This window comes from Paenibacillus sp. LX16 (assembly GCF_036252815.1).
In the GTDB taxonomy this organism is placed as follows: Bacteria; Bacillota; Bacilli; order Paenibacillales; family Paenibacillaceae; genus Paenibacillus; species Paenibacillus polymyxa_B.
On sequence record NZ_CP141152.1, the window covers coordinates 5,345,391 to 5,403,061 of the forward strand.

General features: G+C 47.4%; 62 protein-coding genes, 1 pseudogene and 1 riboswitch (2 of these 64 cut by a window edge). Of the genes and pseudogenes, 17 read left to right on the forward strand and 46 right to left on the reverse strand.

All coding sequences use genetic code 11. From position 1 onward, the window contains the following. From atpA to T3H97_RS24015, 27 genes are all read right to left on the reverse strand, one after another. On the reverse strand, positions 1-176 hold the start of the coding sequence (atpA, locus tag T3H97_RS23885) for a F0F1 ATP synthase subunit alpha (RefSeq protein WP_013312325.1). It extends 1,339 nt beyond the left edge of the window; 176 of the gene's 1,515 nt are visible here — the first part of the coding sequence; it begins with the start codon at positions 174-176; its stop codon lies off the left edge, out of view. Positions 177-195: 19 nt separating this feature from the next. After that, positions 196-741 (reverse strand): F0F1 ATP synthase subunit delta, encoded by a 546-nt coding sequence (locus T3H97_RS23890; protein WP_029518507.1) that lies wholly within the window; start codon positions 739-741, stop codon positions 196-198. After that, on the reverse strand, positions 738-1,226 hold the full coding sequence (gene atpF, locus T3H97_RS23895) for a F0F1 ATP synthase subunit B (protein ID WP_023990709.1): 489 nt from the start codon (positions 1,224-1,226) through the stop codon (positions 738-740). Before atpF ends, T3H97_RS23890 begins: the two co-directional genes overlap by 4 nt. Positions 1,227-1,335: 109 nt before the next feature. Next, positions 1,336-1,560 carry a F0F1 ATP synthase subunit C gene (atpE, locus tag T3H97_RS23900; protein ID WP_007432750.1) on the reverse strand — a complete coding sequence of 75 codons (225 nt, stop codon included), beginning with the start codon at positions 1,558-1,560 and terminating at the stop codon, positions 1,336-1,338. Positions 1,561-1,664: 104 nt separating this feature from the next. Next, positions 1,665-2,489 (reverse strand): F0F1 ATP synthase subunit A, encoded by an 825-nt coding sequence (atpB, locus tag T3H97_RS23905; protein ID WP_025722400.1) that lies wholly within the window; start codon positions 2,487-2,489, stop codon positions 1,665-1,667. Positions 2,490-2,518: 29 nt separating this feature from the next. Then, on the reverse strand, positions 2,519-2,899 hold the full coding sequence (locus T3H97_RS23910; RefSeq protein WP_013312329.1) for an ATP synthase subunit I: 381 nt from the start codon (positions 2,897-2,899) through the stop codon (positions 2,519-2,521). Next, positions 2,892-3,146, reverse strand: a complete 255-nt coding sequence (locus tag T3H97_RS23915) for an AtpZ/AtpI family protein (RefSeq protein ID WP_023990711.1) — start codon at positions 3,144-3,146, stop codon at positions 2,892-2,894. The genes T3H97_RS23910 and T3H97_RS23915 overlap by 8 nt, the downstream gene beginning before the upstream one ends. Positions 3,147-3,317: 171 nt before the next feature. Further along, the gene (wecB, locus tag T3H97_RS23920) at positions 3,318-4,487 is read right to left on the reverse strand and encodes a non-hydrolyzing UDP-N-acetylglucosamine 2-epimerase (protein ID WP_328801067.1); all 1,170 of its coding nucleotides are present in this window, start codon (positions 4,485-4,487) and stop codon (positions 3,318-3,320) included. A 110-nt stretch (positions 4,488-4,597) separates the two neighbouring features. Beyond that, positions 4,598-5,227: a uracil phosphoribosyltransferase gene (gene upp / locus T3H97_RS23925; protein WP_013312332.1), complete on the reverse strand. Its 630-nt coding sequence runs from the start codon at positions 5,225-5,227 to the stop codon at positions 4,598-4,600. Positions 5,228-5,583: 356 nt separating this feature from the next. Continuing rightward, positions 5,584-6,849: an ABC transporter substrate-binding protein gene (locus T3H97_RS23930; protein WP_328801068.1), complete on the reverse strand. Its 1,266-nt coding sequence runs from the start codon at positions 6,847-6,849 to the stop codon at positions 5,584-5,586. 15 nt (positions 6,850-6,864) lie between these two features. Further along, positions 6,865-7,701: a carbohydrate ABC transporter permease gene (locus T3H97_RS23935; protein WP_328801069.1), complete on the reverse strand. Its 837-nt coding sequence runs from the start codon at positions 7,699-7,701 to the stop codon at positions 6,865-6,867. Then, complete coding sequence (locus T3H97_RS23940; protein WP_328801070.1) at positions 7,701-8,582, reverse strand: carbohydrate ABC transporter permease; 882 nt, start codon at positions 8,580-8,582, stop codon at positions 7,701-7,703. The genes T3H97_RS23935 and T3H97_RS23940 overlap by 1 nt, the downstream gene beginning before the upstream one ends. A gap of 174 nt (positions 8,583-8,756) precedes the next feature. Further along, complete coding sequence (gene glyA / locus T3H97_RS23945; protein WP_328801071.1) at positions 8,757-10,007, reverse strand: serine hydroxymethyltransferase; 1,251 nt, start codon at positions 10,005-10,007, stop codon at positions 8,757-8,759. Positions 10,008-10,127: 120 nt separating this feature from the next. Further along, positions 10,128-10,715, reverse strand: a complete 588-nt coding sequence (locus T3H97_RS23950) for a TIGR01440 family protein (protein WP_328801072.1) — start codon at positions 10,713-10,715, stop codon at positions 10,128-10,130. 220 nt (positions 10,716-10,935) lie between these two features. Then, a riboswitch (ZMP/ZTP riboswitch) is annotated at positions 10,936-11,017 on the reverse strand. Positions 11,018-11,095: 78 nt separating this feature from the next. Next, complete coding sequence (locus T3H97_RS23955; RefSeq protein ID WP_103047399.1) at positions 11,096-11,680, reverse strand: low molecular weight protein arginine phosphatase; 585 nt, start codon at positions 11,678-11,680, stop codon at positions 11,096-11,098. Positions 11,681-11,784: 104 nt separating this feature from the next. Next, a complete protein-coding gene (locus tag T3H97_RS23960; protein ID WP_190298135.1) occupies positions 11,785-12,345 on the reverse strand; it encodes a manganese efflux pump MntP in 561 nt (186 codons plus the stop codon). A 142-nt stretch (positions 12,346-12,487) separates the two neighbouring features. Continuing rightward, entirely contained in the window at positions 12,488-13,735 is a 1,248-nt protein-coding gene (locus tag T3H97_RS23965; RefSeq protein ID WP_328801073.1) for an L-threonylcarbamoyladenylate synthase, read from the reverse strand. A gap of 155 nt (positions 13,736-13,890) precedes the next feature. Continuing rightward, positions 13,891-14,586 (reverse strand): stage II sporulation protein R, encoded by a 696-nt coding sequence (gene spoIIR / locus T3H97_RS23970; RefSeq protein ID WP_328801075.1) that lies wholly within the window; start codon positions 14,584-14,586, stop codon positions 13,891-13,893. Positions 14,587-14,840: 254 nt separating this feature from the next. Then, entirely contained in the window at positions 14,841-16,034 is a 1,194-nt protein-coding gene (locus T3H97_RS23975) for an FtsW/RodA/SpoVE family cell cycle protein (RefSeq protein ID WP_103047396.1), read from the reverse strand. Between the two features lie 75 nt (positions 16,035-16,109). Further along, entirely contained in the window at positions 16,110-17,009 is a 900-nt protein-coding gene (gene prmC / locus T3H97_RS23980; RefSeq protein ID WP_328801076.1) for a peptide chain release factor N(5)-glutamine methyltransferase, read from the reverse strand. A 3-nt stretch (positions 17,010-17,012) separates the two neighbouring features. Continuing rightward, positions 17,013-18,080 (reverse strand): peptide chain release factor 1, encoded by a 1,068-nt coding sequence (prfA, locus tag T3H97_RS23985; protein ID WP_013312344.1) that lies wholly within the window; start codon positions 18,078-18,080, stop codon positions 17,013-17,015. A gap of 272 nt (positions 18,081-18,352) precedes the next feature. Continuing rightward, positions 18,353-19,453 (reverse strand): redox-regulated ATPase YchF, encoded by a 1,101-nt coding sequence (gene ychF / locus T3H97_RS23990; protein ID WP_013312345.1) that lies wholly within the window; start codon positions 19,451-19,453, stop codon positions 18,353-18,355. Positions 19,454-19,586: 133 nt separating this feature from the next. Next, a complete protein-coding gene (locus T3H97_RS23995) occupies positions 19,587-20,078 on the reverse strand; it encodes a GNAT family N-acetyltransferase (RefSeq protein ID WP_328801077.1) in 492 nt (163 codons plus the stop codon). Beyond that, a complete protein-coding gene (gene fni, locus T3H97_RS24000) occupies positions 20,075-21,175 on the reverse strand; it encodes a type 2 isopentenyl-diphosphate Delta-isomerase (protein ID WP_328801078.1) in 1,101 nt (366 codons plus the stop codon). The genes T3H97_RS23995 and fni overlap by 4 nt, the downstream gene beginning before the upstream one ends. Positions 21,176-21,442: 267 nt before the next feature. Continuing rightward, a complete protein-coding gene (locus tag T3H97_RS24005) occupies positions 21,443-21,901 on the reverse strand; it encodes a DMT family transporter (RefSeq protein WP_134902584.1) in 459 nt (152 codons plus the stop codon). A 56-nt stretch (positions 21,902-21,957) separates the two neighbouring features. Next, a complete protein-coding gene (locus T3H97_RS24010; protein ID WP_025721846.1) occupies positions 21,958-22,662 on the reverse strand; it encodes a Crp/Fnr family transcriptional regulator in 705 nt (234 codons plus the stop codon). Between the two features lie 59 nt (positions 22,663-22,721). After that, positions 22,722-23,147 carry a DMT family transporter gene (locus tag T3H97_RS24015; protein WP_328801079.1) on the reverse strand — a complete coding sequence of 142 codons (426 nt, stop codon included), beginning with the start codon at positions 23,145-23,147 and terminating at the stop codon, positions 22,722-22,724. A gap of 235 nt (positions 23,148-23,382) precedes the next feature. Here T3H97_RS24015 and T3H97_RS24020 point away from each other — a divergent pair, with 235 nt between their 5' ends. Beyond that, positions 23,383-24,879 (forward strand): phospholipase D family protein, encoded by a 1,497-nt coding sequence (locus T3H97_RS24020; protein WP_328801080.1) that lies wholly within the window; start codon positions 23,383-23,385, stop codon positions 24,877-24,879. 34 nt (positions 24,880-24,913) lie between these two features. On the opposite strand, the gene cls is transcribed toward T3H97_RS24020, so the two are convergent. Next, positions 24,914-26,425, reverse strand: coding sequence for a cardiolipin synthase (gene cls / locus T3H97_RS24025; protein WP_328801081.1), 1,512 nt, complete (start codon positions 26,423-26,425; stop codon positions 24,914-24,916). Between the two features lie 205 nt (positions 26,426-26,630). Between cls and T3H97_RS24030 the strand changes: the two genes are divergently transcribed. From T3H97_RS24030 to T3H97_RS24045, 4 genes are read left to right on the forward strand one after another with little or no spacing between them, the layout of a single operon-like run. Continuing rightward, complete coding sequence (locus tag T3H97_RS24030; RefSeq protein WP_328801082.1) at positions 26,631-27,224, forward strand: TetR/AcrR family transcriptional regulator; 594 nt, start codon at positions 26,631-26,633, stop codon at positions 27,222-27,224. Between the two features lie 44 nt (positions 27,225-27,268). Beyond that, positions 27,269-27,610, forward strand: coding sequence for a DMT family transporter (locus T3H97_RS24035; RefSeq protein WP_023990733.1), 342 nt, complete (start codon positions 27,269-27,271; stop codon positions 27,608-27,610). Further along, a complete protein-coding gene (locus T3H97_RS24040; protein ID WP_013312355.1) occupies positions 27,610-27,924 on the forward strand; it encodes a DMT family transporter in 315 nt (104 codons plus the stop codon). The genes T3H97_RS24035 and T3H97_RS24040 overlap by 1 nt, the downstream gene beginning before the upstream one ends. A 56-nt stretch (positions 27,925-27,980) precedes the next feature. Then, complete coding sequence (locus T3H97_RS24045) at positions 27,981-28,913, forward strand: 1-phosphofructokinase family hexose kinase (protein ID WP_328801083.1); 933 nt, start codon at positions 27,981-27,983, stop codon at positions 28,911-28,913. Between the two features lie 106 nt (positions 28,914-29,019). Here the strand turns inward: T3H97_RS24045 and T3H97_RS24050 are convergent, their stop codons facing one another. Continuing rightward, the gene (locus T3H97_RS24050; protein WP_328801084.1) at positions 29,020-29,454 is read right to left on the reverse strand and encodes an Lrp/AsnC family transcriptional regulator; all 435 of its coding nucleotides are present in this window, start codon (positions 29,452-29,454) and stop codon (positions 29,020-29,022) included. Positions 29,455-29,734: 280 nt separating this feature from the next. Between T3H97_RS24050 and T3H97_RS24055 the strand changes: the two genes are divergently transcribed. Next, positions 29,735-30,196, forward strand: coding sequence for a VOC family protein (locus tag T3H97_RS24055; protein WP_328801085.1), 462 nt, complete (start codon positions 29,735-29,737; stop codon positions 30,194-30,196). Positions 30,197-30,365: 169 nt separating this feature from the next. After that, entirely contained in the window at positions 30,366-30,830 is a 465-nt protein-coding gene (locus tag T3H97_RS24060; protein ID WP_025722847.1) for a DUF3592 domain-containing protein, read from the forward strand. Positions 30,831-30,841: 11 nt separating this feature from the next. Here the strand turns inward: T3H97_RS24060 and T3H97_RS24065 are convergent, their stop codons facing one another. Continuing rightward, a complete protein-coding gene (locus T3H97_RS24065; protein ID WP_328801086.1) occupies positions 30,842-31,456 on the reverse strand; it encodes a LysE/ArgO family amino acid transporter in 615 nt (204 codons plus the stop codon). Between the two features lie 85 nt (positions 31,457-31,541). After that, positions 31,542-32,222, reverse strand: coding sequence for a molybdenum cofactor guanylyltransferase (gene mobA, locus T3H97_RS24070; protein ID WP_103047382.1), 681 nt, complete (start codon positions 32,220-32,222; stop codon positions 31,542-31,544). A 195-nt stretch (positions 32,223-32,417) separates the two neighbouring features. On the opposite strand from mobA, the gene T3H97_RS24075 reads away from it, so the two are divergent. Beyond that, a complete protein-coding gene (locus tag T3H97_RS24075; protein ID WP_328801087.1) occupies positions 32,418-33,626 on the forward strand; it encodes an MFS transporter in 1,209 nt (402 codons plus the stop codon). A gap of 149 nt (positions 33,627-33,775) precedes the next feature. Here T3H97_RS24075 and T3H97_RS24080 read toward each other — a convergent pair whose 3' ends face one another. Further along, positions 33,776-35,455, reverse strand: coding sequence for a glutamine--tRNA ligase/YqeY domain fusion protein (locus T3H97_RS24080; protein ID WP_328801088.1), 1,680 nt, complete (start codon positions 35,453-35,455; stop codon positions 33,776-33,778). Positions 35,456-35,662: 207 nt separating this feature from the next. Between T3H97_RS24080 and T3H97_RS24085 the strand changes: the two genes are divergently transcribed. Next, positions 35,663-36,388 carry a copper amine oxidase gene (locus tag T3H97_RS24085; RefSeq protein WP_328801089.1) on the forward strand — a complete coding sequence of 242 codons (726 nt, stop codon included), beginning with the start codon at positions 35,663-35,665 and terminating at the stop codon, positions 36,386-36,388. A gap of 84 nt (positions 36,389-36,472) precedes the next feature. Further along, on the forward strand, positions 36,473-37,021 hold the full coding sequence (locus T3H97_RS24090) for a GNAT family N-acetyltransferase (RefSeq protein WP_328801090.1): 549 nt from the start codon (positions 36,473-36,475) through the stop codon (positions 37,019-37,021). A gap of 99 nt (positions 37,022-37,120) precedes the next feature. On the opposite strand, the gene T3H97_RS24095 is transcribed toward T3H97_RS24090, so the two are convergent. From T3H97_RS24095 to T3H97_RS24155, 13 genes are all read right to left on the reverse strand, one after another. Then, positions 37,121-37,615, reverse strand: a complete 495-nt coding sequence (locus T3H97_RS24095; protein WP_103047379.1) for a GNAT family N-acetyltransferase — start codon at positions 37,613-37,615, stop codon at positions 37,121-37,123. A 104-nt stretch (positions 37,616-37,719) separates the two neighbouring features. Then, a complete protein-coding gene (locus T3H97_RS24100) occupies positions 37,720-38,967 on the reverse strand; it encodes an MFS transporter (RefSeq protein ID WP_328801091.1) in 1,248 nt (415 codons plus the stop codon). 46 nt (positions 38,968-39,013) lie between these two features. After that, on the reverse strand, positions 39,014-41,146 hold the full coding sequence (locus T3H97_RS24105; RefSeq protein ID WP_103047377.1) for a molybdopterin-containing oxidoreductase family protein: 2,133 nt from the start codon (positions 41,144-41,146) through the stop codon (positions 39,014-39,016). A 359-nt stretch (positions 41,147-41,505) separates the two neighbouring features. Next, positions 41,506-42,351: a formate/nitrite transporter family protein gene (locus T3H97_RS24110; protein WP_328801092.1), complete on the reverse strand. Its 846-nt coding sequence runs from the start codon at positions 42,349-42,351 to the stop codon at positions 41,506-41,508. A 381-nt stretch (positions 42,352-42,732) separates the two neighbouring features. Further along, positions 42,733-44,094, reverse strand: coding sequence for an FAD-dependent oxidoreductase (locus tag T3H97_RS24115; RefSeq protein WP_069290565.1), 1,362 nt, complete (start codon positions 44,092-44,094; stop codon positions 42,733-42,735). 388 nt (positions 44,095-44,482) lie between these two features. Continuing rightward, positions 44,483-44,959 carry a glutathione peroxidase gene (locus T3H97_RS24120; protein ID WP_328801093.1) on the reverse strand — a complete coding sequence of 159 codons (477 nt, stop codon included), beginning with the start codon at positions 44,957-44,959 and terminating at the stop codon, positions 44,483-44,485. A gap of 87 nt (positions 44,960-45,046) precedes the next feature. Then, positions 45,047-45,850: a hypothetical protein gene (locus tag T3H97_RS24125; RefSeq protein ID WP_328801094.1), complete on the reverse strand. Its 804-nt coding sequence runs from the start codon at positions 45,848-45,850 to the stop codon at positions 45,047-45,049. Positions 45,851-45,862: 12 nt separating this feature from the next. Beyond that, on the reverse strand, positions 45,863-46,756 hold the full coding sequence (locus tag T3H97_RS24130) for an ABC transporter ATP-binding protein (RefSeq protein WP_328801095.1): 894 nt from the start codon (positions 46,754-46,756) through the stop codon (positions 45,863-45,865). A gap of 231 nt (positions 46,757-46,987) precedes the next feature. Then, positions 46,988-48,007, reverse strand: a complete 1,020-nt coding sequence (locus T3H97_RS24135; protein ID WP_328801096.1) for an LLM class flavin-dependent oxidoreductase — start codon at positions 48,005-48,007, stop codon at positions 46,988-46,990. A 104-nt stretch (positions 48,008-48,111) separates the two neighbouring features. Further along, complete coding sequence (locus T3H97_RS24140) at positions 48,112-49,275, reverse strand: AI-2E family transporter (protein WP_025722203.1); 1,164 nt, start codon at positions 49,273-49,275, stop codon at positions 48,112-48,114. Positions 49,276-49,424: 149 nt separating this feature from the next. Next, positions 49,425-50,438: an LCP family protein gene (locus tag T3H97_RS24145; RefSeq protein WP_328801097.1), complete on the reverse strand. Its 1,014-nt coding sequence runs from the start codon at positions 50,436-50,438 to the stop codon at positions 49,425-49,427. 92 nt (positions 50,439-50,530) lie between these two features. Beyond that, complete coding sequence (locus tag T3H97_RS24150; protein ID WP_250240652.1) at positions 50,531-51,433, reverse strand: cation diffusion facilitator family transporter; 903 nt, start codon at positions 51,431-51,433, stop codon at positions 50,531-50,533. Positions 51,434-51,640: 207 nt separating this feature from the next. After that, entirely contained in the window at positions 51,641-53,290 is a 1,650-nt protein-coding gene (locus tag T3H97_RS24155; protein ID WP_328801098.1) for a DEAD/DEAH box helicase, read from the reverse strand. Between the two features lie 335 nt (positions 53,291-53,625). Here T3H97_RS24155 and T3H97_RS24160 point away from each other — a divergent pair, with 335 nt between their 5' ends. The 7 genes and pseudogenes from T3H97_RS24160 to T3H97_RS24190 form a co-directional block, all read left to right on the forward strand. Then, a complete protein-coding gene (locus tag T3H97_RS24160) occupies positions 53,626-54,249 on the forward strand; it encodes a hypothetical protein (protein WP_190298151.1) in 624 nt (207 codons plus the stop codon). A 40-nt stretch (positions 54,250-54,289) separates the two neighbouring features. Continuing rightward, complete coding sequence (locus T3H97_RS24165; protein WP_190298152.1) at positions 54,290-54,934, forward strand: immunity 50 family protein; 645 nt, start codon at positions 54,290-54,292, stop codon at positions 54,932-54,934. Beyond that, entirely contained in the window at positions 54,927-55,334 is a 408-nt protein-coding gene (locus T3H97_RS24170; protein ID WP_328801099.1) for a hypothetical protein, read from the forward strand. The genes T3H97_RS24165 and T3H97_RS24170 overlap by 8 nt, the downstream gene beginning before the upstream one ends. Before the next feature lie 178 nt (positions 55,335-55,512). Further along, a complete protein-coding gene (locus T3H97_RS24175) occupies positions 55,513-56,142 on the forward strand; it encodes a hypothetical protein (protein WP_328801100.1) in 630 nt (209 codons plus the stop codon). 83 nt (positions 56,143-56,225) lie between these two features. Further along, the gene (locus T3H97_RS24180; protein WP_328801102.1) at positions 56,226-56,753 is read left to right on the forward strand and encodes an SMI1/KNR4 family protein; all 528 of its coding nucleotides are present in this window, start codon (positions 56,226-56,228) and stop codon (positions 56,751-56,753) included. Continuing rightward, positions 56,737-57,297 carry a hypothetical protein gene (locus T3H97_RS24185; RefSeq protein WP_190298156.1) on the forward strand — a complete coding sequence of 187 codons (561 nt, stop codon included), beginning with the start codon at positions 56,737-56,739 and terminating at the stop codon, positions 57,295-57,297. The genes T3H97_RS24180 and T3H97_RS24185 overlap by 17 nt, the downstream gene beginning before the upstream one ends. 2 nt (positions 57,298-57,299) lie before the next feature. Then, positions 57,300-57,417 (forward strand): annotated as a pseudogene (locus T3H97_RS24190) (Imm26 family immunity protein); the annotation flags it as partial. 107 nt (positions 57,418-57,524) lie between these two features. Here the strand turns inward: T3H97_RS24190 and T3H97_RS24195 are convergent. Further along, positions 57,525-57,671, reverse strand: the 3' portion of a protein-coding gene (locus tag T3H97_RS24195) for an SMI1/KNR4 family protein (protein ID WP_328801103.1). 393 nt of this gene lie beyond the right edge of the window; only the last 147 of its 540 coding nucleotides appear in the window; the start codon falls outside the window, past its right edge; it ends in the stop codon at positions 57,525-57,527.

Below are 57,671 nucleotides of genomic sequence, written 5' to 3' on the forward strand. Positions count from 1 at the left end.
ACGCCAGTGTCGAATTCAACCAATTCACCGGCCATAACTTTTTCCAGTCCGTAGACGCGGGCAATACCGTCGCCGACTTCAACAACAGTGCCGACTTCAACGACCTCGATATCATTTTTATATTGTTCAATCTGACTTTTAATCAATGAACTGATTTCCTCAGGTTTGATACTCAAGTGTGTTCACCCCTATCTTCTATACTCGTCTGTTAAAGGATTTCTCGAGACGATCCAGCTTGCCGGCCAGACTGCCGTCGTACAGTGTATCACCGATAACCACTTTCAATCCGCCCAGCAGACTCGGGTCCACTATATTTTCCACGCGGATTGTTTTATGTTCACGGGCTCCGAATTCCTCGGCTACCGCTGTTTTTTCCTGATCACTTAAAGCATAAGTCGAATACACCTTTGCATGAGCAAGCCCCAGCTTGTATTCCTGAATATCAAGGTATCCGGCAAGGAGAGATTCGAACAAATCTGCTCTACTACGCTGAATCAACAACTTGATCGTGTTAATTAACGAGGCAGACAGCTTGCCTTCAAAACTGTTAGCCAGAACTTGAAGCTTGACCGCTTCCGTAATGTTAGGAGAATTAATGAATTTACGGATTTCAGCATCCCCCGATACAGCCTCTACAAAAGCACGTAGCTCCTGCTCGGTTTCCATAATGGTCTGTTCTTGCTCTGCCACTTCAAACAAAGCTTTCGCATACCGTTTGGCAACTACCGTATCCCGGCTCATGCTTTGCCTCCTACCTCTTTAAGGTATTGGTCGACAAGCTCTCCCTGGACTTGGTCTTCCTTGATTTCCTTTTGAATCAGTTTGGAAGCAATTTGTACCGAAGCTTTACCCACTTCGCTGCGCAGTTCGGCAACTGCCTTATTACGCTCGCTTGTGATTTCACGAACAGCTTCGTCTTTCAGGCGGACAGCTTCGTCTTTAGCCTGAACGATAATTTGCTCCGCTTGTTTGTTACCTGTTTGTTTTGACTGCTCAATAATGTCGTACGCTTCCTTACGTGCCTGCTGGAGAGCCTGCTTTTGCTCCTCAACATAAGCAGCAGCCTGTTCACGCGTCTGTGCCGCTTCATTCATTTGCTGTAATACAAGCTGACGGCGCTTCTCCATAACGGAAAAGAGAGGGCCGAATGCATAACGCGTCAGTAACCAGTACAAGATCAAAAATGCAATGATTGTGAAAACGATACTTGTCCAATTTAAACTCAATTGAAGTCACTCCTTTCCGGTGAACGTCGGTTCTGGATCTTTCATGTTCAAACGAACAAAGAAGGCGCGGATGGCTGTGCCTTCCCCGCCAAACCTTGCTTCCATTCAATTAAGCACCTGCGTAGAAAATGAATGCCAGAACGACCCCGATGATTGGCAGGGCTTCGACCAGACCTACACCGATAAACATTACCGTTTGCAACGTTGCTTTTGCTTCAGGCTGACGAGCGATACCTTCAACTGTTTTACTTACGATCAGACCGTTACCAATACCTGCGCCCAAAGCGCCCAAACCTACTGCGATTGCAGCTGCGATATATGCCCAAACTCCCATTTTAAAAATCCTCCTTAGTGATGTGTAATTGTATTGTACATGTATTTGCAGTTAAGAGCGAAGCGTACTCCTGAACTTAACTAAAAACCGGAAAACAAGCTTGTCTAATGCTCTTCTTCATGCGTGTCAATGGACTGCGAAATGTATACAAACGTCAGAATCGTGAAGACGAATGCTTGAATACTGCCGACAAAAATACTGAATCCTTGCCAAACAACGAGTCCCAATACGGAAGCAATCCAGCCTCCTACACCAAGTGCTGTCAATTTCAGCAGAACACTGATCAAAACTTCGCCGGCAAAAATATTACCGAATAGACGCATACCATGTGTCAACAGTTTTGAGAACTGCTCAATCAAGTTAATTGGCAAAAAGAACGGAAACGGCTGAACGTAATGCTTGAAGTAAGCTTTGGTATTGCGGAAGATCCCCAGGAAATGAACCAGGACGAAGATCATCAAAGCGAGTCCAATAGATACCCCTGCATCTGCAGTAGGTGATTTCCACCAGCTGATGCCTACATGGGCAGCTTCGCCCGGGTGAGACGCCTGTGCTTGTTCTAACGCTTCTTTGACTGGAATGATTTCATGTCCAAATACTTGGGCACTTTGCACATTATCGAATTCGGTCACAATCCCGAACGGTAAGCCCAGCATATTCCCCACGAAAATGAACATGATCAGCGTCATCCCCAAGGAGAGGAATGGCTTCCCTTTTTTCAAATCCATCGTGCTGGTAATCAGTCCTTGAACGAATTCTACGACCCATTCCATAAAATTTTGCAGCTTGCTTGGATTGTCCACAGACAAATTGCGCGTTGCAGCAAATGCCAGTCCAAATACAATCGCGCAGGTCACAACCAGCATAATAATGACGGACAAGTCAATGTTAAACCCGCCCAATTGGATAATCGGTGATTCATGCAACATGTTTTCTCACCCCTTTCTCAGTTGAGCCATCATTTTTCCTGAAGCGCGAATATGATGCCTATAATTAACAGAAGAAATTGCCCAGTCACCAGGCTTGCCATTACAGCGATCTCATGGAAATAGGCCGGAAATTCTATCGCCAGCACCACTGCCAAAATTGAGGTCCCTAATCGAACGCCAAAGCCAATACCAAACACTCTCTTCTTTCTTTCACCGGCGGCCGCACTCGCAACCTGTCGAATTTTGTAGGCCATATACAGCACATTTAGACAGCTTACTCCCGTTCCCAGAATGATTCCGTGAGCAATGTCACGATGTTGGGGCATGAAGGCGGAGACCAGGAAACACAGGGCCATAATACCAAGCGCTACGATCCATAACATTTTTTGCATACGGGTCATCTCATTCATGGTTATCCCTCAATACCTTTCCGATCACAAGGGCAATACTTAATGCGCCTACAACCAAGCCTGCGAGAACGCTTACGCCAATCCAAATTCCGGAGCCACCAAGTTTGGCATCAAGCCATTTTCCTGCATAGAAGCCACCCAGTGTGCATATCGCCAAATCAATGCCGATCGCGCTCACCAGTCCTATAGCCTTAAAGGCATTTCCGGTGTTATTTCGGTTGTTGTTTTGCTTGGAAGGTTTGACCACTTTTCCATGTCACCCCTGCAATTCCAGTCCATTTTACTTAAATATAAGATGCTTTGTCAATTGAGATATTTTAGCGCCCTAAAGTATAAAATCAAACGACAAAGCATCTTAAATTGCTGTATCCCTTGGTAACCGTACAGTTTAACTGTATGCTTGCCTTGTAAAGAATAATTATATCGGACGAACACCTTTTGTGAACATTGTGTGAAATTCTTCAGGACGTTCGGATTGTACACCAAAATGGTGCAAAATCGCATTGACAATTCTTACTGATGCTTGTCCATCGCCGTAAGGATTCGCTGCCTGACTCATAGAATCGTACAACGCGGAATCTGTCAAAAGTGCCTTGGTACGATTGTACACCTTCTCTTCGCTCGTACCCACCAGTTCCAAGGTGCCCGCTTCAATCCCTTCCGGTCTTTCAGTCGTATCACGCAGCACCAGGACAGGTACTCCGAACGAAGGCGCTTCTTCCTGAAGCCCACCGGAATCCGTAAGGATCAGATGTGTATGTGGGTAAAAATTGTGAAGATCCACGACATCCAGCGGATCAATCAGCTTAATACGCGGATGGTTGCCTAAAATCTCAAATGCAGGTTCCTTCACAGCCGGACTCGGATGAACCGGATAAACAATAGCAATATCCTCAAACTCATCCGCAATTCGCTTAACCGCATTAAAAATCTGACGATGCGGTTCCCCTTGGGATTCCCGACGATGTGCTGTCATAAGAATCAGGCGTTTGCCCTGAGCCCACTCCAGTACAGGGTGCTCGTAATCCTGGCGAACCGTATACTGAAATACGTCAGTTACTGTATTGCCTGTAACATATATTCGCGATTCAGGCTTGTTTTCCTTCCGCAAATTTCCAGCCGATAAAGAAGTAGGCGAGAAATGCAGATCAGACAGCACCCCTGTGAGCTGACGGTTCATTTCTTCAGGATATGGAGAAAGCTTGTTCCACGTCCGCAAACCCGCTTCCACATGCCCTACTTCAATCTGCTGCATAAAGGCTGCATAGCTGGCGAGGAAAGTCGTCAGTGTATCACCGTGAACCAACACGATATCGGGCTTGGCCTCACGCAATACAGGTTCCAGACCTTGAAGTACCCGCATGGAGATTTCATTCAGTGTCTGGCGATCCTTCATTACGTCCAGATCATAATCAGGGTGAATATTGAAAACTTCCAGAACCTGATCAAGCATCTGGCGATGTTGAGCCGTAACGCATACCACGGACTCGATATGCTCCGGGTGGCGCTGAAGCTCCAAAATAAGAGGAGCCATCTTAATCGCTTCCGGACGCACACCAAAAATTGTCATCACTTTGATTTTGGACATTTTCTGTTGAACCCCTTTTCATAATAAATGTCCGCTCCACAGGTCTTCCATTATTCAGAAAAACGACCTGTCATAACGTCCATAGATTTTGCCGAACCGCCAAAGGCAGTCTACTTGGTTCCGTACAAGCGGTCTCCAGCGTCACCAAGACCCGGAATGATGTATCCATGATCATCCAGACGCTCGTCCAGTGCAGCGACATAGATATCCACATCAGGATGCGCATCCTGCACAGCTTTGACTCCTTCAGGAGCAGCAATCAGATTCATCATTTTAATTTGAGTGCAGCCTCTCTTTTTCAACACATCAATCGCCGCAATTGCCGAGCCACCCGTTGCAAGCATCGGATCAATCACGATCAATTCGCGCTCAGTTACATCTGTAGGCAGCTTCGTATAGTATTCTACGGGTTGCAGCGTCTCAGGATCGCGGAACAGTCCCACATGGCCTACCTTTGCTGCAGGCAGCAGCTTTACTACGCCATCCAGCATACCCAAGCCTGCACGCAGAATCGGAATAAGACCCAGCATACGTCCTGAAATCACTTTACCTTCTGTCTCAGCAACCGGTGTCTGCACCGTAATGCTTTCCAGCGGGATATCCCGTGTAATTTCATAAGCCATCAATGTTGCTACTTCATCCACCAGCTCGCGGAAATCCTTGGTGTTGGTCCGCACATCGCGGATAAATGTAAGTTTGTGTTGGATCAAAGGGTGATCGCAAACCACCAGTTTCGCCATAATATATTCCCTCCGGTATTATCGTCACGTTCTTTCGCGCCAGCATATCGAACTATCCTGAGTCGAAAGGATCTATGTAACCTATTTGCACAAACCAAATAAGCACAGATGCAATGCGTGCCTGTAAATCCTGTTTATTATAACATTCCCTTGATTGATTTAACACCTGCCACCGTAACCTTTTGTCAAGGGAAAGATATGACATGTAAAATACTTAATAGGACCGCTTTACGTGTGACTTTCGTCACATAAAACCACATCAAAAAGGCCCTGACGGCACTTGACCGTCAAAGCCTGCGGGCTTTAAACTTCCTGTCCATGCTATAGCCTTTGCTTCCTCATGCAGCGGTATTCTTTTATCTATACTTCAAATTGTCCCATGCTCCCTGAAATTGCTGAAGCATTTCGTCCTTCGTTATAACTCCTGAAATATAGGCTTGCATACTACTGCTTAAATCCTGATTTAGCCCTTTCGGGAAGCGTTGAAAGTTCCAACTCCATATCTTGCCTTCCCTCACATGCCGAGATATTTCTGCACCTAGAGCACCGGTCGTCTCGTCACTGGACGTGATACTTTTGAAGGCAGGAACAAACTTAAATTCCTTGGTGATATAATGTTTGCCTGTTTCTGATGTGACCAACCAATTGAGGAATTCTTTTGCCTCCTGCTTCACAGGTGAATTTTTGTTGACCACCCAGTTCGAGGCCACTCCCACAGCGAGTTTACCTCCTGTGGAGGGATCATTGTCTATAGGCGTAGGCAGAATACCCAAATTCAAGTTAGGATTAATTCCATCCATTTGTGGCTGCGTCCAGTTCCCCTGGTGCATCATAGCAGCCTTACCTGTCGAAAACAGTGTCACTTGTGTATTGTAATCCGTCGTGAGCGGATTGCGGTTCCCATATTTTATAGTCAGGTCAAGCAACTTCACCCACTGATCGAACACGGAGTTACCAGGGATGCGAGCCGCTCCTTTGTTTAAATCCTCAACATAACTTTCCGGGTTCGGCTGTCTGGCAAAGGGGATATTGATAAAATGGTTCCCCAGAACCCACCATTCCGCATACCCGTTAGCAAAAGGTATAATCCCTGCCGCTTTCAGTCGCTTGGCTGCTTCCTCCAGTTCATCTATCGTCTGAGGTAGTTTGGTTATGCCCGCTTTTTTGAACAAATCCTTGTTATAAACAAAACCAAATCCTTCTAGGTTCATAGGCTGTCCATAAATCTTACCGTTAACCGTCATCGGCTTACGAGCGAAATCATCCAGATCCTTCACCCATGGCTGATCCGACAAATCCTCCAAGTACTCCAACCACGTATCGCGGTCCTGGTAGCCCTCATTTGTAAAAATGTCCGGCTGATCGCCTGATGCGAATTTAGCCTTCAACGAAGCACCGTAGTCCGTACCACCACCGACAGATTGGATATCCAGCTTGATGCCAGGGTGCGTTTTTTCATATTCTGCCTTCAGCTTATTTAGTGGTTCCGAAATCTCTACTTTGAATTGATAAATGTGTATCGTTTTCGTCTCACTCTGTTGAGCCCTCGTATTTCCACAACCTGCAAGTGTACATGCGAGCAGCACCATCAAGGAGATGACAAGTAACGCTGTTTTTTTCATCGACTATCCCTCCCATCAGCCTTTGACCGCACCGGCTGCAATGCCAGAAACGATGTATTTTTGCATCACCAGAAAAAACACAACAATTGGCGTGATCCCCAACACCAGTGCTGGCAGCGCCAAGTCCCATTGCTTGGTGTACTGACCAAACAACATATAGGTTGCAATCGGAATGGTGCGCAGCTCAGGATCATTCAAAATGAGTGAAGGCAACAGATAGTCATTCCAGATCCATAAGGTATTCAAGATAAGCACGGTTACGAACATAGACAGCAGCAGTGGACAAACGATGCGAAAGAACACCCCGTACCGGGATGAACCGTCCACCCTTGCCGCCTGCTCGATCTCAATAGGTACCGTTTTAATAAAGCCATGAAAAAGAAAAACGGATAAAGGCGCTCCAAAACCCAGATAACATAAGATCAGTCCCGGTATACTGTTGTTCAAGCTCAATACGTTGGACACTTCCATAAGCGGCAACATAATCGATTGAAAGGGCACTACCATCGCAGCCACAAGCAAACCGAACAGGAACCGGTTAAAACGAGTGTCATGCCGAACCATCTGGTAAGCGGCCATCGAGCTGATGAGCAGCAAAAGCGCATTACTGACGATCGTGACAATCAGCGAATTACCCAGTGCTGTGGGAAAGTTTATTTTATTCCAGGCGTTAGCATAGTTTTCAAAACGGAAGGTTGTCGGCCACGAAGCGGAATGGGCCAAAATGTCGCCAAAGGATTTAACGGAGTTTACGAGCAAAAAATAGAACGGAACCAGAAAGATTAACCCGATCACAATAAGTAATATTTCAGCAGCCCATGTGCCCAAACGATAGTTCGACGTTTTTCCCATTACATTTCGACCTCCTTTTTCTTCGTGAGACGCACCTGAATGCTGGTAATGATTGCAACGACCACAAAGAAAATCATAGCTTTGGCAGTCCCCAATCCAAGTCGATTATTTGTAAACGCTTCATTATATATGTCCAACGCTACAGACTCTGTCGACTTGAAAGGTCCCCCCTTCGTGAGAGCCAAATTCAACTCAAATACTTTAAAGGACCAGGATATCGCCAAGAACAAGCAGACGGTCACCGCTGGCATAATAAGTGGCACTACGATATGACGCAAAATCTGTCTTCGGCTTGCACCGTCGATTTGGGCCGATTCAATAAGGGCATGCGGGACATTATTTAACGAGGATATGTAAATAACCATAAGATAACCTGCATATTGCCACACAAACACAATGACAGTTCCCCAAAAAGCAGTTGGCCCATCACCCAGCCACGGCAGTTTAAAAAAAGAAAGCCCTGTTGCCTCACCTACTGCAGAAAAGCCGCGTACAAATATAAATTGCCAGATAAAGCCGAGCAGCAAGCCGCCAATCATATTGGGCATAAAAAATACAGTTCGCAGTGCATTACGGGTACGCAACGGTTTGGTAAGTGCATAGGCTAGGAAAAAGCCAATCAGGTTCGTCAGAATGACACCACATACGGTAAACCGGACCGTAAACCAGAATGCATTACGGAAATCTGGATCATCCCTAAAAATATGAACGTAATTCTCTAGCCCGAGCCATCGAATATTTTCAGATACTCCATCCCAGTTCGTCATGGAATAATACAACCCCAGCAGGAACGGAATGACCATAATCAAGACGAAAAACAACGCCATCGGTCCTACAAATACGATTTGCTGCAATAATTGCGCGGATTTTCTTTGACTCAATGCAATCACTCCTTTGTCGTAAATCATGAAGGATAGCGCGCATAAACCCTTACTGTAATCGCTTATTACCCAAAAATGTAAGTTTCGAGTCGTTCGGAAGCAAAAAAAGACTGTTCTCCTCCGGCTTACGGAAGGAAAACAGCCTATAACCTAAAGATTATGAATGTCGATGAATTAGTATTGAGTTCCTGGATAAATCGGGAACTTGTCTGTCAACTCGCCAACCGCTTGGCTTGCTTTGGACAATACAGTATCATCTTTCGGGTTTTTGAGGGTTTCGGCAATGATTTTACCGATTTTGACCATAGCCTCTTCATCCATACCACGAGATGTTGCAGCAGGTGTACCAATACGAATTCCGCTTGTTACGAATGGGCTGGTCGGGTCAAAAGGAATTGCGTTTTTATTGACCGTGATGCCCACAGAATCCAATACATGCTCCGCTTCTTTACCTGTGATATTCAAATTGCGCGTATCCAACAGCATCAGATGGTTATCCGTACCACCGGATACAATGTTAATCCCCTCAGCCAGCAGCGTTTCAGCCAGCACCTGTGCGTTGCGAACTACGTTTTGCGCATAGGTTTTGAACGATGGCTGGAGCGCTTCACCCAAAGCAACCGCTTTGGACGCGATCACATGCATCAGTGGCCCCCCTTGAGTACCAGGGAAAATAGCTTTATCAATCGCTTGTGCCCATGCTTTGCGAGTCAGAATCAGCCCCCCACGCGGACCACGCAGCGTTTTGTGTGTCGTTGTTGTTACAAATTGGGCATGCGGAACTGGACTTGGGTGAATTCCCGCTGCCACGAGACCTGCGATATGTGCCATATCCACCATGAACAGAGCACCTACATCATTGGCAATGGAAGCAAAAGCTTCAAAATCAATAGTACGCGGATATGCACTCGCGCCAGCTACAATCAGACGAGGACGGTGCTTAAAGGCTGCCTTGCGCACTTCATCGTAGTCGATGCGGAAGTTGTCTTCGCGTACACCGTAGGCAGCAAAGTTATACAACAAGCCGGAAGCGTTAACCGGACTTCCGTGTGTTAAATGGCCACCATGCGCCAGATTCATACCCAGTACAGTATCTCCAGGTTTGAGAGCTGCCAGATACACCGCCATGTTGGCTTGTGCTCCAGAGTGAGGCTGCACGTTAGCATGCTCGGCGCCGAACAGTTCTTTTGCGCGGTCACGTGTGATGTCTTCAACGATATCTACATGCTCACAGCCACCATAGTAGCGTTTATTTGGATAACCTTCAGCATATTTATTCGTCAGCACGGAGCCCATGGCTTCCATTACTGCTTCACTGACAATGTTCTCGGATGCGATTAGCTCGATATTGTGGCGTTGTCGTTTCAGTTCAAGTCCCATTGCTTCCATCACTGCCGGGTCACTTTTACGCAGGTGTTCCATCATGATTGATTACTCCCTCTCCATAGTCAATTGTTGGGTATACAAGCAAACGCCTGCTCCTCTGTTGGGTACCTCATCATCAATGCAAAAAAGATTAGTACAAACATGCCGCCATGCCAAATGCTAATTGCAGTTTCCGCCGACTTCTTGCTCCAGACTATACACTGCCCGTTGTCCACCAATAAGTGGAGGACGGGTGAACGCCGCTGTCACACGTGCTTCGCCAATCCAGCGAAAACTTGGGCGAAATGGAACAGCAATGGGTCGCAGATGCATGCCAATCAGCGTTTCGCCGATGTCTATCCCGGCATGAGCCTGCACGTTCGCCGCCAAACACGCGTCACTCATAGAACGATAGGCGACGGTGGCCATAGAGCCTCCTGCTGTACGAACAGGAACAGCTGCAACCTCCATCAGTCCCAGTCGCTCCAGCACAGCCCGTTCAACGACCAGCGCTCGGTTCAAATGCTCACAGCATTGAAACGCCACATCAAAGCCATACTCCCTGCGAACGGACTCTACTCCAGACAACAGTTGCTGAGCCACATCGAGTGCTCCCGCCGTACCAATCCGACTTCCAGCCACTTCACTTGTGCTAGCGCCAATAACTAGCAGGCGGCCAGCCTTGAGACTGGCTGCTTCTGCGATTTCCCGCACGACAGAAGTGGTCTGTGCTTCCAGCGAAATCTCATGATCCAATTGTCCCACCATTGGAACCTCCTTTGGTTGAACAGCCTCTCAGAGACTAGGCACGGTCTCATGCCCCAAGTTCAACACACTCTCTCCTGATCACAATCTGACTATATTATAGCCGATGTTTCAGATTTCGAGCAGAAAAAATGGAAGAACCTTTAAAGGAATCAACTCTCAGCTAAAAATCTGGCATAACTTGTATATGAAAAAAAGAGCAGTCCACACCTATGTGGAATTGCTCTTTTGCCCAGGCGACCGGCCGTATATCCGATGCTCCATCGTGGTTAATCCCACTTTTGTCGCCAGTTACATCGGATTCTCATTTTTCCACCTTATCTTAACGGATTAACCGCCGAAAATCAACAGATTCCGTACAAAACAGATGAGTAATACCAATTTTATTCGGAAGAAGCCTTTAGCTTGTCCAGCAGCTTATGCAGCGCCGTACGGATTTCCGCAGCTGTGACATCGTAGTCCTCTCGCGAACCGCCAAACGGATCTGAAATATCAAAGCCCGGAATCCGTTGGTGTAATTCAATCATTCGTTCACGCTCTTGTGCCGATAGCTCTTGTCCGAGTGAAGCCATCAACTGCTGTGAAGCATATAAACCATCCAACTCCTGTACATCATTCAACACCGCATCCCGGTTCTCCACATATTCCTTAAGCGTAAATACTTTTCCCGCCGTTTGGGGAAAGCGCTGAATTACGTGCTGTTTATGTCCTTGCGTCAAGGTTAAGATCAGATGCGCCCACCCGGCAAGCCCGTCGCTCAAAGGGGTTGAAGTGATCTGATCGGATATACCGTGATCACGTAGAACCTCCTCTGCATGTCGGGATATCGGCGTGCCTTCCATCGCGGCTACTCCCGCAGAACGCACTTCCAGTTCTAGCCCATGCTCAGCAGCCAACTTACGTAGCATCCCTTCAGCCATTGGACTGCGACAGGTATTCCCTGTGCATACGAATAAGATATTCTTCAACGTTTTCACCCCCCGTATGTTAAAAATATATAAAAACAGAGGATTACTATAATCCTAATTCTTTAGTATAATCCTGCATTTATTTTACACTGTCTACGCTAAAATCAAAACATAAACATAAAGCCGAATGCCAACAAAATGGCACCACCCACTGCTTCCCCATAATCTCCTAGATTACGGCTGACCTTGCGACCCAGTAGCAGGCCCAACATCGCCATTGCTCCCCCGAAAAAGCCAAACGCCAGAACGGACAGCACCAGATCACTCTGGAACATACCCAGTGACACTCCTACAGAAAATGAGTCAACGCTCACCCCAAGTGCAAACAGCAAAAGGCCTAAAGGCGAACGATGATCCAAAACCTGTACGCCGTCCCCTTTAAAGGAATTATACACCATATGCCCGCCCAAAAGGATGAGTAGACCCCCTGCGAAGTAGGCCGTCACATGACCTAATAAAGAACTCATATAATGGCCTGTGAACATTCCCAGCAATGGCATCAGAATGTGAAAAAAGCCAATAACAGTACTGATGCGCAGCACGTCTCGCAGGCGTATCCCCTTCATGCCGATCCCTACACCCAGCGATAACGCATCCATTCCTAGCGCTACCGCCATGATTAGAATCGTTACAACCTGCCCGGCATGGGCAGAGGCTGCCAGCATACTCCATCCCTCCATTATCCGTCTGTTCTTGTACACGTTATGCGGACAAGGGGCAAATCAGTACAAGCATACACTGAAAGTACCCAATACCGAGACGAGGAGGGAGGAAAATTTAATATAAGAGGCTCTGATTCGACAGAAGCTACAATCGGACGATTCGGTGACCTGCCGCTTTAAGCAGGCGGTTCATGACGGCGTCTCCCAATCCTTTCGGCGGACAGGATTCCGCCAAAATGTAGGTGACGCCGTCCTCGTCGCAGCGGCGCAGCACGCCGTACAGGCGCTGCGCCGCCTCATGGAGCGCGTCCAGCTTGCCTAGCGTGTAGACGCGTTCTCCGGCGTAGCCGGCGGCATGCTCGTCGAACGCGAGCACTGCCGTGCGCTCCCCGCGCGCGGAAGCCTCCGCCAGCGCGGCGCGAATCCAGCCCGTCACCTCAACGGACGACGGGCCTTGTACCACGCTCAAGCGGCCTCGCGGAGCGTAGTGCGTGTACTTCATGCCCGGCGAGCGCGGCGCTGGGCTGTCCGCGTCTTCCCCGGGCGTAGCAGCCAACGCCGGGTCCAGCACGACGGCGCGAGCAACCGCAGCGAGCTGCTCAGCCGTCACGCCGCCGGGGCGCAGGATGGTGACGGTTCCGTCGTCACCCGCCTGCACCACCGTGGACTCCAGCCCCACCCCTGTGGGACCTCCGTCCAAAATGCCGCCGATGCGGCCCTCCAGATCCTCTCGCACATGCTGTGCAAGGGTGGGACTGGGTCTTCCCGACCGGTTGGCGCTTGGCGCAGCCAGTGGACAACCCGCTTCAGCGATCAAACGAAGCGCTATCGGATGATCCGGCATGCGCACACCGACTGTATCCAGCCCGGCTGTCACACGTGATGACAGTGCCTGCGGCACTACTGGCAATACGAGAGTCAGCGGTCCCGGCCAGAACATATTCATCAGCGCTCGGGCCGTATCGTTTATTACTGCTACCAACCCCTCTAATTGATCAGCATCAGAAATATGTACAATGAGCGGGTTATCGGAGGGACGTCCTTTGGCAGCGAATACCGCCTCCACCGCTTTTGTACTACGAGCATCGGCCCCCAGGCCGTACACAGTCTCCGTAGGAAAGGCTACCGTCTCTCCAGCTTGGAGGAGTACGCCGGCCTCCTGTATGCCCTTTTCCGCCGCGAGCCGAGTCTGTTCAGCCCAAACTTCGTCAGAAACATCCCCGTCAATGTTGCTCACAGGAACCAAACATCTTACATCCCACCATTGGGTATGGGAAGACTTCAATGCCTGCTTCAGCTCGCAATTTTCCTGTTCGTCCAGCTTTTGCTCAGGTTTTTCCTTTTGCACAAAATCTCCGCGCAAGTCTTGCAATTGATTCGATTTATCGCTCATATCAGATCATCCCATATCTTATTGTCATATACAGGCCAGTGATTTTGCTTGATCCCATAAGGCTACTTTGAAAGATCAGTTTATTCGGCTCTGCCATGTGTATATCTATCGTAAGCTCCATTATAGCATATGGGGAAACTTATACTCCTCAACGTTTAGGCAAACAAGCCACTCACCCAGCTACACAGTCCCGCAAGTGCATCCCACAGAAAAAAACGTACTTCCGGCTCCTTGTCAGCGACATTCGTCCGACTTTCTCCGTGATCCGTTTTTGCTGATACAGTTTGTGCCGCTGCTTCCCCACTGCCTGCATCAATAAAGCACAGCGGAGGAAACAGCACGCACCACCAATTTTGACCTTTTCCTTGCCCCAGCGTAACTCGAAGCGCTTCATAATTCCCTGCCGGGTAGACCAGACCACCGTACATTTTCGTTGGGAAAGGTACGCTCGCCAGTTCCACCCGATGATCATATGCAATGCCGCGACGAGCCAGTTCTGTACCTACCAAACGGTCAATTTCAGGTAAATGAGCATCAATCAATGATCTAGCTTGATCTAAGCTTTGCGGGTTTTCCAGCTCACCTACCCATGCATTCATCTGCTGCACAATAGCGTCCCGTATTTCGCGTTTAACCAGCTGATCCTCCGGACGATCCGAGTTGGCCAAAATACGCAGTCGAATGGAGTCATGCGGAATCACATTCAGCTCTGTTGTAGCTACTCCTGATGCTGCTAAGGTTCCTCTCGTTCCAGTGGTCATAGCAGCATCCGTCTTTTGACCTTCCCAAGACATCATTAATATCGAAATACAAAATAGTATCATTGCAGCTTGCTTGATCCAACTTCTCATCTTCGTCCCCCCAAACCCAAACTCTATCATGTCTATCAGTCTGTCCGGTTTGGGAGAGTCTAAACCTATGAATCTTGTAAAAGATTCAGGAACACTTTACAGATTTTCTTCAATACACCCTCAAATCATGCTACACCAAGCTTCTGACCCTCATCGAGGAATATAAAAAAGCCCAGATTTCACAATCTGGACTCTCTCCTTGCACCGTTTTAACTCACACAAATATCAATCAGTTTAGCCACAATCCACCTGCACTAGGCTTTTTTCGCCTTCGTCAAGCTTACTCTGGAAGGCTGCGGCAGATCGTCCTCCAGTTCTTGGCCGTGCACCTTAATACTCATAACCAAGCCGATACTAGCCATGTTAATAAGCAACGAGGTACCACCATAACTTATGAACGGGAGCGTAATCCCCGTAAGCGGCATAATGCCCAGAAACGCACCAATATTCTCAAAAATCTGGTACAGCAACATGGACACAATCCCGACAATAATATACGGTCCGGCGCGATCCCGGCATTCCAGCGAAATCAGGATCATTCGGTGAATCAAAATAAAATATAACAGTAGCAGCACTGAAGAGCCTACAAAGCCAAATTCCTCCGCTACGACCACAAAAATAGAATCCGCGTACGTATAAGGAACACGCCCGGACTGTACCGAGGTTCCTTGCAAAAAGCCCTTGCCCATCATCCCGCCAGAGGCTATCGCCAGCTTGGCATTTTTGGTATGATAAGACGCCTTCGCGGTTGCCTCTTCCGGTACCAACCAAGGGTCCAAACGCTCAACCCAGTGACTACGGCCAATCCCCTTCATAAAGGAATCAATCTCATCGTGAAACGAAATATAAGCCTTGATCCCGCCGCCAACAGCGACTGCAAATACGATGAATCCGATTAACGCATGGGATGCCTTCACATTACCAATCCATAGCATACCAATGACGATGACAATGTAACCGAGCGCATTACCCAAGTCATTTTGTGCCATAACCATGGCAAACGGGACAAAGCTCACCAGAGCGACTGGAAGAACATCCTGAATAAAATACAGCTTGCTCTTGCGCTTTTTGATCAGCATATAAGTCAGAAAAATGATAAGGACCAGCTTGAATACTTCAGCAGGCTGAAGATTCAAGCCACCAATTTTCAAAAAGCCCTGAGAGTTGTTAACCGTCCCGCCAAAAAATCCGAGACCCAACAGGAATATTCCGCCCCCATATACGTACAGGGCTTTTTTAATGAATATCCGAAAATCGACTATCGCTAAACCCAAGATCGCCACAAAACCCAATATATAATACCCGATCATCTTTTGATAGTCATTGCCGTGCTCTGCCAAGTTCGTAGGGCCCCTACCTGCGCTGTATACCGTTATGATACTAATCGCCATGAGCAAAACCAGAATAAAGATAACCGGACCGTCAATTTTTTTCAATTTCTGAAGCATGATTTCCCCCTGAGCCGTTTCTCGGTCATACCCCTCTTATTCTAAAGGAAAGACTCGCAAAAAGAAAATGCAGCACTACTCCGAGACGCCTAGGACATGTCGTTCGATCCCAGCAAGGTCAGGAACGATTATAATGTTCTTCCAATGACCCGCCTGTTCCAGCAGGCCAGCCACGTCTCTGGCCTGTCCCATCCCCAGTTCAAACCCGATTAGCCAGGGCGGAGCCTGAAGGAGTCCGAGCTGCTCCAGCATTGCCCGATACGGGCCGAGCCCGTCAGGACCACCATCGAGCGCCATCCGCGGCTCATGGTCGCGTACCTCCGGCTGTAAGCCAGCGATGTCAGCAGCCGGGATGTACGGCGGGTTGGACACGAGAATGTCCACCGCCATTCCCGCAAACGGCACCAGTAGATCGCCCTCACGGAATTCTACGGCTGCGCCGTTCGCAGCGGCGTTATGAGCCGCTACTTTTAACGCGGCAGCCGAAATATCCCCTGCCGCCACGCGCCAGCTCGGTCGCTCAGCCGCCAGTGTCACAGCAATCGCACCGCTGCCCGCGCCGATGTCAAGCGCCTGCGGAGCGCCGCTTGGCCACAGCCGATCGCCGTGCTGGAGTATCGCCTCGACGAGCAGTTCTGTCTCCGGGCGCGGAATCAGCACCGACGGCGAAACCGCGAACGGGCGGCCATAAAATTCCTGCCGTCCGATAATATACTGCGCCGGTTCACCCACAGCTTTGCGGGCTATGATCCGTTCCCACGCCTCCTTGGCGGAGGAAGGGAACGGATCACCCAGAGCGGCGTAAAACGCCGTACCTTCCAACCCGAGCACATACTCCAGCAGCAAGCGGGCGTTATGCTGCGGCTCCAGAACGCCACAGCTTCCTAAAAAAGAAGAAGCCTCAACTAAGGCTTCTCTGACACTCATGTTCCGTTCCGGCGACATCCGATACACACAATCGCGTTCGTTCCCCAAAACTTAAACCTCTTGTTCCATCAAATCAGCCTGCTCTGCAATCGTGAGCGCCGATACGATTTCTTCGATCTCTCCGTTCATCACCTGGTCCAGCTTATGCATAGTTAGGCCAATACGATGATCCGTTACACGGCTTTGCGGAAAATTGTAGGTACGTATACGCTCACTGCGGTCTCCGGTACCTACTTTGCTCTTACGCTCGCCTGCATATTTGGCTTCCTCTTCCTGACGCAGCATATCCGAAATACGGGCACGCAAAACTTGCAGTGCCTTCTCCTTATTGGAGTTCTGGGATTTTCCGTCCTGACAGGTTGCCATAATACCTGTTGGCATATGCGTTACACGCACCGCCGACTTGGTCGTATTAACGGACTGCCCGCCCGCACCGCTGGAACAGAACGTATCCACGCGAATATCCTTGTCGGAGATTTCAATATCCACTTCTTCTGCTTCAGGCATAACGGATACTGTAGATGTCGACGTATGAATACGTCCACCTGATTCCGTCGTCGGAATCCGCTGTACGCGGTGTGCACCGCTTTCGAATTTCATCTTGCTGTATGCACCACGACCATTAATCATGAAAATAACCTCTTTAAAGCCCCCGAGATCATTCATGTTCGCGTCCATCAGTTCTACACGCCAGCCTTGGGTATCGGCATAACGAGTATACATTCGGTACAAGTCAGCTGCGAACAGTGCCGCTTCGTCACCACCCGCTGCACCACGAATCTCAATAATAACGTTCTTATCATCATTCGGGTCCTTCGGCAGCAGCAAAATACGGATTTTTTCATCCAGTTCGCGCTTGCGAACACTCAGTTCTTCAATCTCCATTTTGACCATTTCACGCATCTCGTCGTCCAGCTTTTCACCCTGCATGGTTTTTGCAGCTTCCAGCTCTTCAACGACATTTTTATATTCGGTATATGCTTCATAAGCAGGCTGTAAATCAGACTGTTCTTTGGAATAATCTCTAAGTTTTTTGCTATCGTTCGCTACATCCGGATCGCAGAGCAGTTCGCTCAGTTTATCGTAGCGGTCCGCCAATGATTGCAATCGGTCCAACAAGCGATTCACCTCTTCAGTTAAATTAATATGAAACCAGCTTCAATTTCACTGGCTACAGCTCTTTATTATACCAACTAATTCATGAATTAGCTACAAGAAATACTGACTAATTTAGGATTTTGCAAAAATCCACACAACATGCAATACAATAAAAAAGTCGCCGCCCTAATATAGGCAGCGACCACGTAATCTAGCACATTTCAGAACACACATACATTGAGACATCGTCTTTTATATACCCGAATCGAGTATTGTATTCTGGAAGTTATATATTAAACATTAAAACGGAAATGCATAACGTCTCCGTCCTGCACTACATATTCCTTACCTTCCAGACGAAGCTGACCACGTTCCTTGGCCCCGTTCATCGAACCAGCAGCGACCAAATCGTTGTAGGATACAACCTCGGCACGAATAAATCCGCGCTCAAAATCCGTATGAATTACGCCCGCAGCACCCGGTGCTTTCGTTCCTTTATGAATAGTCCATGCGCGTACTTCCTGCACACCTGCTGTGAAATACGTATATAGTCCCAACAAGCGGTAGGCCGCTTTAATCAGACGGTTCAATCCAGATTCAGCTAAACCAAGCTCCTCAAGGAACATCGCCTTGTCTTCGCCTTCCAGCTCAGCAATTTCAGATTCTACCTTGGCGCTAATCGGTACCACTTCTGCATTTTCCGCTACGGCAAAATCGCGTACTTTTTGGACATATGGATTGCTGTCGGCTTCCGTTACGCCATCTTCGCTAACATTAGCTGCATACAGTACAGGCTTCATCGTAAGCAAATGAAGATCGCGTACAATCAACCGTTCTTCATCCGACAATTCCAAGCTACGCGCAGGTTTATCAGCATACAGCGTTTCCTTGATCCGCTCCAACACTTCAACCTCTTGGGTGTACTGCTTGTTGCCACCCTTCATGTTTTTGCGGGAACGTTCAATACGTTTGTCTACACTTTCGATATCCGCCAGAATCAGTTCCAGATTAATGGTCTGAATGTCGCTGATCGGGTCAATTTTGCCGTCCACATGGGTAATGTTTTCATCTTCAAAGCAACGTACCACATGTACAATCGCATCCACTTCACGAATATGAGCCAAAAACTTGTTACCCAGACCCTCGCCCTTGCTCGCACCGCGCACAAGTCCTGCAATATCAACAAATTCAAATGCCGTTGGCACCGTTTTATTCGGCACAACCAGTTCAGTCAGCTTATCCAGTCGCTCGTCCGGTACTTCAACGACGCCTACATTGGGGTCAATCGTACAAAATGGATAGTTTGCGGATTCCGCACCCGCCTGCGTTATTGCGTTAAAAAGTGTTGATTTGCCCACGTTCGGCAAGCCCACAATCCCCGCTTTTAAAGCCATAATCAGAACAACTCCCGTTTATATAAAATATGCGTTATGCCATCCGTTAGTTTACCAACCCACATTATATATGAGAACCTATACACGCGGCAAGCATACGGTTATGAAATTCAGGATATTGCTATATCCCTATTTAGATTTCTTTGCTCATCTGGATATCTGTAATCCGATAGCCCGACTTGCGATATACATGCAAAGCTCGCTCATTATGCCCAAATACATGCAAACCGATGCGGACAGCTCCCAGCCTGCGAGCCTCCTGTTCCAAAGCCTCCATCGCCATCGTACCTAGACCCCTCCCCTGGTATGAATCGTATACAAGAATATCCAGTAGAAAAGCTTCTTTTCCTTGCACGCCGTCCGTAATATTGAACCAGATGTAGCCAGCTTCCTCCTGACTCTGCCCCCCGGCATCGGAAAACATCAACATATACAGGTGAGCATGAGGTGTGTCTAGTCTCTGTGGCAGGTATCGAGCAAAACTTTCTGCCGCACGTTCTGGTGCTTCTTCTACCGTCCATGTACCTGCTTGGATTTTCTCATCCGCATAGTCGGCAAGCGAGCGTTGTTCAAATCGATCATATTGCTCTACATTCATCGGAACCATTGTAATAAGTCCACTCATCCGTTTACCTTCTTTCTTAGTCGAGTCGTATCTTTGAGCCCTTCTATTCCATCTACCCCAATACCAAACATGACCGTGCGGAGTTCCAGTTCGACCTGCTCCAAACGTGCCTCCAGCGCTTCACTAGAGGCAACCGCAGAACCGAGCAAAGAACGCCCGAAGCCTGCCATGTCAGCTCCCAAAGCAAGCACCTTCGCTGCATCGACACCGTCTCTCAGTCCACCGCTGCCGATCAGAGCACCATGTGGCTGAGCGGCTCTGACTTCCACGATACAATCAGCGGTTGAATTTCCCCAATCCGCAAATGCCTCCGCCGCGGCACGACGCACAGGATCAGGATTACGAAATTTCTCCACTTGGCTCCAGCTTGTCCCACCTGCGCCAGCGACATCAATAAAGGCTGCACCCGTATCATACAGTCTCGATGCCGTCTCACCATCTATGCCCCAACCTACTTCCTTCACTCCTACAGGCACTGAAAGCTGACGACACAACTCCTCAATGCGCTTAAGCAGGCCGCTAAAATCCAAATTCCCTTCGGGTTGAAAAATCTCCTGCAATCCGTTCAAATGCAGCACCAACATATCTGCTCCGGCAATTTCCACTGCACGGCGACAATCGTCCACGCCAAATCCGTAGTTCAGCTGCACCGCACCCAGATTGGCAAGGATCGGGATACTGGGTGCCAGACGGCGAACCGCAAAGGTTGAAGCCAATTCTCCCCTTTCCACAGCAGCCCGTACCGAACCGACGCCCAATGCCCAGCCGCGTCTCTCCGCTGTCTCTGCTAATCGCTCATTAATCGCTCCTGTCTCGGCGCTGCCGCCTGTCATCGAGCTAATAAGCAGCGGTGTTCGTACAGCCTGTCCTAAAAAAGTAGTATCCAGACGAACCTCGTCAAAATGCAACTCCGGCAGAGCGCAGTGCTTAAAGGCATATCGCTCCAACCCACTGGTGATGCCTTGTCCGGCCACATCTTCTTGCAAACAAAGGCGGACGTGCTCAATCTTCCGTTCACCTGTCTGCGCGGCAGGCAACAAAGAGCCAGATCTGTTAAAACCGTCAGGTGATCCCTCTATATTCTCTGTACTACTCATCTATATTCCACCTCATCCAAAGTCACTCTGTTTATTGTATCAAGTTCAAGAAACACAAATAAGACCGTTCCCGAACACGGTAACCGATCTATTTATCGTCTCTTATATCCAATATCATAGCCCTTAAAGTGGCTATTTTAAGATACTTTCATTGTATCATGGATGGAAAAATATATACACGATCGCGAACATTTATCCTTACCCATAGGTCATGTTCAAAATTCGCAATAAACCAGTTATTTCGGAAACTCTACAGAAAAGCCGCTCCTAATGGAGCTGCCGCTTTTCTGCAAAATGCCCAAATTTGAATACCAGAATACCACCGATAATGACCAATACTCCGATCAACTTGTTAAAGGTAAACGGAATCTTTTCTAATCCCAGCCATCCTAACGAATCCCACAACAGGGCCGTACCTAATTGCGCCGTCAATACAATGGAGATCGCATAGGTTGGGCCAAGTCGCTTCATTCCTTGCACCAAACAGAACACAACACCGACACCAATCATGCCACTGAACCAGTACCACGGCTGCATATGCTGTAAAGTAAATGTATTTTTCCCTTCAAAAATAAGACTCCCGAGTAAGGAAGCCACGAACCCTGTTCCCAGCACCAATGTTGTTGTAGCCCACGATCCTGTCCGTTCATTCACCTTATTATTGAATATCGTTTGCAGACTGACCAAGGCACCTGCGATAATCGCCAATACAATTCCTAATAACATATGTTAACTCTCCCTTGATGATCCTTGATATTCTTCTGCTTTTATAAATGCCCATATTACAATGATTCATAAATATTATGTCCTGCCAGTTCACTCAAACCTTTTCTGTCCCGAATGACAATGTAGCCTTTTGTCCGTTCAACCCATCCATCTTCAATCATTTTGCGAATGACACGGTTGAGATGTCTATAGCTGGTTCCGATCAAATTCGCCACATCTACCAGACTGGATGCACGTAATTCCTCATGAAAAGCCGTATTCGATTCGTCAAAAGAAACCGATAGCAGGTAGCTCGCCAGCCTGACTTCCACCGGATACATGAGATTAAAACTGGAAAAGTCGGAGTCCAGGCAAAACTTTCGCGTGACAATATCCAGTAGAAATTGCAGCAAAGGAGCATAGTCTCTGCCGTATTTGTTCATCCATTGGTGGTGAATACCGATCACATAGATCGGAGACACTGCCTCTACCGTGTTGATGACGTGACTACTCCGAATATATTCAACATCTCCTATGACCTCGATCGGTGTTTTGAAGCAGAGGATCAGGGTCTTCCCTTCTGTAGAACTGGTATAAATCTTAACCTTGCCCTGCACCAGTATATATAGATGCTCAATCGAGTCCCCCTGTGAACAGAGCTTTTCCCCTTGCTCCAAACGATGCAACGACAAATAAGGATGTAGTGGCTCGTAGAGTATGGATTCCAACTCATGCAGCTGCAAAAAATATTTTAGCTGCTCTTGATCCTGAATTTCTCTCATTCCTAAGCTCACCTTCAATTTCTACGTTCTAAGCTTTCTTTACGAATTAAGGTTCTATTTTAAAGCTTCAGAATAATTACACCCGCAATCATCATACCAATACCTATAAACTGTGGCAGCTTCATCTCTTGCTTCACTATACCGAACCATCCCTTAATATCTACCAGGAAGGTTAAACACAACTGCGCAATCAACAACGCCGAGATCGTGAACGTAACCCCAATATGTTGGATCGCCGTGACTTCACTAAATATAATAATAGCCGCAAAGGCACCGCCCCAAAGATACATTGGCTTTACCTGTTTCATTTCAGCCACATTGCCATCCCTTGTAAACATCCAGACGAATGCTGCCAAAATAAAGCCTATTAGCTGAGTAACAGTGGCCGCCTGCCATGTACCGATATCCTGACTAATCCGTGTATTCGCTACCCCCTGTAGCGTAATACAAGCTCCTCCCAGAAAAGCAAACAAGATTCCTCTCATAAATCGTTATTCTCCCCATGTAAATGACTTTTCTATATATTAAAGTATAGGGCAGAATCTCTATAAAGGACATATGTCCTCAATGAATAGTAAAACATCCTCCATTTCATTCCATTCAGTATCCGCGTCAATCCTGCACACTTGCGTTAATAACTTGACAGTATCCCATCATAAAACTGCATGTTCCGGCACGATAATATGGAATGCAGCATTCAATTGAGGAGTTGAGCGTTATATGACTACACGTGATCCGCTGCATTCTGTGCCGGAATATCAAAGAAGAACCAAGAAACAGGGCCGCGCTCTTAAAATCGCCATTCTGGTACTCATCCTCTGGTTGATTGCCGTCATGCTGTATCAGACCCATAAACCCTTGCCTCCGTTCGTCTCTTATGAGAGTCAGGAGTATTCGACCCATGAGGTAAACTTCTGGACAGATTTGACCTATCCCACCGGGGATGGAAGCACTGCACAGCATGAAGGTCAAATTTTGAATCGTATGCTCGGGATCATTGATGAAGCTGAGCAATTTATCGTCATCGACCTGTTTCTATTTAATGACTATAAACATAAAGGCCAGCGCTTCCCCAAAGTCAGCGCACAAATGGCCGATCATCTTATTGCCAAAAAGAAAGCTCATCCGGATATGCCTATCTTTTTCATTACAGATGAAGTCAATACCAACTATAATTCTGCTCCCAATCCTTTGTTGGAGAATATGAAGCGAGCAGGGATTCAGGTCGTGCAGACTGATGTAGATCCGTTGCGGGACTCTACGCCCATCTATTCGGCGGTGTGGCGTACCTTTTTCCAATGGTTTGGGCAGCAGGGCACAGGCTGGATTCCCAACCTGATGGCCAGTGACGGACCTGACGTTACGGCACGCTCCTATCTTAAGCTGTTAAACGTCAAGGCCAATCATCGAAAATTGGTTGTCAACGAACAGACAGCGCTCATTTCTACAGGCAATGTGCACGACGCGAGCGCCTATCACTCCAATGTAGCGCTGGAGGTGAAGGGGCCTATCATCGGAGACATTTTACAAACGGAGCAAGCGGTGTTGGACTTTTCGGGCGGTGGACAGCTTCCTGCCTATACACCACAGGCCGAACCCAAAGTTCCATCGAGTAAGGACAGCTATCGGATCAAATATCTAACTGAGGGCAAAGTGTACACCTCAGTTCTGGATGGCATTGCGCAGACGAAGAAAGGTGACAGCATTCATATGGGCATGTTTTATTTGGCTGACCGTAAAGTATTGAATAGCCTGCTGGATGCCTCTGCGCGTGGTGTAAACATCCAATTGCTGCTGGACCCCAATGAAAATGCGTTTGGTCAGGAAAAAATCGGCATCCCCAATCGTCCGGTTGCCCAAGAGTTGTCCGATAAATCGGGCGGGAACATTCAAATTCGCTGGTATCATACCACTCATGAGCAGTTCCATACCAAACTGATTTATATCGCCAAGGCGCAAGGAGAGCATATCATTTGGGGTGGCTCTACCAATCTGACCCCCCGTAATCTGAATGATTTGAATCTGGAAAATGAATTGTGGGTGGCCGCTCCGGCGGACAGCAAGCTGACCCGACAGGTTGCGGCCTATTTTGATAAGCTATGGAATAATCAGGGGGCTGAATACAGTTTGGATCTAACAGCTTACGAGGATCATTCAACATTTTGGAAAGATATTATATACCGTCTACAGGATATTTTAGGCTTTACTACATTTTAACTACGGGATACTGCTGTAGCGAATTCGTTTATGCTTACAGCAGCGGTGAAAGCAGCCGTGCGAGCGATTCCATCAAACGTTTGAACAGACGTTTTTTCATGAATTCTTCGCGTACGATCAGACTGGCAGAGTGCAAATCTCGTTCGTAGTCTGTTACCATCTGCTGCACACTGTGCGTTTGAATTAACAGAGCGTTAACTTCAAAATTCAAATGAAAGCTACGCATATCCATATTGGCTGTCCCGATGGTCGCAACTTCCCCGTCAATGATGAGGAGTTTGGAGTGGAGGAACCCTTTTTCATATTCATATACCTTGACTCCAACCTCCAGTAACGACTGGAAGTACGAATGAGACGCGAGAAAAGGTAGCCATTTATCCGGTTTTGCGGGAAACAGAATACGTACGTCCAACCCGGACAAGGCAGCCATCCGTAAGGCAGTCAGGATATCTTCATCCGGGATAAAATAAGGAGTGGCAATCCAGACTGATTTTCGGGCGGACGTGATCATGGAGAAAAACAGATTTTTAAGCACTCTCCGCTCATTATCCGGGCCGCTGGCAATAATCTGCACGCCTCCGTCCGTAATTGGTTCAATATTGGGAGACAGATATTCGCTATCGAGCACCGACTCACCCGTCATGTGAAGCCAATCCTGTAAAAATATAAGCTGCAACGTCCGCACAGCTTCGCCCTTCACAATCATATGCGTATCACGCCAAAAGCCGTAGGCTTTGTTGCGGCTGAGATACTCATCTCCCACATTTAGACCACCAATTAATCCGATATTACCGTCGATGACTACAATTTTACGGTGATTACGATAGTTTACCCGGCTGGAGAAAAACAAGATTCGAGCGCCGCCGTATGCAACGACCTCTACTCCTGCATCTCTCATTTCCTTTAAAAATGACTTCGACAACTGAATACTGCCCACCGCATCGTACATAAACCGAATCTTAACACCCGCTTTAGCCTTTTCGATCAGAATTTTCTGAATGCTGGTACCAATATCATCCGACCGGAAAATGTAATATTCCATATGGATATGATGCTGCGCCTTGCGCAGTTCTTCCAGCAAAGTAGAGAAGGTTTCATCTCCATTGTTCAGAATTTGAGTTTCTGTCGCAAAATAAATTGGGGAGCGGGCCAGTCTGCGTGCCAAACGCATCAGCTGCTGCTGCTCATCTGTAAAGCAGGTCAGATCTCGTTTGACTTGCAATGCATCCTTTTCTATGCGGTCGTAAGCCTGTTGGTCACGCAATGCCTTTTTATCATACTTGCGACGCTTGAATACATTTTGCCCAAACAGAAAATAAAGAGGAAGTCCAACGACTGGCAGCAATGCCAGCAGCAAAATCCAGGACATCGTGGTGGAGGGATTACGATTCTCCGTAAAAATAATCAGACTGATGGAGATCACTGTCAGGGTGGAAAAAATACTGATGACAGTTCCTTCATTTTTGCCGATGTAATTAAACAAGCCAAAATAATAAATAATAAACACCATAGCCGCAATCAATACGGCCAGTAAGCTTCGCCTCATAACTAACCTCACTTCCAGTGGACTGCATTTGACAGGTATTCTTCATTATATTGTACATGAGCCCCTTATTTCTTCCCACTTTTTTATTAAAATGTTGATAAAAAAAATCCAAAGAAAAGCTTTATACAAAACGCAATGCTGCTGGGTTGACACTTACTTTTTTTCGTGCAAGAATAAACTAACGAACGTTAGGTAGGTGACAATAATGGGAATGGAAGAGATTCGAAAGGCCGCTCTTTTTCAATTTGCCACCAATGGGTATGAGGGAGCCTCCTTGAGCAGTATTGCCGCTGAGGTCGGTATCCGAAAACCGTCTATATACGCACATTTCCAAGGCAAGGAGGATCTGTTTTTACAGGTAGCGAGGTATGCTTTTCAAGAGCAGAATTTACGTATTTTCGAATACTTTACGGAACGTAAGGATCAGCCGCTTAAGCATACCCTGCATGACTTCTTGTTTTGGATGGGACAGGAATATGAGAGCAACGACTCAGCCAAGTTTATGCTTCGCTTTTCCTTCTTTCCGCCTGTATCGTTGTACAACGAAGTGCTGGATATTGTTAATCCTTTTCTGGACAAAATGGAGCGAAAATTAACTCGCCGCCTCCGGAATACACGGGATCGGGAACCCTTTGGGCATATGGAGCCAGTGGATGTGGCTTTAGCCTTCATGACACTGGTGGACGGAATCATGGTGGAGCTCCTGTACAGTGGAAGCATCAACTACCACCGAAGACTAAACGCTGCATGGCCTATTTTTTGGCGTGGGATTACGTTAACCTCACCTCATGAAGCGTGAAGCCGGCGAACTTATAAAATCTATTTTTGAGGAGAACTTTCATCATGAATCGCAGTTGGATTTACGTTTTTGTTGGCGGCCTGATTGAGGTCGTATGGGTATCGGGTTTAAAGCATGCGGATTCTGCACTCGCCTGGGCTGTAACTGTGCTGGCTGTGGTGGCTAGCTTTTATTTAATCATGAAGGCTGCGAAGCGTTTGCCTGTAGGCACGGTGTATGCTGTATTTACCGGACTGGGGACAGGGGGAACAGTCGTAGGCGAAATGCTGCTATTTGGGGAACCGTTTCAATGGTCCAAAACGCTGTTAATTGCCCTTTTGCTGGCAGGTGTGGTCGGCTTGAAGTTAGTTACCGACCGTGATGTTCAGGAAGGGAGTGGTGCATAATGGCTTGGATTGCATTGGTTATCGCGGGATGCTCGGAAGTGTTAGGAGTCATCGGTATGAAGGGAGTTACGGTGGGCAAAGGCTGGAAGTCCTTAGTGCTTATGGTCCTATCCTTTGTTCTTAGCTTCTCTCTACTCAGCTATGCCATGAAAAGTTTGCCTATGGGCACCTCCTATGCCGTATGGACAGGCATCGGGACGGTTGGCAGCACAATTACAGGCATGTTCTTGTACGGTGAACAAAAAAGCGTACTGCGTGTTTTATTCATCGCCATGATTCTTGCCGCAGCATTGGGATTAAAGCTGATATCTTAGCATGAGCGAATGGCATCAAATATTGCGAATTGCTGATCTTAAAGGAGTGACGCCTTGTGATTACCACCGTAACGCTTAACGCGGCTGTGGATAAAATCTACACGGTTGCAGGCTTCGGTTTAAATGCCGTCCACCGCATGGAAGGCGGCCTGACAGTGCCGGGCGGCAAGGGCGTGAATGCCGCCCGCGTCATCCGCACGCTAGGCGAGCCTGTACGAGCGACCGGGTTTGCTGCTGGACACACGGGACGGCTGCTCATTGACGGGTTGAGCGCAGAAGGCGTAAGCGCCGATTTCATTGAAACGGCACATGGGGAGACCCGTCTCGCCATTACCGTGCTCGACCCGTCCGCGCGCACGCAGACCGAGCTGATTGAGAGCGGACCGACCGTTGGGCCGCTTGAATTAGCCGCACTGCGGCGCAAAATCGAGACCCTTGCCGAGGATTCGGCTTGGGTCGTCCTCTCCGGCAGCCTGCCACCCGGCTGCCCGCCCGATCTGTACGCCGAGCTGTGCACGCTGGCGAAGGCGCGCGGCGCGCGGGTAGCGCTGGACGCGAGCGGTGAGGCGCTGCGCTTGGGGCTGCGCGGAAAGCCCGACCTCGTGAAGCCTAACGAGGACGAGGCTGCTCGCTTCGCGGGAATTGACGCCGCGCGCCCGGATGCCGCTGAAGCAGCGGCATCAAAGCTGCTGGAAGCTGGAGCGCAGCTGGCCGTCATCTCGCTTGGTGCGCACGGGGCGCTGGCGGTAACGAACGATGCGCGCTACCGCGTGAGCCTGCCAGACGCGGACATTGTCAGCGCGCTCGGCAGCGGTGACGCCATGGTCGCCGGGCTGGTCACCGGCGCGGCGGCGGGGCTGGATCTCCCTGCCATGCTACGGCAGGGAGCGGCCTGCGGCACAGCGGCAGCTCTGCACGCCATGGCCGGGAAAATCGAGCTCCAGGACGTGAAGCGTCTGGAGCAAGGCATTACGGTGACGCTGTTGTAATTCAGCGTCACTTTTTTTATTTCATCCAAGCATTCGCTTATCTTTATTTCACAAATACAGTTATTCCGAATGCTCTATATTCCAAATGTTCGGTTCTCCGATTGGCTTACAGCAAAACCCTGTTTTCCAGTATATTTTTCATACAAATATGCGACTTCGAAGGCCCCAGCTTAACTAATGAATCCTGAAGCTCTGCAATTTCCTCTACCGACGCGGTTTTTACCTTAATGAGATAATTAAATTCCCCACTGATGCGAAATAAATCGGTAACTTCCTTAGCCTCTCTACAAAATTCAACTAACTCTTGGCAATGTTCTGTCTTTATTAGAATAAATGTAGTCGTTCCTCGATTCAGTTCCCGTAAATTAAATACGGTACTATATCCCGAAATAATCCCTCGTTCTTCAAGCTTGATTATCCTTTCTTTAACAGACGGCTGTGACATCGAAATTTCTTTACTGATTTGGGAAATAGTTATCCGAGCTTCATGCTGTAGCAATTTCATGATTTTGTGATCTATATCGTCAATGTGATGCTGCATATCGAGCCCCTCCTAACCTGAATTTAAAAAATAACGTTTTTCACCCAAATTAACTTTTTTTCAATAATTAATATAGTATAAAAACCTTACTCTAAATATATAAGCACCACAACATTATTCATATAATAAGGTTCACTTACATGAGGATTTTGCAAAAATCTCATAAGCGACTTCCAATGAACAATATATAGATCGAAATGGTTTAGTTCGTCTATATATTGCACTTCGGAGCGACTGGAATCGAATTTTGCAAAATCCTGAATCAAAAGGAGGATCTGAAATGAGCGTAAAGGGACTAGCGCATGTTGCCATACAAGCTCGTGACTATCAAGCAACCATTGCATTTTATACCAAGGTATTGGGGTTTAAAAGAGGACATCACTGGAGTCTTCCGTCTTTTCGAATTCAAGAGGCTTCCATGCTGATCTCACCCGATCAGAGAACCTGTCTCGAAATTTTTGATAATGATGCTGTCATTCCTGCCCAAGGAAAAAAAGCTTCATCCGAGCAAGAGATTGCTCACGGGGCTTTATTACACTTGGCATTTTACGTAGACAATGTGGATGAAATATATCAAAAAGCCCTTGCCCACGGAGCAAGAACCTTTGTGGAACCCAATCAGCTTACCCTTGGCGAACCTCCTCTAGTTGTAACAAATGCATTAGTCCACAGCCCCAATGGTGAGGTTATCGAATTTATCGAGGATATTGATTTTGATATGTCCCTATTTAGCAATAAGTAATTCTCATAGCTATTAAAAAGATCCACTTCCCGGTGAAGTAGGATTTTTTTATATTCCATACAGCTCTGCCGTTATCTCTATGGAAGAATTAAACTGTTCCTAAAAACATCCGATATATTGATTATCACTTTGTTTAAAGGAGTAGATTATCATCTCAATTGATTTCAATGTGTATTGGTTTCATTTTAGCTCCGATCTGCTGATGCCATTGTTCAGCTTGATTGGACTGCTACTCATCTATTTTGGATTCAGAACGATCCGTCGTCATCGTTATCGTAAACGCCACTGGGTCCGTACCAAGGGGCAAATCGTTGATGCACATATCGAAGTAGATATTGATGTCGTTCCCTTTGACCGAGATGATCCGGTAGATACTAGCTACACCCGCCGATTAAAGGTGCGCTTCTATACAGCTTCAGGTGAAGCCGTAGAATTCTGGAATCCTTATAGCACCAACCTAAGCCTCAACCGGGTTGGCAGCAAGATTAAGGTATTATACAATCCATCCAACCCTCGGGACGCCCGAATTGCAGGCGGTGTAAATGGTGCTGGCTGTCTGGCCTTTATGCTGTTTTTGATCGGTGTTCCCTTTGCTTTGAGCGGGGTATTCGCTGTTTTGAAGTTCTTCCTCTAACCAGGCTTGGATCACATACTGGTAATAAAATTTATCGCCATATACATTGCCAGCCCTAAAATAATCAGTGCCGATATTTTGTTGAGCACCGTCCCAAACTTCCCTTCTGAATCCATACGTCCCACGAGACGCCCCGCCGTTGCCAGACCGATAAACCATATCCAAGATACGGACACGGCGGCCAGACCAAAGGCCCAGCGTTCCCCGCCGTCATATTGAAGGGAGCTGGTTCCCATTACCCCAACAGTGTCGAGTATGGCATGTGGATTCAATAGCGATACCGAAGCGGCAAAAATCATCTGGCGTTTCGGCCGCATCGCCTGACTTTCTCCCGAGGAAGCTGCCTTCGATCTCCATAAAGTCCAGGCCATATAGAGCAGAAACAAACAGCCCGCCGCATAGAGTGCGTTCGTGAGCCATAGAAATTGCTGCAAAATAAGAGACACGCCCCCAACCGCAAGCGTGATCAGAATGGTATCACAGACACCCGCTGTAATGACAGCAGGCAGTGCATTGCGAAACCGCGACTGGGACGCCCCCTGATTAAACACAAATACATTTTGTACCCCCAAAGGCAAAATCAAACCCAATGCCAATAAAACAGCATGGATAATAGCTTCCAGCATAATTATATTCCCCCAAATTTAGTCCATCATATTTCTCTAGTATTTGCTCTCCTAAATAGTCCTCGCGCAGGAAGCTTGTACGTTTCTAATCCTCTCGTATTTCCTTTAAATTCTTCACGTTCTGCGTGTGCTGTTGTACGCTATGCTTCAACTGCTCTTTAGCAAGCTGGTAGTCCTGCGGATTGTTCATGTTAAACGCGGCCTTATGCCACATGTCTTCACTCACTCCCGGCAGATCTTCTACCGTCGCATAACGAACGTTCAGCTTGTCCAACCAATCGGTGAGACGAAGCCGTCTACTGCGCAAACATTCCTCGGCAGACGGCAGCACGCTCCGATGGTACACAGCCAGCAACGGGTGTATACGTCCATCCATAGAAGAGATCACTGCTTGCAATGCTGGTTCCGTCGTCCCTTGCAACTCCGTCCATTTCTTAGTTACAGCGAGCAGGTCATGCAGCACCTCTGGCTGTACAAAGGGCATATCACAAGCGACAACCATCCCCCACTCCGTAGTAGATGCAGATAATCCTGCATGGATACCGCTCAAGGGCCCCATACCCGGAAAAACATCAGGCACTGTTTCCATACCACTCAGACCATATCCTTGGTTGTCACGAGTGACTACTACAACCCGCTGGGCCGCCTGCTGCAATGTAGTATACGTCCGTTCAAGCATAGTAGCTCCATCAATCTCAAGCAGAGCCTTATCCTGTCCCATTCGGCTGGAACGTCCTCCTGCGACGATAATACCAGTCACTTTCACAAATAAATCCTCCTTTTTTTCTGAAAACAATTGCAAATATGCATATGAATTCTTGAACAAAATTTAATTATTACATAATTGTTAATTTATTGGTTTGTTAACCCTTTCAACACATGATACATTGGAATAAAGAACCTCCCACAGATCGGCATCGATGCGCAATTCTCTATCGGGCTAAGAAAGGAATGGCTTGTCTTGCAAAAGAGAGAAATTCAAGAGACTCCTCTATATTCCTTAAAACTGTATAATTTTTTTCTATATGGAGCTATGGTCATTTTCTCCAGCTTCTTCCCGTTGTATCTGCAAGATATCGGCATGGACAAACTGGAGATCGGGAGTCTGATGGCCATCGGGCCCTTTGTATCCGTATTCGCGAACCCTTTTTGGGGCTATACAAGCGACCGGAGCCGTAACCTCCGACGTATTCTGCTATTTATGATTATAGGTACCTTGTTATTGCTACAAGCTTTATTTCATGTCCATACGTATATCATGATTTATGTGTCGATGATTGGTTTTTATTTTTTTCAAAGCCCTTTATTTGCCCAAAGCAATAGCCTAATTCTCAGCTATATTGAGGGCACAGACCGGAAATTCGGCTCATTCCGTATATGGGGCTCCTTCGGCTGGGCTGTGACAGCGGCAGTTGCCGGCATAGTTATTGACCAAACGGGGATATCCAGCATATCCACCATCTTTACGGTACTTCTTCTAGCTGCATTGATCTGCACCTTGTCGATCCCACCACTAAAAAGCTCTGTGGAGACAGCAACTATTCATTTGCGTGGCTTTGGCAGCGTTTTAATGAACGGATACTTTATATCCTTTATTTTATTGGGCATCCTTGTATCCATCCCGAATTCGATCAACAGCGCCTTTATGTCTCTGTACATCACCGAGCTGGGTGGGTCCAAACAGATGCTTGGTTTTGCTGTCTTTATGTCATCGGTATTCGAAATTATTGTCTTTTTGCTGTTTGATCGCTTCTTGAAGAAAAAGATGACCGTGATGGTAGGTTGTTTGGCACTCGTCAGTTTGCTGTTTGCCTTACGGTGGGAACTGATGGCTCTGGCCACAGACCCGATTCAGATCGTGTTCATTCAGGCACTTCATTGCGTCACCTTCGGTGGATACTTCTATGTAGGCACCCAGTTGACAGTCCTATTTACCCCTGCAGCATACCGATCATCCGGACAGGCCGTATATACCTTGACCTGGAGTGGTATATCCGGTATCGTAGCAGGTTTTGCGGGAGGTTGGCTATTCCAGAACTTTGGCGGAGAAATGATGTACCATGCAGGGGTCTTTTTCGCCCTACTTGGCTCTGCGGGATTTGCCATTATGTGGTACATGCTGTACAAGAACGGTTATCAGCCAGGACTGCCAGCGGGCACAAACGAATAGAAAGTGCCCCTTAACAACACTAGAGTATCGTCAAGTCAATGATCATGTATAAAGAGTGTGCATCCGTAAAATAAAGGAGTCTGCCGACGGCAGACTCCTTTTCAACTTGGTCGCACGAAGCTACCATCTCTCCCACACTTTCCAACAGCCTATTGCTTAGGCAATTGGAAAGAGCTTTTCAACGATACAACACGGTTAAATACAGGCTGACCCGGTTTGGAAAGCTTCGGATCGACACTGAAATAACCATGACGGAAAAATTGGAACTTGTCCTGCGATTGAACTTCTTTCATGTTCGGCTCGACATAGCCATGAGCAATTTCCAAAGAGTTCGGGTTCAATTGGTCAAGGAATGTTTTTTCCGATGCATCCTCTTCAATCTCTTCCGTGTCCTCTGCGTTAATCAAAGGCTCATACAAACGGAATTCGGCAGGTACAGCCTGAGTAGCCTCTACCCAGTGGATCGTGCCTTTCACTTTACGTCCAGTAAAGCCTGATCCGCTCTTAGTTTCTACATCATAGGTACAGTGGATTTCCGTTACATTTCCGTCTGCGTCCTTAATCACATCGTTACATTTAATGAAGTAAGCATGTTTGAGACGTACTTCATTACCAGGGAACAAACGGAAGTATTTGCTCGGCGGATTTTCCATGAAGTCCTCACGCTCGATATAAATCTCACGGGAAAACGGAATTTGACGTGTACCGAGTTCCGGATTTTCAGTATTGTTTTCCGCCTCCAGCATTTCAACTTGTCCTTCAGGATAGTTTGTGATAACCACCTTCAACGGATCTATGACTGCCATGGTGCGAGGTGCCTTAAGTTTCAAATCCTCACGTACAAAATGCTCCAGTACCTGCAAATCGATGACTCCGTAGGCTTTGGAAATGCCTGTCTCATATACGAAGTTGCGGATGGCCTCCGGCGTGTAGCCGCGACGACGCAACCCGGAAATCGTCGGCATACGCGGATCATCCCAACCATCTACGTGCTTTTCATCGACCAGAAGCTTGAGCTTACGCTTGCTGGTTACGGTTTGAGCCAGGTTCAGCCGTCCAAATTCGTATTGGTGCGGTACCTTTTCCATCTCACATTCAGCTACAACCCAATCATACAGCGGGCGCTGATCTTCGAATTCCAGCGAACAGAGTGAGTGCGTTACTCCCTCAATCGCATCTTCCAGCGGATGAGCATAGGAGTACATTGGATAGATACACCATGTGTCGCCTGTATTATGATGTGCTGTGTGTGAAATACGGTAAATAACCGGATCACGTAAATTAATATTTCCTGAAGCCATATCAATTTTGGCACGCAGCACCTTTTCACCATTTTGGTATTTGCCTGCACGCATCTCTTCAAACAGTTTCAGATTGTCTTCCACACTGCGATCCCGATAAGGGCTATTTTGCCCCGGTTCGGTCAGTGTGCCACGAGTCTCACGGATTTGGTCCGCGCTTTGATCATCCACGTAGGCTTTACCCTTTTGAATCAGCAGGATGGCACGCTTGTACATTTCTTCGAAATAATTGGAGGCAAAATGTTTTTCCTCCCATTCATAACCGAGCCACTTCACGTCCTCCTGAATGGAGTTCACGTATTCCGTGTCTTCCTTCGCCGGATTGGTGTCGTCAAAACGCAGATTGGTGCGTCCTCCGAATTCATCTCCCAACGAGAAATTGATCCAGATAGCTTTGGCATGTCCAATATGCAAATATCCGTTTGGTTCAGGCGGAAAACGTGTAACAACCTCCTTGACCTTACCCGTACGTAAATCCTCTTCAATAACATTTTTAATAAAATTGGGGGGAGTGATCGGCTTCTCCACGCTAATCAACCTTTCTTCCGTATAATCTGTGTAAAACCTGTTCCCTTAAATATACCCTTTCACACCGCATAACTCAATAAAATGAAAATCCTTATGCTCTCTTCAGCAAAAAAAGTAACAAGTTATGAAAAAGAGTTAACATTTTCGGCAAATAAATTCGTTATAGTGTATATATCTTTTATTTTGCCCGGAAAAGGAGACCCACCCGTGTTTAAGCTGCTCATTGTGATCCTGCTGTCTATGCTTTTGTCCTCTTCCGTCATGACTTCCGGTCATCCTTCACCAAGCCCGGTGACCGAACCCGTACTATCTCATCCGCTAGCGAGCGCCCCAGAAGACTCATCCGTCCATTTATATGCCGTGAATCCGTCCCAGGGATTATTCCACTCAGCCGTGCTGGAAATCGGCCAGCAGCGCCGCACATTCCGATGGTCGGGCTCGGCAGATATCTCCACCGCACCACAGTTATATTACAGGGATGTAAACGGGGATGGTGTCCGTGAAGCTGTCGTGATCCTCACGCGTGCCTCGGGAACGGGTGTCGAATTGCAGGAATTGCATATCGTTAACGCACGCACGATGGAAGAATATGCGGTCGAATCGGCAGTAGATGCTGTGTCCCAGCGCGTTCATAGCTCAGTGGAGCTACGTGACCACAACCGTCAGGTCCATATTACTGTCACGATTGACGGTGTTACACACACGATAAACCCTAAAGCATCAGTATTTTACGATGATCCAGCCCAATTTACAAAGTATCTCGATTTTAGCTCTGTCGTAATGTATGATGCCGAACAGTCCCCTCTGCAAGCCACTGTATCCGGCAGTGTATCCCCAACCGAATTTGTAGGGGATTTGGATCTGAAATATGTATATGAGCATGCACGGTTCCGGGTGGGACCTATTGAATTTGAAGCTTCCTCTCCCTTTTGACGACTCTCGCAGAATAAGGTAGCATGGGATTAAATGCTAGACTGGCTGGTTTAGCGATTTTCCGAGTGAAAGAGGGGATCAATCATGTTTACATATGCGTTGGACGAACGCACAGTCCTTCGGCCGCTCACCAAGGAGCATGTGCAGCCTCTGTTTGAGCTGATCGAAATGTCCCGTGACCGCCTGCGTCAATGGCTTCCATGGGTAGACTCCACCACGGAAATCAGCCACACAGAGCAGTTCGTGCAGAGCGCCTTGAAACAAGCCGCAGAGAACGGTAGTCTGACCGCCGGAATTTGGATAGACAACGAGCTTGCTGGCATCATCAGCTACCATGAGATCAATTGGAGTCACCGCTCCGTTAGCATCGGATACTGGCTTGGACACGGGTACGAAGGACAAGGTCTTATGACCAGCGCCTGCCGCGTATTCGTTGAATATGCTTTGATGGAGCTGGACTTGCATCGGGTCGAAATCCGTTGCGCAACGACGAACCGCCGCAGCCGCGGTATTCCGGAACGTTTGGGCTTTGTGCTCGAAGGCATTGTACGCGAAGCGGAATTGCTGCCCGACGGCTACATGAACCACGCAGTGTATGGTATGCTCCAAAATGAATGGAAGCAACTTCGGTAATATTGTATTGTACAACAACGCCGCAGACCTGATCAGGTCTGCGGCGTTGTTGGTTTAGGCCGGACATAAAACCGAATATTGCTGTCTGTAGCCTCCCGCCTATTTTAAGAAATAGGCCATTAACACATCATCCACGAATTGGCCTGCTATGTAAAACTCCTCATGCAAACGTCCTTCAATCGCGAAACCGCATTTTTCATAAAACATAAGGGCTTCCATGTTACACGAGAGTACCCGCAAACTTAATTTGCGTATGCCCTCGGCAGCTGCAATGTCCTTCATGGAGTTCATGAGCGCCGTCCCAATACCTTTGCGATGATAGGCTGGATGTACAGCTATATTTATTTCGAGTACATGACAATTACTAGCCAACAGCGTTGGAGGACGAAATCCAATATACCCGCAGAGCACTTCCTGTTCGATCGCAACCAGTTGAGAGCCTGGAGGCGTATTGCGCAGAAACTCTCCGCGCGACTTCCAAGACAACGAAGCGGGAGCCGTGCGTTCATTCCATACCAATTCATCCAGCGCAATCAGATCAGGAGCATCCTTCATCTCCGAATGACGTATCGTCAAGGGTTGACTTGTAAACAATTCCTTTCAATCCTTCCTGTGAAGGCTTTCCTGAAGCAATAACTGCAACCATTCGTCACTTATTGTACCATAATCACAGCTCATTACTGAACTTTTATTAGGACTTAAGAACTGGGAACATCAGACTTGGAAGTATTATTAAAAGTATCCAAATCATGTCGGTAACGGTTCAACCAGCTATGCAGGACGAAAAATAGGATCGACAACACCGCTACGCCCGCTGCCAGCCAAAGTGTGGGCGGTAACCCACCGCCATCATACAACTTCCCCATAATATAAGGCCCCATTACCCGTCCGGCTGCGCCAATGCCCCCCACAAGCCCAATGTAAAAGGGTGCACCCCGACCTCCATGATCAGACAGGAATGCTGGAACCGCAGGAGCAATCAGCATTTCTCCCAGGGTCGCCAGAACCATAGCGAATATCATTCCAGTATAGTTCTGTGTGCCCAGCATGACAATATAAGCCGCCAAATAAAATCCTCCGGCCCATGTCATTTGCGCTGAAGCGTGATGAGCGTACAGTCGTTTTATCCAAAAAATAATGGGTTGTGCGGCAAAAATAAGGATACCATTCAGTGTCCATAGTAATCCATACATCGTTTTAGGCAAGCCCTGCTCAATAATATGGGGAGACACTCCTGTATTCCAGATCGAATTGCCGAACCATAAAAAAAGCGAGCCTAACCCCACAAAGAGATATAATCTGGTATCACGAAACAGCAATCGAGCTGGTATTTCCTCTCTTTTCTTCACGGACTTGCTGAGCTGTACTTCTCCCTCTTCCCGATCCACCCTACTTAGATAAGACCAGAAGAATCCGGCAAATACCGCAGAAGTCACCCCATTCATCACAAAGCTGAGCTGATAGGAAAGGTCAGCCAGAACGCCACTCAATCCCGTACCCACGGCAACCCCAATATTGTTAGCGACATAAATAATATTAAACAGCTCACCACGACGGTCAGCAAAACGAAAACCTACAAAGGCCTGAATCGCAGGCACAGATACGACATTAAAAAAGCCGATAAAGCCCATCATGATGACAAACGCTACCCAATGGCCACTGGTAAATGGAAGCGTGAGAAGTCCCAGCGCGTTCATCGCGAGTGAGCCAACAATCAGTTTCTTGGCTCCAATACGGTGATAGAGGGCGCCTCCCAGCACTTGACCAAAAATTCCGCCCAGAGACTGCACTAAAATCGCAATCCCTGCATCTCCCATACTACGGTTTAGCTCGTCAAACACATACATGCTAACTAACGGCCACATCAGGGAACTTCCAGCGGAATTAATCAGGCTAGCAACGAGAAACACTTTCACTTCTTTCGGATAAGACTCCAACCATTTCATATCTTTTGTTTCTCCTTTTGCATCTGACGCCATAGAAGGCATAATCTCATTGGCGCTTCACATTCACCACCGTTGAGAAGAAAGTAGCCCCCTGTCCCATATCCGACAGCCGATCAGAGGTTAACACATTGACACGCTGTCTGCGTCCTTTGCCTTCCCACCATAATCCCTGGCTAATCACTGTACCGGGCAGCATCAGATCGGTGACTTTGGCTTTCAGCTCATACATCCCCCGATCATTCCATACGGTAACCGGGTCCCCATCCGCGATGTCCCTTGTCTGAGCATCCTCCGGGTGAATTTGTAGCAAGGGCTCCCGCTCCAGTCGCTGATGCTTGGGCAAGTTAGCGAAAGTAGAATTCAGAAAATTATGGTTTGGCGGTGAAATAAACATTAATGGATACCGCTCGTCCGCTTGCGGTCGATGCTCTCCGTCGTACCCTTCAATCAGCGGCACATAAGAAGGCATCGCGGGCAGACCTGCTTGTTTCATTTTTTCCGAATACAACTCAATCTTGCCTGAAGGCGTGGTTAAACGATCCAAATAAGTAGCCTTTGGCGTCATATCGAGCTTTACAAAAGGTGACTTCTTTAAGGCTTCCAAAGTTACACCGTTGAGATAAGGGTTCGTTGAATTATCAAGCGCGCCCACAATCATGTCCTCTTCACTTTCCGTAAAGGCAGCTTCGTCAAAGCCCATAGCCCGTCCGAGCAGGCTAAACAGCTCATAATTGCTTTTGCTTTCCCCGAGTGGAGCAATGACGGGTTCCTGCATCTGGACATAGTGATGCCAGTAGGATTTATATAGGTCTGTACCTTCAAAGGAAGACGCTGCAGGCAGCACAATATCGGCATAACGGGCCGTATCCGTAAGAAACAGGTCATGAACGACTGTGAACAAATCCTCTCGTTCAAATCCTTTAGTCACCCGTTCCGAATCGGGAGCTACAACTACCGGGTTACTGCAGTATACGAATAAAGCCTTAATCGGCTGTTCCTTCTGTAGCAGCGCTTCTCCGATCCGGTTCATGTTGATCACCCGGGCATCCGGGTTCTGTCGCAGATCAGGACGCGCCAGATGGGCACCGTTAATTTTGGCGTAAGCGCCATTGGAGCGTGACGCTCCCCCGCCGTGCTTCAGCCATTGTCCAGTGAGCGCAGGCAAGCATGTAACCGCACGTACGTTCATACCGCCATTATCATGATGCTGAAGCCCATTGCCGATATTGATATACGCTGCTCGCGCAGTTCCGTACATTTCCGCCAAACGGATGATATCCGCTTCCGGTACGCCGGTAATCCGTGAAACTCGCTCTGGTGTATATGTCTTAACATGCTCGCGCAGTTCCTCATGGCCTACCGTGTAGCGATGTAAAAATTCGTCGTCCGTCAGTCCCTGAGCGAACAGCACATTCATAACACCCAGCGCGAGCGCCGTATCCGTCCCCGGATATAACGGAATGAACCAATCCGCCCATTGCGCCGTCCGGTTGCGATGAACGTCAATAACGACCACCTTAGCACCTTTTTTACGTGCTTTCTCAGCCAAAACGACCTGATGCATGTTGGTGCTAATGACATTTCCACCCCACACAATAATGAGGTCTGCATCCTCCGTGTCCTCCGGGCTGGTGCCGCCCTTAAAACCCATAACGGACGCCCAGCCTTCATTCCCTGCCACGCTACATATCGTCTGATCCAGTTGGCTTGAACCCAGCGCATTAAAAAATCGGCGGTCCATTCCATCCACACTCAATACGCCCATATTGCCATAAAAGCTGTAGGGGAGAATAGATTCCGGTCCGTCCATACGTATCAGCTCCTTGAACCGACCTGTAATGGTATCGACTGCCTCCTCCCAGCTAATACGTTCAAATTTTCCTTCTCCTTTGGGGCCTATACGTTTCAACGGATAGAGCACCCGATCAGGATCATATACCCGCTCCGTCATATTGCGAACTTTGTTACAAATAGCCCCTTTGGTAATAGGATGGTCCGGGTTCCCAGTCACCTTGACTATCTTTCCATTTTCCTTGTGAAGCAGGAGCCCACACGTATCCGGGCAATCTAACGGGCATACAGCTGGAAAAATACCGTCCTGCTGCTCCGTCATCCGCTGCCCCATTTGTAAGTCTTGTTGAAGCGTGGCCTCAGGAGGCGCGCTATTACGATGATCCATAGTGTTGATGCTCCTTTCCGTTACCGTTTCCAAAAATTACACTGATCTTATCATATCCACAGCTTTGGCCTATGGCAAGAGAAGGATTTTCCCACACAGCCGCTCTCCAAAATATTAAAAAAATCCGTCTGCTGCATAGAGCAAAACGGATTTTTTTTAGAATCATAATTTTTTTCGACATCCTGTTTCATCATATCTTACCGAGGGTAAAAGAGATCAAGGCATTATGGGACGAGAGCACACTCATCCTCCATGCCAAATCATGGACCACTCCCAAAAAAATCCGCCATGACAGGTTTCGTTCCCCCGGGCCTGTCATGGCGGATTTGCTTTGTTCATTTCTGCTCAAAGTAACGTCATTAAGCATGATCACTTAACGGTTTTGATACAACCGAAGAAGTAGTTGGAGATTCATTCACTGGAAGTGCGTTGGTTTGAGGCTTTTTCAAATAGGCCAACCAGTAGGCTCCAGCCACAAACAGGCTACCTCCTACCAAATTCCCCAGCCAGACCGGAATGAAGTTCATAACATAATCTGCCCACGAAAAGTGGCCTGCAAAAATAGCTGCCGGAATGAGAAACATATTGGCAACAACGTGCTGAAATCCAATAGCGACAAAGGCCATTGTCGGGAACCAAATCCCCATGATTTTGCCACCGATAGAGTCTGTGCTATATGCCAGCCATACAGCCAGTGCTACGAGCCAGTTACATCCTATACCCGATATAAAAGACTGCAAAAAGCTTTCATGTAGCTTATGTCCTGCCATATCCACCACTTTGTCCAGGTAAGGGCCCGTTTCTGTCAAACCCAGCACATGCCCAAAGAAAAATGCAACGAATAACGCACCTGCAAAATTACTGAGCGTAATAATCGCCAAATTACGAAGCATGGCTCCTGTCTTAATCCGTCCTGCCCATCTCGCCAAAGGGACCGCCATCATATTGCCGGTCAGCAATTCTCCGCCGGCGATCAAAACTAATACCAGACCTACAGGGAACACCGCTGCTCCAATAAAGGTGGCAATGCTTCCCCATTCTTTAGGCGCACTTGCAATAACACGTATATCCAGCAAAAACCCGAGTGCAATAAATGCACCTGCCAAAAATCCCAGTACCACCGCCACAGTCCACGGGTTGTTCGCCTTGGCCACTCCTGTTTCCACCGTCTTTTCGGCAATTTGCCTCGGTTTATAGCTCGCCATATGTCCCCGCTCCTTTAATATCTTTTCACTAAAATATTCTTCTTTCATATTTTATTTAAAATCAGTGATTATGTTTGTGAAAAAAATCACTTTCTTAACTATAAAAAAAACAGCCCTTGGAAAAAGGACTGTCTTTCTGTATTTCTACTGCGCTACTACGCGCTTTACATTTAATTGTATTCTTCCTTTTCAACTGCTCTCAAGAACCAAATAACTCCACCGAGGCCTACCAGCGCCACGACTACAAGAAAAAGGATATAAAACAAACCCATAAGCTACTTCCCCCCTGATCCTTATGCTACTCTATATTGTACTATAAGGATTCGTCCGTACGCCTCAGATTATTGACAAACTTATGAACAATGTCACAGACAAACCGAATTATACAGTAACTGGGTTCCGTTCGGATATTGTAGGCAATGCTTGTAAACCTGCTGCGTTCAGGAAATTCCAAGGCTTGTTATAATGCGGCTGGAAGAAGAAATCGACAAAGGCCAACTGGTCAATGGTCATATGATTTTGAATGGCTACGGATAGCGTGTTAATGGATTGCGTCAAATCCACCTTCGACATAATTTGAGCCCCCAAAATTCTTCGTGTCTCCTGCTCATATACCACTTTCAGTAATACCTTTTCGGAGGTTGGCATAAATTCAGGCCGGTAGCTGTCCTCAATGGTTACAGCTTCTACAGTCATGCCTTCGTCCGTTGCCGCCGCTTCCGTCAAGCCTGTTCCTGCGATATTGTCTTCGTAAATTTTGATACCCGAAGTTCCTTGGGTTCCCATGTAGGCAATCGTTGGTTGTACCAGATTACGTGCTACCAGCGTACCCATACGAACTGCGTTGGTTGCCAAAGGGATATAAGCCGTTTTACCTGTCGGATTATAGCGGATTGCACAACTATCACCTGCTGCAAACACGTCCGGGCAGCTACTTTGCATATAGTTATCCACAATGATCGCACCGTTAGGCAACATATCTACCTGACCTTTGAGCAGATCCGTTTGAGGTCGGAAACCAATGCAGAGAATAACAAGCTCTGTCTCATATTCTCCTTTAGAGGTCACGACTTTACTCACCTTACCGTTCGTACCCTCAAAACGACTCACCGTCTCGCCAAGTACCAGCTTAATGCCATGTTCCTTCAGGGAACTTTCAATCCGGTCTGTATACTCATGGTCCAAATACTTATTCAATATACGATCAGCACTGTCGATCAGCGTTACGTTTTTACCGTTCATTTGGAAAGCTTCCACCAGTTCAACACCAATGTATCCAGCCCCGACGACTGTAATGTTCTGTACGTGCTGGGCTTTCTCAATGATATCATTGGAATGATTATAGTTTTTACAGAGCAAAATATGATCAAGTTCAATGCCCTCCAGCTTTGGAATAATGGGCCATGATCCTGTGGTCACAATTAATTTATCAAATGTGTCTGTAAATTCTTCACCTGTTTGGAGATTACGTGCATGCAGCGTCTTGCCTGCCGTATCCACACTCGTTACCTCATGAAGCATCTTGGTCACTACACCCAAGTCAGACAGTTGATCTGGAGACGAATAAAACAGGCCGTGTGGATCTTTGACGACACCACCTACATACAGCGCAATACCACAAGATAAAAATGAAATATTATCATTACGCTCGTAAACGGTAATTTCTGCATCTGGATAACATTTAGCTGTGTTGACGATAGCTGCCGTGCCTGCGTGTGTACATCCGATAACTGCTACTTTCATGTTAAATTCCTCCTTGGTGTGTGGGCATAAAATGTATAATAATTGTGAATAGTTTCACGTAAACAGCTCGTTTGCGTTTGTGATTTATTTCACTTCATGCGCTTATTATAGTGTGATATTTTTCACATTACAATAGCTTTTTGTGATATTCACAATTTGTCCACATTTAAAAAAGAAAGGATATACAACATCAACTGTTTGCTGAAATATTTTTTGCTTCATTCAGTTTTCCCTGTAAGCCCCCTGATTATGCCCTTGGAATCGACTTTCACATGATGCGAGCACCCTTAGACAAATGCACATGTAGAGAACAAAAAAAGGTCCGTTTCCCGGAGACGCAGGAAATCAGACCTCTTTAAACATATGCTTTGGAGTTAAGGCAAAGCTACTATAGCAATTGCTCAATGGCTGCTTTCATCACTTCTGGTGACTCCTTCGGTTCAAAACGACCGACAGGTACACCTTCACGATTCACAATGAATTTCGTGAAATTCCACTGAATTGTCCCATCTTCCTGTTCTCCAGGCTGCTGCTTTTTCAAATATTCAAACAGAGGCGCTGTATCCGGTCCGTTGACGTCTACTTTGGCGAATACCGGGAAACTAACCCCGTAATTCAGTTGGCAAAATTCAGCCGCTTCCTCGCTGCTGCCCGGCTCCTGACCGCCAAATTGGTTGCAAGGAAAGCCTAATACAACTAATCCCCGATCCTTATATTCGTCATAAAGCTTTTGCAAATCCCCATATTGCGGGGTAAGTCCACATTTACTGGCGGTATTCGCAATAACCAGCACCTTACCGGTGTAAGTATCCAGAGAAACCTCCTGATTCGCTGGTGTTACGGCATTATGTGAATAGACAGACATACAGCATCCTCCTTCGTGTCGCTTGGTTTAGGTTACATAACCTATTTTAACCAAAACGTGACGGACATGCCAACATCCGCAGACCCTTTACCGTGATGCCATCACTTCGAGTCTGCGTTCTTCCCGTTCGGAAGCGGACATTCTGGGGCAAGCATAACAATACCGCTGGCCTCCACCTGTCTTGTAATATTGGCAACAGGACGGTTTCATGTAGGTATTTTCACCGGGACGGTAAGGATTGTCCAATTCAACGAGACGAACCGTAAACGGGTTTCTTTTACGCCCGAATACCTCTCCCTCCAGCTCACATGTCACATACATATAATCTTGTTCAAAGCGCTCCACATCCTGAGGATCAGTCAACGATGGCTGTACTCTATCCTTAAAATACAGCAATGTCAGCGGAAACTGTCCCCACATTTGTCCAAGAGAGGCGCTTCCCACTGCAGCCATTGCCTCTAATATGGGCCGCATCTGCAAACTGTAAAAGTCACGTAACACCTTCTGAGCCTGTCCGGAAGAATGGACATCCCCATTGTTCCGCTTATTGTCCAGCTCTGTGAGGTCGATGACCTGGAGGCTAATAGAGGGATATTGACCTTCATAACAAATATGAAATCTGAGATTAGATACGGACAGATCCAAACGGCGTTCACACAGTGACACCATAAAATGCTGTGCAAACACGAGACCACGCAACTGGTTCACAAAATAAACGGCTGCGGTTAAATCGTCTTCAGCACGCAGAAGATCGCCGTAATACTCCATCACAGAGCGGAGCTTCTCGGGTTCAAGCCATTCGGCCACTGGCCCGGAGTATACTGCATCCTCCGGCGTGACTCTCACTATTTTCGCTAGTTGCTCAAGCTGATCGTAATCCAGTGGTCTCATGGTATATCCTCTTTAACCTCTTGCCGCTACTTGTGGTCTAGCCTCACGTCGCTCAGCAACAGAACCCACGGGCTGCTTCTCTTCCACATTCATGTCTTTTACTGCTTGACTTACTGCAGGCTGTCCAGCCAAAGCATACGGAAGACAGAGCGGTACCCCCGTACGAGGATCTGTTACAATATCCGCCTCGATGCCGAATACCTCACGCAGCACATCAGGAGACATAACCTCTGTTGGAGTTCCTACCGCCTCAGCTTTCCCTTTTTTGATCGCAATCATATGCTGAGCATACCGGGCCGCATGGTTCAAATCATGCACGACCATAACAATGGTGCGCTCTGCCGAAGTATTCAGATACTCTAGCAGATGCAGCACTTCCAGTTGATGTGCCATATCTAAAAATGTCGTCGGCTCATCCAAAAACAAAATATCCGTATCCTGTGCAAGCGCCATAGCAATCCAAGCACGCTGACGTTGACCGCCAGAAAGCTGGTCAATGGGACGATCGTGGAACTCGCTCATTCCCGTTACTTGAATGGCCCACTCTACCATTTTGCGATCTTCCGCTTTCATGGAACCAAAACCTTTTTGATAGGGAAAACGTCCGTAAGATACCAGTTCCGTCACGGTTAATCCTTCCGGTGCAGTCGGATTTTGCGGCAAAATAGCCAGCTGCTTAGCTACTTCCCGGGTGGATTGCTTATGAATGGATTTACCGTCAAGCAGAACACTGCCGCCCTTAGGATTCATGATGCGAGCCATCGTCTTCAGAATGGTGGACTTGCCAGAACCATTTGCGCCCACCAAGGCTGTGATTTTCCCTTGCGGTATTTCTACGTTCAGATCTTCTACAATCAATCGATCTTCATAAGCAATATCCAGATTTGCCGTTTTCAGACGAAACATTTGGAATCATCCCTTTCCCTTATCCAATATATATAGTCACGGGCTTAACGCACGACTTTCATCAAAACTTCATTCTATCTTTATATAATAAAGATATTGATAATCATTATCAAGTGTTAACTGGTTTATTTCCTATATCATACAGTGCATATCATCCAATATTTCCACAAAAAATTCAAAAAAAGATCACAGCTCCACGAAGCTGTGATCTTTTAAATCCGGCGAATCGCATTATGACCGTACAGAAGACAGTCCAAATGCTTCAGCCATGAGACGTATAGATTTCATTTTGGCATCAAAGTCATGAATAATGCTCGCAACCATGATCTCCTGTGCATTATAGTCCTTACTTAATCGCTCAATCTGACGCTTCACCTGTTCGGGCGAACCGACCACCATACGTTTGCGATTCTCACGAATCCGCATCCGGTCGAACGGCGTATACGGATACGCCAGTGCCTTTTCGACGGAAGGTGTTCCAGCGGAGCGCATTCCCTGCTCTAATAGAACAAGAGACAAGTCCATACTGGAAGCCAACCGATTCGCCTCCTCTTCGGTATCCGCACAGATCGCAAATACGGCAACAAGCGAACGCGGTCGGACACTATGCTGGGAAGGCTGGAAGCTTTCCTGGTATTCCTTCATAGCACCTGTGCCGCCTTCACCATTAATGAACTGCGCAAACGCAAAGCCCACGCCACGCTCGGCTGCCAGACCTGCGCTATCACCGCTGGAGCCGAGCAACCACATTTCCGGTACAGTTTCTATGAGCGGCATCGCCTGTAGCGAACCGAAACGGTGATCATTACCTGTGCTGTCATGTAAATAAGCTAACAGGTCGTCCAACTGCTCAGGGTATAGATCTACGCCACCTCGCATTTTGCCTTCTTGCAGCGCTCTGGTAGCAATGGGCATTCCTCCAGGTGCTCGTCCCAGACCCAGATCAATGCGTCCCGGATACAACCCCTCCAGCACACGGAAGTTTTCCGCTACTTTATAAGCGCTGTAATGAGGCAGCATCACACCACCCGACCCCACTCGAATGGTTGAGGTCCGGGCGGCCAGATGTGAAATCAGTACCTCCGGGCTGGACCCTGCGAGATTTGCGGCAGAATGATGCTCTGATACCCAAAAGCGATGATAACCCAAGCGTTCCGCCTCTATAGCAAGCTCAGCGGTCTTTTGTAATGCTTGTGCATGCGTCATGCCTTCCGATACCGGAGATTGGTCAAGAATGCTGAGTTTTATCATAAAAGTCTGACCTTTCTATTTTGGAATAAGGATAGACATTAATTATAGCACGCAAAGCCACAGTTACCCAAGAGGGGTCAATATCGATTTTATAGTGGAAAAGTTTATTTTTCGTAAAGACTTGTGTTCACTTTATCCGCCTCATAGAGATGCGAACGCTTTTTAAAGAAACTATACAGATGTGTAACGATTACTTTCAAGACAGCGTAACCTGGAACCGCAAGTACGATTCCCACCACACCAAACAAATTGCCTGCCGTCAGAATAACAAAGATAATCGTGATCGGATGTACTCGAAGAGATTTGCCCATAATTTGTGGAGAAATAAATTTACCCTCAATGAGCTGTACGACTGTCCATACGATAACCATCTTGAGTAGCATAATCGGTGAGGTGACCAAGGCTACAATTAACGCAGGTGTAATGGCAATGACGGGACCTAAGTAGGGGACAACGCTCGTAAAGGATGCAATGACTGCAAGCGTCAGAGAGTAGTCTAATCCAATGATTAGATAACCAATATACAACAGCGCCCCAATACAGAAGCTGACAATAATCTGCCCACGAATATAGGAACTGACCTGATGGTTCATCTCGGTCATAATGCGATCTGTTTCTTTACGAAACATAGGCGGGAGCATTTTCAGGATAAACTGTGGTAGCTTGTGTCCATCTTTTAGCAAGTAGAACAGAATAAATGGAACCGTGGCAATCGCAAGTACCGTTTCTGTAACCACGCCCAAAAAGCTGCCCACACCCGTCCATGCATTATTAATAAAGCTAGATAACTTTTCAGAAGCTTTGGAGGCCAGCTCAGATGGATTAATTTGAATGGTGTTCTGGAACTGGTTTACAAAATCGCTGCCGATCAGTTTCTCGAATTGTCGTTGTACTTGCTCGCTATAGGCGGGAAAATTCTGGATAAGCCCCTGTATTTGATCGCGGATTACAGGTACCACCGATGTAACCACAATCGCAATAACCCCTATAATGAGCAAAAACAGTACAATAATGGAGTATATTCGTTTCACCTTATTGCGCTCCAGTACATCAACCAATGGATTGAGCAGATAGTACAAGACGCCGGATAAAATGACAGGGAGAATTATCGTTTTCAGCAGCACCATGACAGGTGTGAATATGTATGAAATTTTGGTAAGCACCAAGATATTCAAGCCGATCAGCAGCAGTACCAGCAGGAATAACACAAACTTGTTGTTCAGAAAAAACTTCTTGAATCGGTCTTTCCATGCCGGAGTTATTTCCACACCACATTCCCCTTCTCTTTACACAATTGAGTATACATTCTTCATAGTTACGATATATTTTTGGAACAAAATATACAAGGTTATACCCAAATAAACACAAAAGCAAACAAAGTTGTACGTCATCGTACGAACTTCGCTTGCTTTGATGGTTATGGAGTATCATTTATCGTGGTTGCAGCATCCACCGTCGTGGTCACAGGTTTGTTCTCCTGTTCAAAAAGATTCTGTATGAAGCGCTTGAGCTTTCTTTCGTCCACACCCAACACCTGCGCACCCTTAATGGTTTCCCCGCGCACCAATTCATTCGGCGGGATTTGCTGCTTCGCTACTGTTGTTGCATCGATATTAAAGCCCAATGAAGCCAATTGCAGCATTTCCGTAGTACTGAGATTCGTTTCAATATAAGGAGAAATGCTATTTAAAATACTCGGGAGTTTAATTAGAGATGAGGTTGACTGAATTTTACCGCCAAGCTCGGTAATGAATTTGCGCTGCCGCTCCGTACGCGTAAAATCGGAAGTCGCATCATGACGGAAGCGTACATATTGCAAGGCTGTTTTACCGTCCATGTGCTGCATTCCCTTTTTCAAATCAATATCAAACTGGTGTTTATCTGCCTTGGAGGTATAGTGCATATCTTTTTCGACATCCAGGTCAATACCACCCACAGAATCAACCAGCGCAATAAAGCCATTAAAATCAGTATATACATAATATTGAATCGGTATCCCCAACAGGTCGCTCACGGTCTGTCTGGTCAAATCCGGTCCACCGTAGGAAAAAGCAGCATTCAATCTACTTTGCCCATGACCTGGGATATTGACGTACGTATCACGAAGAATCGACATAAGTGTAGCCTTTTTCGTAACCGGATCAATAGAAGCAACCATAACGGAGTCAGAACGCCCTGAATCCTCTCCACGGGAGTCGCCGCCTAGCAGCAGAATATTCACTCTTTCTGTCCCATCCCATTCCGGTGGGAGCGATACCTCTACAGGTTGTACAATGGTTTGAGTTTGTGCCTGCGGTTTGTATTTCGAATCCTGTCCGGAAGCAACCGAAATTTGATTCGTAAAATGATATATAGAATACGTATAATATCCGCCCACTAAAAGAACCGCAGCAGCTACAGAAATGCCTAGCCATTTTAAAAATTTTCGCATATTTTCGGGTAACCTCGCTTTTATTCAAACATCGTTCGGCTTTTAAAAGCATACCCTTCCTGCAAGTTATCTGTCAATTCGCGTCGTCTGTTCTAGTGGTCGTCCGCATACCATGGATTCAAATGGACAAGCACCTCATAAACCCGTGGTTCCTGCTTCATGACAGCCCCCTTAATTAGTCGGATAATATCGTGTCCCTGCTGAATCGTCAAAGAGGCATCCACTGAAGCGCGAATATCCACGATAATATAATGGCCATGCTCACGGGCACGGATACGGTCAATACGTTGAACCTCGGCTACACTTAGTGCGGCTGCGGCGTAGCTTTCAATTTCCTCCGTTGCAATTGCTTTTTCCATAAGCACATCTATGGATTCACGGCCCATTTCCCACGCCAATTTCAGAACTAGCAATGCTACTACGAATCCCGCAATAGGGTCGCCGTAAGATAAAATTGAAATGCTCCAGTGCTCCCCAATCAGCCCCAAGCCGATACCCAGTACAGCAGCCCCAGAGGCGTACACATCAGCGAGATGATCTTTTGCTGTTGCAATAAGCCCTTGACTATTAGCTGCTCTCCCGATACGAATCGTGTAGATATACAGCCACTGTTTCCAGAGCAAGGAAATAATAGCGGCCACCAATGCCAGTATATGCTCCTCTGGCATAGGTTCGAACAGTGCTGCAATCGAATGATAGCCGATAAATATGCCCGCTCCAAACAATATGACCGCCACCACGCTTGCACCGATCACTTCTGCTTTGCCGTGACCATAAGGATGATCCTCATCCGGCGGCTGGCTGGATATGCGCATCGCTCCCAGTGCCGTTGCAGAGGCAATCACGTCTCCGGCATTATGCACACCATCAGCCACCAGCACCTTGCTGTTGAACATGAGTCCTGTAATAATCTTAATGCCGGTTAATAGGATGTTGCTAATCAGGCTGATCCATGCTGAGACCATGGCGCGCTTGCCCATATCCTGTTCCTGCATGATGTATAACCCCTCCAAATTTATCTTTTGAAAAATGTATCCTAAACGCTAATCGTTTATTTCAAGGTAGCTCCGCTGCTCATGTCATCTTATGATGCTGCTCTTTCAGCGGTATGGATGAAGATTACAATAGCCCCGGAAGATGAGCCTCCCCGGGGCTATTATGATAACCATAGCGGAGCATTCTATGAGAATACTCCTGTTTAACTATCTGGACCGTCCGCGACGGCCTCCTTGTCCTTGACCACCACGCGGGCCGCTTTTGGCTTGTCCACCGCGGCCACCTTGGCCTCCGCGTGCAGAACCGCCGCTACTGCGGTCATATCCGCCACGCTCGCTGCTTTGTCCTGCCGAGCGGCCTTGACCTCCGCGTGCGGAACCGCCGCTGCTGCGGTCATACCCGCCGCGCTCGCTACTTTGTCCTGCCGTGCGGCCTTGGCCTCCGCGTGCAGAACCGCCGCTGCTGCGGTCATATCCGCCGCGCTCGCTACTTTGTCCTGCCGTGCGGCCTTGGCCTCCGCGTGCAGAACCGCTGCTGCTACGGTCATACCCGCCGCGCTCGCTACTGCCGCGGCTAGAGCGACGTTCGCCGCCTGTGGCATCACGACGGCCCGCCTGTTCGCGGCCGCTGCCTCGGCGTCCACCGCCGGAGTCGTTGCCGCCGTAGGAACGGCGGTCGTTTCTGCCCGAGCGGCGTTCTCGACCCTGCCGATCAGCCGTATCGGAAGCAGGTCTACGCTGTCCGCCGCCCTCACTGCTGGTGAACGTGACACCAGCAACTTTCTGGATGTTCCGAAGCTCCGGAATATCCCTTGGCGTAGCGAGCGTCACCGCCACGCCTTTGCCTCCGGCACGGCCGGTACGCCCGATGCGGTGGATGTAGCCTTCGGCATCCTGCGGCATGTCGTAGTTGAAGACATGCGTGACGCCTTCTACATCCAAGCCGCGTGCGGCTACATCAGTCGCTACGAGCAATTGGAGTTTCGCTTCACGGAACGCCTTCATCACTTGCTCCCGCTTGTTCTGAGACAAATCCCCATGAAGCTCACCGCTCTCAAAGCCCATCTCTTGCAGCTCTTCGTTCAGTTTGGCAGCCCGGCGCTTCGTACGGCAGAAAATAACAGCCAAGTACGGACGATCCGTATTCAGCATATCCACCAATGCCTGTTGCTTACCACGGTCTGTTGTTTGCACAACGACCTGACGGATTTGGCTCACCGGAACGGAAGAAGCGGATTTCACTTTGACATCTACGGGTTCGTTCATATATACACGAGCCAGCTTGCGAATACCCGCTGGCATCGTAGCGGAAAACAGCATCGTCTGTCTCCGGTAAGGAACCTCCTGAAGAATCGTCTCCACATCGTTCAAAAAGCCCATGTGTAACATTTGGTCAGCCTCATCCAGGACCAGCATTTTAATGCCGCCCAGATCGAGCGTGCCACGTCTCAGGTGATCCAGCAGTCGCCCAGGTGTACCAATAATCAGTTGTGCGCCGCCTTTCAGTTTACGAAGCTGACGCTCCACGTCCTGTCCTCCATAAACAGCTAGTAGAGATAAACTTGGCTCCGCAGCAGCCAAGCATTTTGCTTCCTCTGTAATCTGGAGCGCCAGTTCACGCGTAGGTGCAATCACGAGCGCCTGCGGGTGTCGCTTGTCCAAATTCAGCTTTTGTAAAATCGGCAGTAAAAACGCAAGCGTCTTGCCGGTTCCCGTATGTGCCTCGGCAATAACATCCTGACCTTCCATCAACAGTGGAATGGACTCCTGCTGTACAGGTGTTGGCGCTGATATTCCCTGCTCTTTCAAGGCTTCTACCCAATGTTGCTCTACGCCTAATGCTGCAAAATTCTTCAAGTGGTATTCACTTCCCTTATCTGTATTCAATATGTGTCACGTAAAATAGGTTCATGTGCCATATGACATCTATCGTTCCATAGTTCAGAATTCCCATTTTTGTATCGGTTCTCATTCTACCCTTTTCAGGAAGGGAGCATATCCGTTATCGTTGAATCTGTTCATGTAACCAACATACGGCCGCCATGCGGCTCAGGCCCGTTCCATGTATGACTTTCCTAGTATACGCGAAGTTGAACTGGTTTCCAAACGATTTTAATGAACAGTACCACAGTCAATGTAAAAGGTGAATTCGATCTTCATGTCATATATTATGGTATAAGAATTGGTAATTGATGAATAAAGGATGGATGCTTGTGGTTAACAACCTGCATTATAATTTCATAATGACCGGTTCCTTGTCGGAGAAGCACACTTTGTTTGCCGAAGAGTGCTTTACTAACCTGTTCAATTGTTTTGAAACGCTCCTGAATATATCAGGAATTCGCAATACCCGTGTGTCTGTCTATCAAGCTGGTGCGAAAAAAGCCAAACACGGTAAAATTCGCTGGGACAAGCAAGAGCTGCTCCGCATTGTAACCGATGATGAATTGATTCCGCTGATGCTAGCTATCGAGGCTCCCAGTATCAAATCATCCTATAACAAAGGGACAACGCCGGAAGTGTACATTCTTTTGTCCAATGACCCTATGGGTCAATCTCCCAACAATTGCGGGATGCTTGTTTCGATCCGTCAGGACGTTTATGGGCGTATTGACCGAACAAGCGTGGAAGACGTTATGCTGCAACTCAGCCAGTTAATAAAGGCAAACAAACTGTTACATAGCTCGCGCAACTTTTATGCTGGCAGTAAAGCACGCGCCATTATGGATATTCTTCCATTTATGCTCGAAAAGGATACCCCGGATATGAAGTATGTTTTTCAATCGTGGACTCCGTTCCCTTTACCACACACTTAAACTATCCGTCATACTATTAACCCTAAGGAGGCTGCAATTTATGCAAATTCAAGTTCACAACGTTGAAAAAAAAGAAAACGAATATCTCATTCATTATCAAGCCGGGGGAGCTCTGCCGTTCGTTCCGCATGATATTGTTCTGATCCATGGCAAACAGTATTTTATAGGCACGATTTTGAAAGTAGAGCCGGAACAGGCCCTTATCCGTATTAATCCGGAATATGAAGACCAAATGGCAGGGTCCATCGGACTGGAACTGGCTTTCTCTCCAACTGTTTCTATTCAAGGTGCAGACAGCATTGTCGAAAAGCTTGGCTATTTCCCTCCCTTTCATTATGACCGAATTACGGCTGCTAATATGACGAAAGACCAGATTACGCTGACGATTGAGCTATCCTACGCTAGCGTGCTTGTCCCTAAATCACCGGATCTGGAACCTTCGGCTGAGGCACCTGTAATCCCTGAAGCTCCAGCAAAAGACGTCCCACGCTATGCAGTGACTTTTACATTTCTGGAAACCAAAGAGCACGTATTAACTCCTGTAGAAACAGACAACATCATCTTGCAGCTTGATTTCCGCTATGAAGAAGCAGACATGGTCGTTGATATCGATGCCTTGTCGGGACTGTCAGGTAGCTTTCTGTGCAGAGGTATCCGCGCAGAGATTAAGGAACTGAATGAATAAACAGGAGGCTCGCGAGCTGTTACGTTGTCATTCTTTTGTTCACGATGATCTGGATCATCCCAAAATGCAAAACGGATTTCTAGGGATGCTCCGCCCCTTCCAGGGAGAACTAATTGAGGATAATTTCCATGAGCTGATGACCATCATTGAAGTTCTGGCAGATGAGTTGGAGAAACCATCCGTAGAACGGGAGCTGATTGCCGCTCTGTGGGGGATTTGCCAATATACACGGGCATGGGCATTGTATCCTGATAGTATGCTGCAGCGAAACAACCTGCTGACCGTAGAGCAGATCAACACCCTCGACGATTGGATCGATACGATCTCCTATGCGGTTATGGTGCTGCTGGAGGGTGGCGGACCGGAAGAAGCTTTATCGAACTACAGACATGAGAGTTGATCCGCAGTGATACATATATCTTAGTCAAGGGGGCCGCTTTTGCACTGCTTCGCGCACATAAAAGCATGCCTTTCGCACAACATGCTCTGAAGCAATTATTGCAGCATGAGGAATTCGGTGCATCTGCCCAACGGGAGCTGTCCACATCATCGACAACCAAAGGAGAATCACTCTACTTATGCGTGTAAGAATATTTATATTCATATTGATTATCGGGATTATATGTGTGCCTGCCTATTTTATTATGAGTAGCTTTGGATTATTTCAAAATGAAAAGGTGCTTGTACATTACAAGCTTGCCATTGAGGTAAAGGATAAAAAGTATGATGCCTGGCCTTTAATCAGCAGCTACACCGCTATAGATAAAAAAGGGGACAATCGTCAGCTCTACTATCAGGCGGAGGGCTCAGGCATAGAGTATCTGTTTCAACTAGCCTACGGACACTATGAACTCCGACCCTCCAAGGAAAATCCTTTTCTGGACGGGGGAGTCCACTACACCATGGACCATCCTGAGTATGTGCGTGAGGAAAAGCAGTATGAGAATGCTAACGACTACACGGAATTAACCCATTATTACAATCAGAAGGAACAGATGATTTATACCTATAATCCCGAAGCCAAGCTCGATAAAACATACGTCCGTTCCATCATCACCGCTGGGATGACTCGCACAACCGGTAGATCAAGCCGTGCGGTAAAGGATGACTATATCAATATCAGTAAGCTGTTTAAGGACAAGCTGGGAGTGAATGTGAAGGTAGATGTGGATGAGGACAACAAAATCGTCACCTTATCCATGACATGATCTCACAAACGATGCACCACTGCGTCGTCTCATTTCCAAAAAAGAGATGTATGGTTTACTAGGAACAAGGAGGCTGGTTGTTGATGTCATTCGCAATTGAATCAGGGCTTTCGCCTGCCCAGATCGCAGCATTGGAGGAACAAATACAGCGTATATTGCCCGCTGGCTATAAACGTTTTCTTTCACAATATAACGGATTTTATGTAGCCGCCCCTTTTTATTGCAATGTGCCCTTCGATCGCGTGGATAACGGAGACATTGATTTGACTTGTTTTTTCGGATATGAGGTATCCAACAAAAATCATGACCTTCTAGCGATTAATGATGAATTTCTGGATGAAATCAATCATGTCGAGAATGCTTTGTTGATTGGTGCAGATGCGGGCGACAATTTCTACGTTCTGATATGTAATGAATACACCCCGTATGTGTACTACTGGGACCGCACACATCTTCATGCTTATGATGACAAACTGAACTATGATATCGCAGAGCAGGACGAATGTGGACATTTGTATCTGGTGGCAACAGACTTTACAACGTTTTTTAATCAGGTAATTGAACAACTCAACGAGCAGAAAGGAAGGCCTACTGATGACAGAAATACATAATCCTAAATGGGGACCGGCTTATTTGGAAGGTTGGGTTGTACCCGAAAACCCGGAGGCATGGGTCGAGCAGGAGTGGACAGGTACGCTTCGTTCACAGGCAGGACATACGAAATTCCACATTTTTTATTATGGAGAACTTATGGACGAGCTGATCACTGGAACTGAATTTGCACCCCAGCTCATTATTGCAGAAGAGGCAGTCACAGGTGAACAGATCGTGATTTTTGACGGAACCCGCCATGGTTACGATGCTCTGCTATGCGAAGTTTATACCAAGGAACAGCAAAACAATCGCACTCCCCTGCTGCCCTATCTGGACGAAGATGGTGAAGATACTTTCGAGGTAAGCTTGACCGCTTTTTATAATGTGGATTGGGATGACGAGTTTGCAGACGATGTGGATGAGAATGGACAGTTAGAGCTGATCAACGGCGAACGATGCGATTTTGAAGATGCGAAGCGGAACGGCTATGATGCGATCAGCATTACGATTACCAGCGCTAAAGGTCTAAAAACAGAGATCATTCAGGAAGAGCTGGCCTGACGATGGTGTTCAAAACAATCAAGCATCGGGAAGGCGATAATTTTTGTTATTCCCATGCATGACGGCCGATTTGCGGTATGTCAGGTGATTTGCGCACTGTATGGTAGATTCAAAAAAGCATTGGTACAGCAGTATTTAGCCCAACATGAAGACCACTAGCAGAAGAATAGCAGCGCAGCGTAAATAACCATCTTGAAGTTTGAATGCCAAGGTGGTTATTTGCGCTGCTAAAAGGGCTCGAACGTATACGGGAATGGTGTACGCTCTGTCCCCAATACCGACTTCACGCGCTCTTCATCCACCAACGCTTCGACGAAGCTATACAAATCCGGCGCTGCATACCGAAAATTGCCCCATGTGCGTAGATTCAAAGC

Excerpts from the sequence above, each read along its gene's own strand:
- T3H97_RS23890 (WP_029518507.1), bottom strand. The coding sequence starts at position 741 with ATGAGCCGGGATACGGTAGTTGCCAAACGGTATGCGAAAGCTTTGTTT.
- atpE (WP_007432750.1), bottom strand. The coding sequence starts at position 1,560 with ATGGGAGTTTGGGCATATATCGCAGCTGCAATCGCAGTAGGTTTGGGC.
- atpB (WP_025722400.1), bottom strand. The coding sequence starts at position 2,489 with ATGTTGCATGAATCACCGATTATCCAATTGGGCGGGTTTAACATTGAC.
- T3H97_RS23910 (WP_013312329.1), bottom strand. The coding sequence starts at position 2,899 with ATGAATGAGATGACCCGTATGCAAAAAATGTTATGGATCGTAGCGCTT.
- wecB (WP_328801067.1), bottom strand. The coding sequence starts at position 4,487 with ATGTCCAAAATCAAAGTGATGACAATTTTTGGTGTGCGTCCGGAAGCG.
- upp (WP_013312332.1), bottom strand. The coding sequence starts at position 5,227 with ATGGCGAAACTGGTGGTTTGCGATCACCCTTTGATCCAACACAAACTT.
- T3H97_RS23930 (WP_328801068.1), bottom strand. The coding sequence starts at position 6,849 with ATGAAAAAAACAGCGTTACTTGTCATCTCCTTGATGGTGCTGCTCGCA.
- T3H97_RS23935 (WP_328801069.1), bottom strand. The coding sequence starts at position 7,701 with ATGGGAAAAACGTCGAACTATCGTTTGGGCACATGGGCTGCTGAAATA.
- glyA (WP_328801071.1), bottom strand. The coding sequence starts at position 10,007 with ATGATGGAACACCTGCGTAAAAGTGACCCGGCAGTGATGGAAGCAATG.
- T3H97_RS23950 (WP_328801072.1), bottom strand. The coding sequence starts at position 10,715 with ATGGTGGGACAATTGGATCATGAGATTTCGCTGGAAGCACAGACCACT.
- T3H97_RS23960 (WP_190298135.1), bottom strand. The coding sequence starts at position 12,345 with ATGCTGGCAGCCTCTGCCCATGCCGGGCAGGTTGTAACGATTCTAATC.
- T3H97_RS23965 (WP_328801073.1), bottom strand. The coding sequence starts at position 13,735 with ATGAGCGATAAATCGAATCAATTGCAAGACTTGCGCGGAGATTTTGTG.
- spoIIR (WP_328801075.1), bottom strand. The coding sequence starts at position 14,586 with ATGAGAAGTTGGATCAAGCAAGCTGCAATGATACTATTTTGTATTTCG.
- T3H97_RS23975 (WP_103047396.1), bottom strand. The coding sequence starts at position 16,034 with ATGCTTCAGAAATTGAAAAAAATTGACGGTCCGGTTATCTTTATTCTG.
- ychF (WP_013312345.1), bottom strand. The coding sequence starts at position 19,453 with ATGGCTTTAAAAGCGGGGATTGTGGGCTTGCCGAACGTGGGCAAATCA.
- T3H97_RS23995 (WP_328801077.1), bottom strand. The coding sequence starts at position 20,078 with ATGAGTGGACTTATTACAATGGTTCCGATGAATGTAGAGCAATATGAT.
- fni (WP_328801078.1), bottom strand. The coding sequence starts at position 21,175 with ATGAGTAGTACAGAGAATATAGAGGGATCACCTGACGGTTTTAACAGA.
- T3H97_RS24005 (WP_134902584.1), bottom strand. The coding sequence starts at position 21,901 with ATGTTATTAGGAATTGTATTGGCGATTATCGCAGGTGCCTTGGTCAGT.
- T3H97_RS24010 (WP_025721846.1), bottom strand. The coding sequence starts at position 22,662 with ATGAGAGAAATTCAGGATCAAGAGCAGCTAAAATATTTTTTGCAGCTG.
- T3H97_RS24015 (WP_328801079.1), bottom strand. The coding sequence starts at position 23,147 with ATGAGAGGAATCTTGTTTGCTTTTCTGGGAGGAGCTTGTATTACGCTA.
- T3H97_RS24020 (WP_328801080.1), top strand. The coding sequence starts at position 23,383 with ATGACTACACGTGATCCGCTGCATTCTGTGCCGGAATATCAAAGAAGA.
- cls (WP_328801081.1), bottom strand. The coding sequence starts at position 26,425 with ATGAGGCGAAGCTTACTGGCCGTATTGATTGCGGCTATGGTGTTTATT.
- T3H97_RS24030 (WP_328801082.1), top strand. The coding sequence starts at position 26,631 with ATGGGAATGGAAGAGATTCGAAAGGCCGCTCTTTTTCAATTTGCCACC.
- T3H97_RS24035 (WP_023990733.1), top strand. The coding sequence starts at position 27,269 with ATGAATCGCAGTTGGATTTACGTTTTTGTTGGCGGCCTGATTGAGGTC.
- T3H97_RS24040 (WP_013312355.1), top strand. The coding sequence starts at position 27,610 with ATGGCTTGGATTGCATTGGTTATCGCGGGATGCTCGGAAGTGTTAGGA.
- T3H97_RS24050 (WP_328801084.1), bottom strand. The coding sequence starts at position 29,454 with ATGCAGCATCACATTGACGATATAGATCACAAAATCATGAAATTGCTA.
- T3H97_RS24055 (WP_328801085.1), top strand. The coding sequence starts at position 29,735 with ATGAGCGTAAAGGGACTAGCGCATGTTGCCATACAAGCTCGTGACTAT.
- T3H97_RS24065 (WP_328801086.1), bottom strand. The coding sequence starts at position 31,456 with ATGCTGGAAGCTATTATCCATGCTGTTTTATTGGCATTGGGTTTGATT.
- T3H97_RS24090 (WP_328801090.1), top strand. The coding sequence starts at position 36,473 with ATGTTTACATATGCGTTGGACGAACGCACAGTCCTTCGGCCGCTCACC.
- T3H97_RS24100 (WP_328801091.1), bottom strand. The coding sequence starts at position 38,967 with ATGAAATGGTTGGAGTCTTATCCGAAAGAAGTGAAAGTGTTTCTCGTT.
- T3H97_RS24105 (WP_103047377.1), bottom strand. The coding sequence starts at position 41,146 with ATGGATCATCGTAATAGCGCGCCTCCTGAGGCCACGCTTCAACAAGAC.
- T3H97_RS24110 (WP_328801092.1), bottom strand. The coding sequence starts at position 42,351 with ATGGCGAGCTATAAACCGAGGCAAATTGCCGAAAAGACGGTGGAAACA.
- T3H97_RS24115 (WP_069290565.1), bottom strand. The coding sequence starts at position 44,094 with ATGAAAGTAGCAGTTATCGGATGTACACACGCAGGCACGGCAGCTATC.
- T3H97_RS24120 (WP_328801093.1), bottom strand. The coding sequence starts at position 44,959 with ATGTCTGTCTATTCACATAATGCCGTAACACCAGCGAATCAGGAGGTT.
- T3H97_RS24125 (WP_328801094.1), bottom strand. The coding sequence starts at position 45,850 with ATGAGACCACTGGATTACGATCAGCTTGAGCAACTAGCGAAAATAGTG.
- T3H97_RS24130 (WP_328801095.1), bottom strand. The coding sequence starts at position 46,756 with ATGTTTCGTCTGAAAACGGCAAATCTGGATATTGCTTATGAAGATCGA.
- T3H97_RS24135 (WP_328801096.1), bottom strand. The coding sequence starts at position 48,007 with ATGATAAAACTCAGCATTCTTGACCAATCTCCGGTATCGGAAGGCATG.
- T3H97_RS24145 (WP_328801097.1), bottom strand. The coding sequence starts at position 50,438 with ATGCGAAAATTTTTAAAATGGCTAGGCATTTCTGTAGCTGCTGCGGTT.
- T3H97_RS24150 (WP_250240652.1), bottom strand. The coding sequence starts at position 51,433 with ATGCAGGAACAGGATATGGGCAAGCGCGCCATGGTCTCAGCATGGATC.
- T3H97_RS24160 (WP_190298151.1), top strand. The coding sequence starts at position 53,626 with ATGAATAAAGGATGGATGCTTGTGGTTAACAACCTGCATTATAATTTC.
- T3H97_RS24165 (WP_190298152.1), top strand. The coding sequence starts at position 54,290 with ATGCAAATTCAAGTTCACAACGTTGAAAAAAAAGAAAACGAATATCTC.
- T3H97_RS24170 (WP_328801099.1), top strand. The coding sequence starts at position 54,927 with ATGAATAAACAGGAGGCTCGCGAGCTGTTACGTTGTCATTCTTTTGTT.
- T3H97_RS24175 (WP_328801100.1), top strand. The coding sequence starts at position 55,513 with ATGCGTGTAAGAATATTTATATTCATATTGATTATCGGGATTATATGT.
- T3H97_RS24180 (WP_328801102.1), top strand. The coding sequence starts at position 56,226 with ATGTCATTCGCAATTGAATCAGGGCTTTCGCCTGCCCAGATCGCAGCA.
- T3H97_RS24185 (WP_190298156.1), top strand. The coding sequence starts at position 56,737 with ATGACAGAAATACATAATCCTAAATGGGGACCGGCTTATTTGGAAGGT.